This is a genomic window from Candidatus Paceibacterota bacterium (genome assembly GCA_016782605.1).
GTDB lineage: Bacteria > Patescibacteriota > Minisyncoccia > Minisyncoccales > RBG-13-42-11 > BS750m-G71.
In genome coordinates, this window is sequence record JADHYE010000001.1 from 1 (window position 1) to 56,677 (window position 56,677).

A 56,677-nucleotide genomic window follows, 5' to 3' on the forward strand; every position below is an offset into this window, starting at 1 on the left:
AATATTTTTTTTCACCATTTTGATAAAAAAAGTGTAAACGATAGTATCCTTTTTCATCTTTCTTCGAAAAATCTTTTTGAGTACTTTCTGCATAAGGCTCTCTGGCTGAATTTATATTATTTTTAAATTCATCGGTTTTCCCATACCAAAAAATAATATCGTGCTTTCTGGGAAAAAATCTTGTTGTGCTTGTTCCACCTTTATAGCTCCAGATTATTTCGTTAATAAAATTATCGTACCCGAAAATTTTATCCATTTCAGTTTTAATATAATGGCTCGCGTGCCAGTCGCAGTGGACATAAATTGAACCAGTTTTTTTCAAAACCCGGCGCATTTCCCAAAGCCGAGCATTGAACCAAACTAAATATGAATCAATTCCTCCTTCCCAAATATCGTAAAATGAACGAACTTCGTTAGTGTCACCCCAGATGACATTATAATTTCTGCCCGAAAAAAATGGCGGGTCAATATAAATCAAGTCAATTGATTCGCTCGGCAAAGTGCGCAAAACCTCCAAATTGTCGCCCAAAATTAACTGGCTTACCGGTTTATCGGACGCATTGAAAATAACCGTGTCGCCATGATTTCTCGGATGTAACCGGGGTAAATGAATCCACGGAAAAATATGGTCGTAGCCCTTATTATCTTTCCAACCCATTGGCGGATGCGTAGGATCCGGCAAATTACTGGTCTTTCGCCTTATTTTATCAGCCGCGGACAAAACCTTTTTCTGTTGCGGCAAAACCTGCTCCGTGGACTCCTTTTGAATTTTTTGTAAATCTTTATAATCCATATTTTAATCCTCGTCTTTTAAATTTTGGGGGCCCATGCCCCGTAGTCACTGAGCCTGCTGAAGTGTACTACTGGGGTTTTTAAATTAATTTTTCGCGGGGACGGCAGGTTTTTGGCAGGGATTTTAGTTTCATGTCTTTATTTTTAATTTTTCCAGGGCGTATAATTTTATTGCCTCTGGATAAATCTCCTGTTCTGCTTTCTGCACTCTTTTCCTTAAAGTATTGATACTATCATCTTTATAAACCGGAACGGCTTTTTGCATTATTATTGGGCCGGCATCTTTACCCTCATCTATAAAGAATAATGTGCAACCGGAAATTTTACACCCGTAATCCAATACAGCTTTATGGACGCTTCTATCAAGGCCAGGAAAAGAAGGCAACAGGGAAGGATGGACATTCATTATTTTATTTTTATATCTTTTTACAAACCAACTACTAAATAATCTCATATAACCGATTAATACTATCAGTTGAACATTGTATTTATCTAATTTTTCAGCAATTTTCTTATCATAATCAGTTCTTTCCATCTCCCTGAGACCAAGATAATAATGTTCTATTTTATAATGTTTTGCTTTTTCCAAAATTCCCGAATCTTTTTTATCAGAAATTATTACAGCTATCCTTGCCAGGCCTTTTAATTTTCCTTTTTTAATGCTTTTAACAATAGCCGGTAAATCACTTCCATTTGTCGAGCCCACTACCCCAATTTCTAATATTTTTTTCATAATTTTTCACTTAAACAACTTTCTCTGTCTAAAGCTTTTGGCGGTTTCGATGGCGATTTTCTTTCCAAGTTTGGTCAAAGAAAATGAGGTTTTGGGACCGCCGGTGATTAATTTTCTTTTTCTTAGAGTTCGAAGCTGACGATCAAGTTTAAGGGAATCTGGCCATTGAGGATATTTTGAAAAACTAAAGGTCTCAGGAAAAAGAGTAAAACATTCTTTAATTAATCTTTCAAAATTACACTTTTCTTTGTTAGAAGTTACAGAATATATAGCAAAGAGAATTTGGTCAGTTTTTTTCATTTTCCTTTCCCAGTAGTAGAACGCTTCGCGTTCACTACGGGACTTCGCTTTCACTTTACCCCTTCAACAGACTCAGGACAAGCCTCCATTTTTACCCTTCAGCAAGCTTACTTCGATTTACTCAGTACAAGCAGGATAAACCAAAATTCAAATAAAAAGTGGTGCCCATCCTTTCGAATAAACACCACGACCAATGAACCTTATGGGCTTGATTTCAAGAAGCTTTGAATGCAACGACCAAGTCCAGGGATTGGCCCTGCTCGAGGTGTTGCCCTGCCGGCGTATCGAACATCCTTTTATCTTCCAGGATCGGTTCGACACAGAAATATTTTTCCGGCGCGTCAGTCCAAAAGACCAGGTGAGAACTCTCTTCGAAATTATCGAGCAAAGACATCTCCACCTTTCTTCCCGGCATCAGGATGTTTATCTTTGTGTCTTTAATCAGAATCATCCTGGCCTCACTGGAAAAGCCTGAATAGGTTTCACCGGCCATTTCCACCTTAACTTTGCTTGCGTCGTTGCAGACGAAATACGGATGGAATCCCGGCAATATCGGAGCAAGATGATTAATACCATCTCTCATTCGTTTGATTCTCAGCCGTATACTCATAATACCACTGCCTGCGACACTCACCGTGGTTTCATATTCCATTGACCAGGGATAATCAATATCTCCGAGACGGTTAAAGGAAAGAGTCAGCGAATTTCCAATATAATTGTGTCCCAGGGCCTCCAGGTTTCGCAGATGACCATGCTTATCGTGGGGCCCTCTCACAGATTGGCCGAACCACGGCGCGCAGATAGGACAACCGCCCCTCGGTTTATCGCCAACCATTTGCCAGGGGTAAAAAATATCTTCATTCCCCACTTTGAAACTCGTTACTGTCCCGCCTAAACTGGAAATGAGTACTTCTGCATTTTCATTTACAATCCTATATAACACCTTTTGCCTCCTTTGCTTATTTAATTTTTGTCCTAAAAAAAGAATAACATAAAAATTGTATTTTGTCAAATAAAAACACCAAATTTTGGATGCTTTTTATTCTTTAACCCTCCTGGCGCTATGGGCCTGAGTCGCATCGAAGGGTTAGAACCTGTTTTGGAAACAAAAAACCAGCGAATTCGCTGATTTCTTGTCCTCAGTTTGATTATTTTTGTTTGTTTCTTTTTCCGCTTACCCGGGTATGCTCAAGACGAGTGGCTAATCCCCATCTCCGCTCTTTACGCTGGATATCTCTTTTAAGAGGTTTTTTCATCTAACAACTATTTTTTTTCATCTTTGCCGAATTTTTCAAAAGCCCTTAATATTTCCAAAGGTACGGCAAAGATAATCGTATTTGATTGGTCGGAGCTAACGTCGTTAATAGACTGAAGAGTTCTTAAATGAAGAGCGCCTGTGGCTCCAGACAAAGTAGTAGCTGCTTTTGCCATATTGGCAGAGGCAATTACTTCTCCTTCAGCTTTAATAATGATTGCTCTTTTCTCTCTTTCAGCTTCAGCTTGTTTGCCGATAACTCTTTTCATTTCTTCTGGCAAAGTAATGTCTTTTAATTCAACATTAATCACTTCAATTCCCCAAGGATCAGAAGCTTTATCAATTACAGCTCGTATGTTTTCTGAAACACGGTCTCTAGCAGAAAGAAGCTCATCCAAATCAACCTGTCCGACAGCATTTCTCATGGTTGTCTGGGCTAATTGAGAAATAGCGTAAAAGAAATTCTCCACTTCCAAGATAGATTTGTCAGCTTCCCTGATTTTGTAATATATAACAGCATTAACGCTGACAGAAATATTGTCTTTAGTTATTGCTTCCTGGTTTGGCACGTCTACTGCCTTCACCCTCAAATCAACCTTTTTGTAAAACTGGATTATCGGCCAGACCAGTCTCCATCCAGGATCCATTAGGCCAGAATACCTACCGAAAGTAAATCTCAATCCCCTTTCATACTGGGTGATCTGCTTGATTGAAATTATAATAAGGAACAAAACTGTAAATAAAATTGTGTACGTCATATTATTTAAACGGTTAATGATTATATCTTTCTTAATCTTAACAGCATCCGAATAGTTTGTCCAATTTTAAAGGGAAGGTGGCAAAACCACTCTCCCCCTTTAAATCAATGAACACTTCTACGATTATTCTCTTTCTTATTGGATCCTTTCCCGTTTTTCTTTGGTTTCTTTTGCTTGATCCATATTCTCTTTATCCGCAATCATACCTCCTTAAAAATAAGACTACTATTTCTAAAATTAAAAGTCAAATCCTTGACATTATCTATGGATGGCATATAATGATTACCAGACGATAAGTCGAGCTTGCTTAAGCGAGTCTTTAACCACCGAATTTCCATAATGGAAATGAGGGGAGAAAAGAGGACAAAATCCTCTTTGATCTAAAAATTTAAAGTAGTAGTTAAGTACAGCGGCTTAAAGTTTCAAGGTCGCTATATAAGTTTAGAACGTTGGAATTTTAAAAGAAATTCCTAAAAAAAATGGCATTTGATTCAGATAGAGGATTCAAACCCCGAGAAATGGTAAAGGGCGATTGGAAATGCTCAGACTGCGGGGTCGAAATCACTGAACTTCCCTTTGAACCGGCTGCGGACAGACCTATTTACTGCCGCGAATGCTGGTCAAAGAAAAGACCAAGAGGAGATTTCAACAAATAATCCAAAAACAAAAATCCCGGGGATCCCCCGGGTTTTTTGTTAGACCAGCCTGCTGGTAATAAAAACCTCAATAAGAGCGGCTAAAACCAAAAAAGGAAAGATAACTTTTAAAAAGAAAATTAAAGCAAGATTCAATTCTTTTTTAATGCTCCCCTGCTTCTTGATAATCTTGTCAAAAACAACCTGGCCTAACCGATAGCCGACAGCTGAAGCTAAAATTAAAGCCGGCACTTCAATAACGCCGTGAGGCAAAGTAGCCAGAAAGAAAACAGACCAGGAAAGCATTGTCTTGGCAAAAAAAGCAACCACCCCGATAAGAGCTGCGTTGGAAAACAAAACTAAAAAAGGAAAAATACCGAAGACCAAACCGAAAACAATAACCAAAAATAAAATAAGAGAATTGTTCAAAAGAATGAATAAGAACTGGCCAAAAGCTGTCATTTCAGCCACCGGCTCCACCATTTCCATAATTTTCTTTAAAAGCACATCAGCGTCAGCAGGAGAACTTTGAGCTGAAAAGAATCCGACAAAAACAAAGAAAACAAAAAGCAAACTGAATATAATAATGTATTTTTTAAGAGAAACAATGTATTCTTTCAAAGGCATACCCTGTATATCAACTTCCAGTGCCAAACGTCTTTTTTTGACGTTGGTCCTGAATTAATCTTAACCCCAGAAACCTTAGCCCCTGAGTTGTTTTTAAATAATTTTCTCGACGTTTGGCATCTTCTGAATTTAAACAGCCTTCAAAATAGATTAGTTTGAATGGTAGCCGAAATTTGGTAGCAAAAGAAAGTCCTTTTTTGTGTTCTTCTATTCTCCTTTTCAAGTTATTGGTATATCCTATATATCTTTTATTATCTTTCAGGCTTTCAAGTACATAGGTATAGAAGAACACACTGGAAGTTGTATTACGGGGCATAATTAAATATCGTACCTTATTTCAAACCCCTTGAACTCATCCTGATAATTATCCCAAACTACGCTAAAATCGTCAATTTTAGCCCAAATCGGGCCTTTTCTGGCCCAGTTTACCATCTTATCAACGTTCTCCCTGCCCCCCTCAAAAACGCCTTCTACCCGGCTGTCCCTAAGGTTTTTTATCCATCCTGAAACCCCCAGCTTTTCAGCTTTCTTCTTGCAGCTTTCGCGAAAAAGAACGCCTTGCACTCTGCCATAAACAAAAACATGGGCGCGGATTTTCTCGTCCTTTTTCACTTTTTCTTTTTTCTCCCTTAAGAAAAACATCCTATTTTACAAAGTTAGGAAAAACCTCAGTCAAACTGTAAAAGATGGCCAAGGCAATCAATGCAAAAGCTAATATAAATTCAAATTTCATAGTGGGCAATGCAGGATTTGAATCCCGCACAACACTTCGCTTTGCTCAGTGTATACGGGACATGCCTGTTTTCAAAAACTTAGCTCTAATTTACCCCGTTTAAATTTTGGACTGTGGACGGCATAGGACTCGAACCTACAACCTTCCCGATGTGACCGGGACGCTCTAACCAATTGAGCTAACCGTCCAAAATTTGTTCGGGGCCACTGAGCTAATTGCCCGATTAATATATATTATCATCTTTGAATAAAAAATGAAGACCCCAAACTAAAAGAGAGCGAATATCGCTCTCTTTTAGGGTCTTAATGTTATATTTTTTGATTAAAGAATTCTTTGGCTTTAATCTTAGCTATCTTGAACTGAAGATTTTTCTTTGATTTGTAAACATCATAGTAATTCTTCCTTCTGTCCAGCCACTCTTCAAACCTGACGATTCTTGATCTGAAAAGCCAGATAAGCAATAAAGTAGCTAACAAAGGCAGTAAGAATGAATCCAAGAAAAGATTGTTAGTCAAACCGGTAGAAACTTCAGTGGCTGCTCCAGCTACTGCTCCCCTTGAAACAACAACTTTAGCTGTGTCTGATTTTGAGTAAGAAGCGCTGGTAGCCAAGGCAGTGTTGGTTAACTGTGTCTGGCCGAAAGTAAAGCTTGCAGCTGAAGCAACATCTGCTCTGAAAGTGATTGTCTTTTGCTGACCGGCTGATAAAGTACCGATGTTCAAGCCGTTAAGAATGTCTCCTGAAGTTGAAATATTATCAACCTTCAATTCGCCGCGGAAAATCAATCCGCTTGGCAAAGTGTCTTTAACGTTTACGTTATAAAGAGTGGAATTTCCAGCTCTGACCACTATGCCAACAGTAAGCACTTCTCCCGGGTCAGCATAAATCAAATCTGAATAAGCTGTACCTTTAGAAAGATTTCTTAATGTCTTTTCAACTGAAAAGTCAGTATATGTTTGGCCTTCAGTGTTAACAGTAACAGAATCAGAAGTTGAACCTCCAGAACCAGTACAAGTAATTGTATAAGTTCTTGAGTAAGATATGCTGCCGGTTGTTTCTGTGCCTGAAGTAGATTTTGTTCCTGTCCAAGCATTGGAAGCAGAACATGAGCTTGCATTAGATGAGGTCCAAGACAAGGTAGCTGAATTGTTATAAGGAATGGTTACTGTTCCATCGTAGCCATTGGCTTTAATGTCAACTGTAGGATAACTGTAAGATCCAGTGTTTACTGTTACAGAATCAGAAGTTGAACCTCCAGAACCAGTACAAGTAATTGTATAAGTTCTTGAGTAGGTCAATGTGCCGGTTGTTTCTGTGCCTGAAGTAGATTTTGTTCCTGTCCAAGCATTGGAAGCAGAACATGAGCTTGCGTTAGATGAGGTCCAAGACAAGGTAGCTGAATTGTTATAAGGAATGGTTACTGTTCCATCGTAGCCATTGGCTTTAATGTCAACTGTAGGCATAGCAGTAGAACAACCGCTTAAAGTTGCTTCAAATGTAACATAACCCTGGTAAGACCATCCGCCTTGTATATTTCCAAGGTTAACTTCTACGCTTCTGTAATGCTGAGTGATAGAAAGAATGGTTGGGTTGCTGGTTGTTTGGTTAGGATACCATTTAGCAGTAGAATCAAAGGTTAATTTCTGAGCAGTGCTGACATTAACTGTTCCTGTATCGGAAATATAGTCAGCGTCATAAGCCCACAAATATCCAGTAGTAACAATGTTAGTAGTATCATAGTCAGGATAGTCTATTCTGATTTTAGTGTTGTTGGCTACGCTTCCTTCAATGCAGTTTCTGTAATACACCTGAAAAGCGATTCTGTCTCCACAACCAGCTGAAACCGGATCCTGCCAACTTGTGCTTTGAGTTCTGTTTTTTACAACCAAGAGCTCTAAGTCTCCTGCATCACAGTTGAATTCAGGACAAGCAGGACAAGTTATGGCGTTGACTTCAGCAACTAATCCAAAACCAAAAGCGACTAATGCGGTTAATATTAGAACGATATTTAACTTTGACTTGAATATGTTTGTGTAAGTCATATTATTTATTTAATTATTTATTTATATATATCCTCCCTATCCGATAAAAACTTTTTCAAATTTTCATTGGATAAAGAGGATTGATGCACAATGAAGCTATGTTTCTCATTATACATCAATACCTCTTTGTTGTCAAGCGTGAAGCGTTTGCTTTTAGTTTGGTCTCGGACTGGGTCCTGGAGTTGGACTGGGTTCTGGAGTTGGACTGGGTTCTGGTGGAGGTGGTGGGGGCACAGGTACAGGATTAGGACATGGTGGAGTTGGTGACGGTACGGGCTGCGGACAAGGACATCTCACACATCCACACCATGTGGGACATGGACAAACCATGCATCCACATGATCTACCGCAAGTACTTACTCCAAAGTAAGCAGTTGCGGTCGCCTCTCGACAGTTGTCATATTGGGACCTCACCTTCACCCAATGCCGTCCGTGCGGATACATAGCAGTTGAAGCATGCAGGCTAAAAGAGAAATATCCATTAGAGTCTGTATGTCCAAAACCGGCATATTTGCCATCCACATCTACAAAGAATACTGGATCTTTATAGACAGGAGTGGAATCTTCACAGATATAACCCACTCTGCCCAGTACAGTAAACATTTGCCCTTGGCAAACAGAGCTGGGCTCCACCCTCACATCTTGTAGGGTGGTCCTGCAATTAGTGCAGACATGTGTCTGCACTAGCGGTGTGGACTCCACCATTACTGGTGGCTGTGGCGTTGGAGTTGTCGGTTGTGCTGCTGGCGTTGGAGTTGTCGGTTGTGCTGCTGGTGGCGGTGTTGCCGGCGGAACTGGCGCCTGTTGCGTCCAAGAAAAACAATTAGAACAGCAAATCGCGACCACGCCCAGTATTATCAAAAGACAAATCGCGACTCCGCCAATAATCGTAGTAGTATTATGATTCTCATTCATTCAATCTTCCCCCTTATATATTTTTTCAAACAGCTTATTACTTGACAATTTCAGCCTCCACAGCGATTCTCCTTAAATCTCTGCCCGGAGGCCAACAACTGATTAATATTAACATATTTTCATCATTTGTCAAGCCCTCTTGAGAAAGTTCCTCCCCTCTCTCCAAAAATACTTTGCGATTAACAATATACACATATTTCCTGTTATTAAAAAAAACAATTATTTCATCGCCCTCAACCAATTCATTCAAACGGCTGAAAACCCCGTCATATTTTATCTTCGGCCAGCCAACTGGCGCTGAATGCCCCAAGACTATGGTTTGGCCCGATTCCCCTGGTAAAACAGAGTCAGGGAATAAAACTACGCCAGTATTTAAAGCTTGCTGCATATCTGTCTGCTCTGCACTCTGGCTGGATACCAAAGGCGCAAAAATCTCAATCTTTGGAATTTCCACAGAATTCTCTTTTTCGTAATACTCTCCTTGATCTTCCAAAACAACAATATTAGAAGCATCATTCTGAATAACTTTCTCTGTATTAAAAGTATCTGAAAATAAACTAGAAATTACCCGATAATTAAAAACCCAGGAGATATTGCTCCAGTTAAAAATCAACAGCATCAATAAAAATAAGAAAGCAAAAGCTTTCCAAAGTTTTTTAATCTCCATACCAGGTAGTAGAAATTCGACAAATTATTATTTTTTTTACTGCCGCGGCAGTGGTCGAATTTTCACTACCTGGCATATTAGTTAATCCTGAAGTTTTGGGCAATCAGCTGAATAATTATCATCTTGTCCAAGAAAAGCAAAACAAGCCACAAAGCAGTAAATCCGGCTCCTTTCAGAATAATATCTTTGTATTGAATTTCAAATTTGCGATAAACAAATAAATCGCAAAGAAAAGTAATTAATAAGGCAAGAATAATTAAAATCAAAGAACCGTAAATGATCTTCTGAATCCAGTCGTAATAATCGCTTGTAATGAACTGAAACAGGAAGAAAGAAGGGCTTTTCTCAACTACTGCTGTCCCAGAAACAACAGCTAATTCTGAAGGCGTAGCTTCCTCTGCTAATTCTTCAGCAGGTTCTACAACCGGCTTCTCTACTGTTTCTTCCCGACCAGCGACAACCGGAGTTTCAGGAATTAATTGTTCTTCAATAACCTTGGTTTCTGGTTGCGGAGTTTGCACCGTTGCTAAAGTTGCCTGCTTTGTGCCGAAAAACTGCACAACTAAAGTAGTCTGGCCTCCCTGAAAATTGCCCCGCAAAACAGCAATGCCCATTTCCTTGTAATTGGGATTCAAGATATTCTTTGCGTGGCCGGGAGAATTCATCCAAGCTTGGTGAACCTGGCCTGACTCATAAAAACCAACAGCTAAGTTTTCTCCGGCTGACTTGTAATTGTAGCCGGCCAAACTCACCCAATGCCAAGGAGTAACTCCAGTCGGACTGTAATGGGCAAAATAACCTTTGTCCAACATATCTTTTGCTTTCAAAAAAGCAGCATTATCTAAAACAGCGTTTTCAGTCACAGGCGTCAAACCAGAAGACTGCCTAGCATTGTTGGTCATCTGTATCAAGCTGCTCTTGGTGATATCAGCGAAGAAAACGGTTCCCGGAAAACTGAGTATAAAAGGAATAATGAGCAACTTCAAAACCAGCAAACCAATGCCGTAGTACAATAAAGCTTTGCTGCTCAAAAACCTGGGCCTGTATCTGTTGTCGCCGCAGGGAAGGCACAACTTCTTAAATTTTCCGAAAAAACCCTTAATCATTGGCCTTATTGTACCAAGAAAATTGGAAAAAGTCAACTCCTGTTTAAATTTAATAGAGAAAAATGTATAATGCGAATATGCAGGTTTTTGAATTCCATTTCAATCCTAAAAAACAAAACAAAACCGGGACAGGAAAGGACGATTTTATTTTTGACAGTTTCTGTTTTGAACCGAGCAACGTCTATGAAAAAAGAATGGGCAGTTTGTATTTAGCCGGGCTTTTGAAAAACGTCCTGCCTCAGAATTTAAAATTCTTGGATAATCTGGCAAAAAAAATAAAAGAGAAATACTATAAAGCTGTTTCCGGCTCACAAGAAAAATCGCTCAAAGACACTTTAAAAACAGCCAACGAACACCTGGAAAAAATCGCCAAAGCAGGAGACGTCAGCTGGCTGGGCAATTTAAGCTTTGCCGTAGTCTCTTTAAAAGACTATGATTTGAATTTCACCAAGGTTGGCGACTTTAAAACCTTCCTTCTCAGAAAAAACAACATAGTTGATATTGACCAGAAGATACGGTTCGACGACATCGAGCCTTATCCTTTGAAAATATTCGGCAATATCGTTTCCGGGAAACTGGCAGAAAACGACATAATCGTAATCCTGAGCAAAGAGATGGCTGACGCTTTCTTAAAAGAAAATCTTTTAAGCAAAATAGCAGCTATTTTCCCCTTCAGCCAAAGAAAGCTCAAAGAGGCCTTAAACGAAAAAAAAGAGCAATTAACCAAAACTTCCGGCCTCTGCCTGCTGATCGCCCTGACCAAACAAACAAGCTCAAAAGAAAAAGAAATGATGGCTGGAAAGAAAAGCTTCAAAATGTTTTCTCTGGTCAAAGAGGTCTCCGTCCTCTTTTCCCGCTTCGCTTCCATAGGAAACTCAGCTAAAGAAGTTTTTAATCGCCGAGCTTTTATTCGTAAAAGCGAAGGCAAAGAAGAGATTTATCTCTTCGCTCCCCTGCTCAAACTGGTCAAAAAAGCAAAGCTTCCAAAGCCTTCCTTCAGAATAAAAATACCTTTCAGAAAACCGCAGATAAAAATAGCAAAACTTAAATTATCTCTGCCGAAAATAAAAGTGCCGAATTTCAGCAAAAAAATAATCCTGATTTTAGCCTTAATCGCCTTCCTGGCTTTGGGCTTCTTCATTTTCCAAAATGAAGAAGAAAATGACATCCAAGAATACCAAAAACAGCTCAACCAGATTCAAGAAAAAATACACCAGGCAGAATCGTATCTGATTATCGCTGATTTCAATCCGCAGGCCAAAGAAAACGCCAATAACATATATAAAGAGATCTGGGACGAGCTTTCCTCCCTGGAAAATATTTCATTGAATTTGCCCAAAACTGTCGCCAGCCAAGTCCAAGTTTTAAGAAACACGGTTTCAGAAGATCTTTCTAAGTTGAACAATTTCGTACAAATACCAAAGCCAGAAGAAGTTTTTAAGTTTGAAGCGAAAACATTCATTCCCCAGAAAATGATTTCATTTAACAATGAAATATATTGTTTCAGCTCTTTATCGAAAAACATACTTAAAATAAACCAGGAAAACAAAGACGAAATCCTGCAAATCAACGAGAAAATAAAATCAGCAACCCTGCTCTCAGATTCAATACTTTTTTTCTCAAAACCGAACAAACTAATTAATCTGAAAAACAGCCAATTCAGCGAAGCAATATTCCTTAAAGAGCCTTCAAATGACTTTGACTTTAACGCTTTGTCCTCTTTTCGCTCAAGCCTTTACTTTCTGGAAACCAAAAGCAATTCGATTATAAGGTACCCTTTCTCCCAAGATCTAAGCTGGGGGAATCCTGAAGCCTGGATTTCTCCGGAAACAAAAACTGCTGTTGAGTTCAAATCAATAGCAGTTGACGGTTCTGTTTGGATTTTAACGAAGGAAAACACGATTGAAAGGTACTACAACGGCAAACTGCAAGAGACGATAAATATACAAACTTTTCCTTTCGTAAAAAACCTTTCAAAAATATTCACTTCCAACCAGCTCCAATATTTATATATCCTGGAGCCGGAGCAAAAAAGAATAATCATCTTAAATAAATCAGGACAAACAATCAGACAATACCAAAGCGACAAATTCGACAATCTCTTGGACTTTTCAATTTCCCAAGACGGAAAAACAATCTGGCTTTTAAATGGCTTAACGCTTTATAAACTAAATCTCTAAAAGAAAAAGGGTGGCCGGAAAAAGACACCAGCCACCCTAAATAGATTCACAGGTGTTGACTAGAGTTAGCCATTTTTAAGCCAATGGCTATATGGACGACCGTCGAGAGCGATGAACGCTCTTCAAGTTGCGCGTAGATGCGACAACAGTAACGGCGCCGACATAGACGATCTGGCTATTACTTCGGAAATACCATCAAATGTAATGCAATTACCAGAACAGGCTATAACTTCATGGCTTAAACTCTCACGGAAAAACATACCCGCGACAAATGCGCAGTCAACCGAAACATCAGGGTGAAGCAGCCCGTGGCTTGTTGTTGTAGTAAGGCCGGGGCTGAACATTGGTGAATTGTCATGCATGGCAGAAGCCAGGTAGAGGGCAACAAAATCGGCAGAAACGTTATCTGAATTCGCCGTAAGTCCTTGCTGCCCAATGGATACTCCTCCTTGCGTCATAGGCCGGAACACTGCAGCTCCCAGGGAGTCGGCTGTCGAACCGAATTGTATATAGTTTATGGAGCCGGAAAGCAAAACACCAGCGAGGTTCCTGCTTGACATATTTGATACCGACGGTGTGTAAGCGGAACCCAGGCCGTCAACAGGAATAGTGGCTACTGTCGGCCCACCATAGTCAGTTGGAACCATTTCGGGCGCGGCCGCTACCAGCCTTGGAGCAGCCATCGTCACGCATATGACGAAAACCAGAACAAGAATGCATACGAGAGACAATATTTTTCTCACTATGCTTATGACCCCCTTTTTCATTTTTTCAGTCTCTTCCTGAAAGTCAGTATTACTTTTCTATATAATCACCCCCTTTTGTGAATCATTATGAAGTTGACAAAGCCAAAATTAGGCTACTAATTATATACATACGCTTAAATAAAGCTATTGTCAATAGAAATTGTGGAAAAATAAATTAAAAACAGCGCCTCTCAAAAAGCGCTGTTTCTAATTCAAAGATAATTTATTTCAATTCCACTTTAGCTCCGGCCTCTTCAAACTTTTTCTTTAGTTCGTCAGCTTCTTCTTTCTTAGCATTCTCTTTGACTACCTGAGGGCCGGAAGCAGCTGCGTCAACCAGATCTTTAGCTTCTTTCAGTCCTTTCTGAGTGGCATCTCTGACAACTTTTATCACTTCAATCTTCTTTTCGCCGACAGCCGTTAAAACAACGTTGAACTCGCTCTTTTCTTCTTCTGCAGCTACGCCGGGAGCGGCAGCAACAGGAACAACAGCAACGGGAGCTAAAGCTGATACTCCAAACTTCTTTTCCAAAATCTTAACCAATTCAGCCAAGTCCAAAACAGACATCTTTTCAATTTCTTCAACTAGTTTTTTAAACTTTTCAGGAATCTTTACTTCTTTTTTTGTTTCTTCTGCCATATTATTTGTCGATGAAGTTTCCCCCTTCGGGGTTTGCCTTCATCTTCACTTTCGTTTTTGCTCTGCAAAAACTTAGTTTTTAATTATAGTTAATAAATATACCAGACCTTTAAGATTATATTGCAAAGAATATACAAGGTTTGAAACCGGAGCAGAAATGCTGCCCACCAGTTTTGCCAGAAGCTCTGGCTTTGTCGGAAGCTGAGCCAAAGCAATTATGTCCTCTTTATCTTTAAATGATCCTTCAACAAATCCGCCCAAAATCTTCAAATTCTCATTAGCCAACCCTGACTGATAAACTGTTTTTGCCGGCATTATTTCGTCTTCAAATCCGAAAACCAAACCTATTTCCTCTTTGTATTTGTTCTTGTTAAAATCCAGCTTCTTTTCCTTTAAAGCTTTTTCTATCAATGTTTTCTTAGCTACCTGCAAATTACCTCCAATCTCTTTCAGTTTCTTCCTTAAATCAGACATATCTTTCACTTTTAAACCGGCAATGCTAATAAAAATCATTGCTTTCTGCTTGGCAATTTTATCTTTCAAATCTTCAAGTATTTTTTGTTTTTGCAGTTTGGTTTGAGCCATAGTGGTAATACTTAATTAATCGCGGCACGCGTCGCTTACGCTCCGCTAACACCGCTCTTTAGAAGACGAACGCAGTGAGGCGGGAAAAGAGATTTATCTCTTTGACCACTCTCGGTGCTCAATGAAGCTAAAGCTTCATTCCCCTTTCCGACATGGAATGGTTCTACTGAAACAAAAATGTCTGCTTTCCGCAGACAAAAATCAAGAAAAACTTAAAACTTTTCCTCGGCGGGTCTTATGGACGCCCACTGTCTGCGGATAATACTAATTTATTATATATCCAGAATCTTGTCAAGTGTTTCAAAAAGAGTAAGGGATCCGGTATTAAGGGCTCCCTTATGATAAACATTATACCAGGCATCTTTTAGTGACCTAATAATACGTATTTTAGAATTTTTGTCAAGGTTATTTGAAATACTTTACCTTAGCCGTATTGTGTTCGTCCAAGGTTTTGCTAAAAATAGTTTCTCCTTCCCTGGTGGAAAGATAATACCAGTAATCGCTATCTTGAAGATAAACAGCAGCGATAATGCTTTCAAGTCCAGGATTACAAATCGGACCCAAGGGAAGCCCTTTGTATTTGTAAGTATTGTAGGGAGAATCAATTTCTGTACCAGAAGCGATCTCTGATCTCATTTCGTCAAACGTCCAGTTTTCTTTTCCTAAGATATAAGCAATGGTGGCGCAGCTGCGCAAGGGTTCGCTATTCTCAATCTTTCCCCAGAAAATGCCAGAAACTATTTTTTTGTCCTCCAAAGTTATTACTTCCTTCTCAAGAATACTAGCCATGGTCACTATTTCAAAAATAGTTTTGCCTTGTTTCTTAATTTCCTCTCTTAATTCAGAATTCAATTTCTTATCGAAATTAATAAGCATTTTTTCAACAACGCTTTCCATGCTTTCTTTGCTGGTTTTCTCGTAAGTATCGGGAAAAAGATATCCTTCCAGACTTAAATTCTCAGGCTTATCTCTAAGAAAAGCAAAATCAGCAGAAAAATCTTTTGAAGAAGAACCGGTTATCGGAGAACCGACCAATCCAAAAAAATCATCAGCCCCAAATAAACCTTTGCTTTCAAAATAAGAAGCGATATCCCTTAAACTCCATCCTTCAATAATAGTGATCTTTTCCTTTATGACATTGCCGGAAAAAAGCTTGTCAGCAATCTGAGGCATATTCATTGAAGGAGACAAAATATATTCTCCTGCTTTTAAATAAGAAGCCATTCCCACAGTCAAAACATAAACCCGGAAAACAGGAGACCACCTTATCAATCCCTGATTTTCCAAATTCAAGCCGATGTCCCTTGAACCCTGACCCTTTTCCACGCTGAAAATAACTTCTTTTTCAGAATTCTGTTCTACGGGCAAAATAACCAGCCAGGAAGCAATCAGAACAATAATAACGACAATAATTAAAATTAAAGATTTTTTCACCCCGTATATCAACCTCCAAGCATTTTCAATGCGAAAATATCCTGAAGGCTGTCTTTATTTAATAATATATTCAACATAATAACTTTGTTTGAGATTTTAATACGAAGTATTCTGGAAGTTGTATTACGGGGTTCATTTTTTCAATAAAGGAACGAAAATAAACCCTGGATGTTCTTTTTCTTCAAAATCAGTTTCGTTCTTTTTAATTAAAAGCCAGATTGAAGAATCAACCGGAGCAACAATCCTGCCTCCGATTTTCAGCTGCTTTTTCCAAGAATCGGGAATATTAACAGCACTAGCAGATGCTAAAATCTTGTCAAACCCTTCGACAAACTCAGGGTGAGAGGAGATATTGGGATAACCGTTGTTTCCGTCAAGACAGAAAAACTGAACAATCCCCTTTTTAACGAAATTATATTTTGAAACGTTTTTCTCGCCAAAGTCCTTCAATTCCTGGATTATATCAAGGGAAATAACCTTTCCTTTTTTACCGACAATTTCAGCTAACAAAGCGCTGGTCCAGCCAGAGCCTGAACCAACATCCAAAACCTTATCCCCTTCATGCAAATCCAGCAATTCCATCATAAAAGCAACAACCAAAGGCTGAGAAATGGTCTGGCCGAATCCTATAGGCAAAGCCTCGTTGATCTCTGCTAAATTCTTTGAGTCTTCCGGCAAAAAATCGCTTCTCTTTATTTTTTTAAAAGCTTCTATCACTTTCGGCGTTTTCAGCCAGTTATCTTTAATTAGCTCTTCAATAAGCGGCATACTAGGTAGTAGAAATTCGACAAATTTATTTTTCTTTGCTGCCAGGCAGCAGTCGAATTTTCACTACCTGGCATAGTTTTTGTGGTAAACTCATTTTATCAATAAATAGTATTCCGTCCAAGTGGTCAATCTCGTGCTGGAAAACCCTGGCTGACAATCCATCAACTTTCATTTTGATTTTTTCCCCCTGCAGATTAAGAAACTCCAGTTCCACTTCCTTAGCTCTTTTAATCTTTAAAAACAAACCAGGAAAACTCAAGCATCCCTCTTCCATGACTTCTGTCTTTCTGCTTTTCCGCACGATCTTTGGATTTATGAAAACTTGCGACTTTCCTTCAAAAAAAGCAGCGATTATGCTTTTTGATTCGCCGATCTGAGAAGCAGCCAATCCAATGCCGTCTTTTTCCATCATTATCTTTTTCATTTCTTCGGCCAATATCTTCACCTCCTCGGTTATCTCCTTGATCGCAGAAGATTTCTTTCTCAGTATTGGATTTGGATATTCTAATATTTGCTTACTCATGTCTTCTTAATGCATCAACTGGTTTTAATTTAGCAGCTGTCCTGGCCGGCAGAACTCCGGAAACGCAACCGATAATAAAAGAAAAAACCAAGCCGAAAACAACCAAACCGAGGTTTACCGAAGCAGTAAAATAGAAAACAGGATGCACCTGTCCATAGAATTCAATACCTTTGGCCAGTAAGGAACCGAGCAGAGTGCCGCCTATCCCTCCAATTAAACCGACAATGCCCGCTTCAAAAAGAAATATCAAAAGGATAGCTGAGTTTTTCGCTCCAATTGCCTTCATGATACCTATTTCTTTAGTCCTTTCTCTGACCGAAGTAAACATGCTGTTAGTAATTCCGATGCCCCCGACAATAATGGCAATGCTGGCAAAAGCAAAAATGACCATCTGAATTATGCCCAAAATATTGCCGGCTATCGCCCCCATTTTTTCGGAAGTGATAACGGAAAAATCAGCCTCGTCGGTTCCTGACCTTCTCTTTCTTGTTTCGCTTAAGGCTTCTTCAATTTTTTGAGCCACGACATTCTCATCCACTCCGTCTTCAAGCTTAACCATGGCATAAGCAGCAGTGCCCCGCTTTTCTCCGGTAACGTCCTGGTAGACTTTCATATCCATATATACCATACTGTCGTCCTGCTTGCTGCCCAAGGAATCGAGCACTCCTGCCACCTGGAATTTTCTTCCCTTTATCGTTATTTCCGAACCGGCTTTCACTTCCTTTGAGAAAATTTCAGTGGCCACCTGGGAACCGATTAAAACTTCGTTTCCTTTGCTCGGCCACCTTCCTTCGGTCAAACTCCAGCCCTGAAAAATGCTCAAAATATCCAAACCTTCCTTCCACGGATCATAGCCGGCGATGGCTATTTGCTTTGATTCTTCCTTAAACCTGGCAATAGCTCCGGTATAAGAAAATCCCAAAACCTTGTCTACGCCTTCTGCTTTTTTAATCGCTTCAATGTCTTCTTTCTGCAGCTTTGCGCCACCGAACATCATGGACGTAAGAAGATCTTCATCGCTGCCCGGCATAACCATAACCATTTCTCCGCCCATGGCCTGCAGCTGCTGGTTTATCGTTGATTTCAATCCTTCTGACAGAGAAAGCAGGGAAATTATTAAAAAAACGCCAATGACAATGCCTAAAATAGTAAGAAAACTTCTCAATGACCTTGTTCTGATATTTCTGACGGCAATATTAAAATATTCTTTTAATTCTTCCATAAATAGTCTTTGGCAGTGGAATGGTTTTCAACTATCATGCCGTCTTCAATGTTTACTACCTGTTCGGCATAATTGGCGATCTTTGCATCATGGGTGACTACGACAACGGTCTTGCCCTCATTCTTGTGAAAATCGGTCAGCACTTCCATTATCTTTTCCCCGGTAACAGAATCCAAATTTCCCGTCGGCTCGTCAGCGATAATCACTTCGGGATGATTGGCAAAAGCCCTGGCAATAGCCACTCTCTGGCGTTCGCCTCCGGAAAGCTCTCCTGGCCCATGGAAAATCCTATCCTCCAAATCAACGGAAACTAAAATGTCTTTTGCCCTCTTTTTTCTTTCTTCCTGGGCTATACCCTGAAAAGTCATGGGTAGCATTACGTTTTCAATAGCTGAAAGATTAGAAAGTAAATTGAATTCCTGAAAAATAAAACCGAGTATCTTACCACGAAATTGAGCCAGTTGGCTTTCTGCCATTAAAGAAATGTCTTTGCCTTTTAAAAAAACTTTTCCCTTTGTCGGCGAATCCAAACAGCCGATAATATTTAAAAGAGTTGATTTGCCCGAGCCCGAAGACCCCATAATCGCCACAAAAGCGCCTGGAAAAATTTCCAGGCTCAATCCTCTTAAAGCGTGAACTTCTGTCTTTCCTAATTCGTAAGTTCTCCAGACATTATCCAGTTTAATAATTGGCTCTGCCATTATCTTAAAATTACTTTTTCTCCCTGCTCCAAACCAGAAACAATCTCCACCATATCATTACTACCTTTTAACCCGACTTCAATATCTTTTTCCTGAACGTTTCCGTCAACAAGAATTTCAACAAAATCTCTGGAATCCCTCGTACGGATTGCATCCTCAGGAAGAATCAAAACATTGTCTTTTGTTTGGGCTTTAATGACAATATCAGCTGACATGCCAGACCTTATGCCTTCTGGAGTATCTTCAAATCCAATAATCGTCTCGTAATAAACCACTCCGTCAACTATTTTCTCCGCCGGGCTTATTAAAATAATCTTTCCTGTAAAAGTTTTTCCAGAAAAAGCAACCAAAGAAATATCAACAGAATTACCGACAGCAATCTTAACCACGTCTTCTTCGTAAATATCTACTTTTATCTCGTAGGAAGCTGTTGGCAAAAGCACTATTACCGCTTCCTGTGAACCTGCTTGCGCTGACTCGCCTTCATTTTTATTTATCTCAGCAATCTTTCCTTCTACCGGACTGATAATCTTTGACTGCTCAATCTCGTTCTGATAAAGCTGCACTTTAGTCAAAGCCTGCTTTACCTGGGTTGAATATAAATCAACGTCTACTTGTTTAGGATCGCCCGCCACCAGATCAAAATTATTCTCTGCTTCCTGGAGACTTGCTCTCATCGTTTCAACGCCGGCTTCTGCAGAATAGATTGCCTGCTGATTGGTAATGATACTAGCTAAAGCAGTGTTAATATTTGTTTTTAAAGTATCCAAAGAAGCTCTGTCAGCTGCTGAAACCTTGCTTTTATAAACAGGGGCTGTATCAACGACAGAACGTATTGTTTCTAGATGCAAAAATGTCTTCTCAAGATAATCTTTCATTATGGCCAAAGAAGCTTTGATATTTTCATTGGTCGGATTGGCTGCTAACGCATCTAAATTGCTTTCTGTCGCTTTTTCTACGCTTTCTATAGTATCCCTGGCTATCATTATTTTTCCGGCATCTGAATCAAAAGTACCAACATAACTGATGACAAACTGCTTCACAAAAACCAAAGCATTGTAAATGGAAGGATAAGAACTGTCCAAAACAGTCATGGCTGTCTGAAAGCTTTGCTGCAGATCATCTTGAGAGTTTTTAAAGGCAATTTGGGCGTTGTTAAGTTGTGCCTGGGAGATTTTAACTTCTTCAGTGCTAGCTCCTTCCAGCAGCTTTGTCAGATTTAACTGAGCTATCTCATAAGCAGCTCTCGCTTCCTGAAGCTGAATATTAATATCAGCTGTATCCAATATAGCCAATTCTTGTCCGGCCTGCACTTCATCGCCCACAGCAACATAAATCTTTTCAATTTTCCCGGTATTGCCGAAATTAAGACTCAGCTTCTCTCCCTTTTCTACCTGTCCTGTTTCAAAAATCTCCTGACTGACGGTTCCTAAGGTTACTTCAACCAAATTAAACTCAGGCTTCTTTTCTTTCAAGAAAACCTGATAAACGAAAACTACTAGAACGATTACTGCGCCGATTATTAATATTTGTCTTTTCATATGTTTTGCTTAATTATTATTTGATGCCAGTCCTCGTAGCAATATATTCCCTGGAACATCCAACCGACGAGAAAACCGGCAGAAAGGGTAAAAAACAAAGGCGAAAATCGATATTTCTTTCTTAAAAAAAATATAAGAAAGCACAATAAAGTCATTGAAATCAGCCAGTGATGCAAATGAATATGCCATCCCCACACATTAAAAGCCAAACTAAACAAGCCGATATCTCCTGTTTTTTCTCCGGCTAAAAACTTGCCAGTAAAATATCCAGCTGATGAACCTGTAAAAAATCCTAATAAAGTTCCCATATTTTTGCGGGGGCGCCAGGATTCGAACCTAGAACAGAAATTTTGGAGATTCCCATGATAGCCATTTCACCACGCCCCCGTATTTACATATTTCGTCTTGCGCAAAAAGCGTACTGCAAGAAATAATCATCAAGGTCTTTAAGCGAACTATTGTATTCTTTGCCACCGGTAACAGCATCGCAAAATAATTCTTTTACTCTGGCAATTTCCCTAATTCTTCCACTCAATCTTGGATCTATAAGAGTCAAATCAAACAACTCCAAAGCCCTGGCAACTGCTCCCCAAAAAGTATCTTCATCTTCCCCCTGCCATTTTCTAGCCCTGCTAACCTCACTACCGATATTAGCCATTTGCTCAATTAATGAAAGCTTGAACCATCTCCCCGATGAAAGGTCTTTGTGCAAGGTTTTTGTCATTGTGAAATTAATTTCTCTACGATATTTCTAATTTTATTCTGGATTTCTGGATTATCAACACTACGAGAACGATTGCCGAATGACGGTTTCAGATTAATAACCGAATCGAATTCTATCATTTCTTCTTTATTTTTTCCCGGATATATATTTATCCCCCATGTGCTTTCGCGCCTTGATGTTTCCTTTTCCATTAATATTGCTTCTTCGTCAGCATGCATTTCTCCGCCCACGGCCATTATCCCCTGATCAATATCAACAACCGCTTTTATCAAATCGCCAAACTGCTCTTTTGCCATGTCAATAAGCTCTTTTTTACTTATTGGATCTTTAATAATTTTTATCTCCATATTGCTTATTTGCTTGCCGAGCTGCAGCAAGATAGAAGAAGAGATTTATCTCTTCGCTTCTTTGTGAAAACTAACTAAAAAGCACTTATATGAATATTATATCTAAAAAATAGATTATTACAAGCAATTTTTCTGTATTAATGTTTATTTAATAAACACTAAAAAACCGTCTTCTTGAGAAAACGGCCGAAATCGGCTCCCCTGGTTGGACGATGCCTGTCCTGAGTCGCATCGAAGGGTTAGAACCTGGTTAAGAACTGCTAATTGGTCTTTTTAATTTTTTTTCTCATGGCTAATAAACCAATAGTAATAAATAATACTCCTGTCAATATCCATAATAGTGATGCAACTCCCGACATAACAGCTGCTCCAATAACAATCCAAATAACTCCGATAGCTATGTGAATTTGAAAAGGAAATTCTCTTTTTTGTTTTTCCATATGTTTAAAAATTAATTATTTATTCCTTTTTCAATTCTACCAAAAAACCGCCCAAAACAATAGACGGAATAGCTACATCTCCATTGTTCGATTCTATTTTGTAAAAGGTAAATTTGTTATTATTCTTGTAATCGCTGGGTGTTGGCTACAAAGTCTATATTGAAGTAATTTTATCACTATAAAAAAATCTTCTATTTCTGAAGTTAGTTTTTCTGGCCCAGTAAATATTTCTTTCGCCTCTTCAAGTGTGTGTTTAAAATACTCGCCAAGTTTTTCAGTATTAACCTTATTCTTTAAATAAGCTATGATTTTTTTAAACTCTCCATCATCGAGCCAAATCCCTTTACATTTGTTACAAAAATCTACTCTAACATCAGAACCTCCATAATGAACCTCATATAAATTCACTTTACACGTGGGGCAGATTTTTGAGGAATGAGAAGGTTGAAATTTCTCACTGTCTTTCCAAAGGTCAATATCTAACCATTTTAAAAATTGGTCTTCTTCATCTTTTGCTTTTCTTAACTCATCCTGATTAAACCAAATTCCTTTACATTGACTACACCTCTCTATTTGGTTTTTATTAAAAGTGATTTTTTCTAACGTTTCTTGTTTACAATTTGGACAATTCATATAATTATATTTTTAAAAAAATAATCTTTTAATCAGTATACCAAAAAACCGCCACCGCCGAAAGGCGGATTGGCGATTTTTATCGTGGCTTGCCCTGAGCGAGCGAAGCGAGTCGAATGGGCTCCGGAGGTAGGATTCGAACCTCTATTATTTTATGTTTATTATTTCCTCAAGCTCAAGACAAAAAGCGCCTAACGCTTCCCTTCTTTGTGCAAGGTATGCTTTCTGCACCATTTGCAGAATTTCTTAAAACCCAACTTCTTCTCAACAGCTTCCTTTGATTTCTTAGTAAAGTAATTAACCCTTTTGCATTCCTGGCATTGAAGTTTAGTAAATGGTCTTTTTTTAGCTGCCATATGTTTTTATTGTTATTATTTGATAAGGCGATGAAGATAAATCTTCATCTTCTCTCTTCTTTGCGACTCGAGAGCCTGAGGCCGGGATTGAACCGGCGGCCTCGTCTTTACCAAAGACGTGCTCTACCAACTGAGCTACCCAGGCAAAAAATAACAGTGGGTGTGGTCGGAGTCGAACCGACGGGATCTAATAAGACAGCGGTTTTACAGACCGTTCCCGCCCCCTACGGGACTACACACCCTTTTCAGATAATAATCTTTTTGCTCTTTTTAAGTGCTTTGTATTGCCAAATCCGATTTCGTTTATATACCGATGTAAATCTAATTAATATATAATTCTATCAATTCATCCTGTTTTTTCTGTTCTTCTTCAATTGTCCATCGTCGAGCCATTATTTAATTTTACTATAAAAATTATAATTTTCCAATTGATTTGCCGTATTTTCTCCTCCAGGCTTCTATCATTTTGTGATTACCCGAAACCAAAACTTTAGGTACCCGCCATTTCTGGAAAACTTCAGGCCTGGTGTATTGCGGATATTCCATAAATCCCTTTTCCTTAGTTATCCTTTCTTTCAATAAAGCAGGTTTGCCCAAAACTCCAGGTATTAACCTTGTTATGGTTTCCATAACTATCATTCCAGGCAACTCCCCTCCCATCAAGTCGTAGTCGCCAACTGACAACTCCATATCAGCAATGTGTTTGGCTACTCTTTCATCAACCCCTTCATACCGGCCGCAAATCATAATTATCTGGTTTAATTTTGACAACTGATAAGCTGTTTTCTGATTGAATTTCTTTCCCCGGGGAGTAAATAATATGACTTTTGTTTTGCCTTTGCCTTTTATCTTTCTAACAGCTTTATATATGGACTCTACCTTCAAAACCATACCCAGCCCTCCGCCAAAAGGCCTATCATCAACTGTTTTGCGCTGATCTTTGGCCCAGTCCCTCAAATTATGGACATTTATCTTAATCAATTTCTTTTCCCTGGCTTTCTTAATAAAAGACTCCTTCAGATAAGAATCGAATATTTGGGGAAAGATTGTAATAATATCAAATTTAAGCATACCCTGTATATCAACATCCAGGCATTTTCAATGCGAAAACACCCTGAAGATTGTCTTTATTTAATAATATATTTAACATAATAACTTTGTTTGAGATTTTAATACGAAGTATTCTGGATGTTGTATTACGGGGCATAAAAACAAAAACGGCCTATTTTGAACAATAGCACCGTTTTTGCACTCTGTAAACTTAGAGTTTACAGTTTTAAATCTTCAATAGATTCAGACTTCCTTTCTCTCGTTGGCCTGCCGCCTTCTGGCTCTTCGATCTTCAAATTCACTCTTGCGTGATTTTTAAGACCGACAATTCTTACCAGATTTCTGATAGATCTGGCGGTAGAACCTTCTTTGCCGATAATCTGGCCCATGTCTTCAGGGTTCACTTTCAAAGAAAGCAGAACTCCCATCTCGTCAACCGTACGGTCAACTTTAACATCTCCAGGATTGTCGACTAAAGCTTTAATGAGATATTCAAGGAATTCTTTATCGTTTCCTTTTGTATCAGCCATAGTTCTTTCTGAGTTTTAGTAATTACTGATATTTATTCGTTTCTAGTAGCGCCGACCTTTCAATAAATCTGAAATGTAGCTACTGATTAGTATTATATTCATTTGAACCATTTTGTCAAGAAAACTCATTTTTCAACTTCTTTTTTCTCTTTAACCTTCTCTTCTTTTTTCTCTTCGGCAGGTTCAGTTTTAATTTCTTCAACAGCCGCTTCAGCCGGCGCTACAACTTCAGCTTGTTTAGGCGAAGCCTCAACAGGTTTCTCAACAGGTTTCTCTTCGTGCCTCTCCGGCACATCCGCCGGAGAGGCGGACTTTTTTGATTTTTTATGCAAAGCAATCTTTTTCCCTTCAATGATTTTCTGAGAAATCAGCATATTATGGATGGTTTCAGAAGGATGGGCGCCGACTGAAATCCAGTATTTTATCCTTTCTGCCTTTAATTTCTTCTCTTTTGTCAAAGGATTATAAAAACCGACTTCTTCAATATATCTTCCTGAAGTCGAAGATTTCTCTTTTTCGACCACCACTATCTTGAATGATGGCTGATTCTTTTTTCCTGTTCTTAATAATCTAATAACTAACATATATATATTACCAATGTTTGACTGCTAAAGCGTTTTTCGCTGCCTCAACTTCTGCTTCTTGTTTTGAAGATCCTTTGCCTTCGGCCACTAAATCCTTATCAAGGAAAACGCCGATAACGAAATTCTTTGCGTGATCCGGCCCGTGTTCTTTCAAAACTTTATAGGTCGGAGTAATGCCCACTCTTTCTTGGGCTGCTTCCTGGAAAGTGGATTTAGCATCCCTGAAAAGACCTTTCTCAATGATTTCCGGCAATTTAACGATTAAATTCTTTTTAATGAATTTTTCGCATGCTTTATAGCCTGAATCAAGGTAAGCTGAACCGATAAACGCTTCAAAAGTGTTGGCCAGGATATAATCCCTTGATTTGCCTGTTTCTTTCATTTCTCCTTTTGAAAGAAGCAAAAAATCATTAAAGCCCAATTCCTTAGCAACCTCAGCAAGCATTTTAGCATTAACCAGAGAAGCGCGCCAGTTGGTCAATTCGCCTTCCGGCTTTTTGGGATATTTGACAAAAAGGTGTTCGGTAATAATAAGTTCCAAAACCGCATCTCCCAAAAATTCCAGTCTTTCATTGTTATCCAGATTGGCTTTCGGATTCTCGTTCAGATAGGAGCGATGGCAAAAAGCCTGAATCAATAAATCCTTGTTTTTGAATTTAAAATTTAATTGCTTTTCCAATATTGAAAAATCATTCATATACCGAGTCCGCCCAAGGCGGGCGAAGGTGAAGAAGAGGTTTACCTCTTCGACTTACTTTTCTAATACCGAGTCCGCCCAAGGCGGGCGAAGGTGAAGAAGAGGTTTACCTCTTCGACTTACTTTTCTAATTCTTTATAAACGGTCCCCAAAACGCCATTGATAAACCTGCCAGAACTCTCTCCGCCAAAAGATTTAGCCAGCTCAATGGCTTCGTTAATAGCCACTTTTGGAGGAACCTCTTCTTTATTAGAATACAGTAATTCAAAAAGTCCCATCCTCAGAATATTCCTGTCAACAACCGTTATCTGGCTTATCGGCCATTCAGGGGCTGCCTGTTCAATAATCTTATCCAGCTTTGAAAGGTGCTTAACTACTCCGGTAATTATCTGCCAGACCAGGCTTAAGTCCTCCAAACCAGGACCGAACTCTTTGATGTTCTTTTCAACTATCTTTTCCAAATCATTTTTCCTGCCGCTAAAATCCCACTCGTAAAGAGACTGCATAGCAATACTTCTTGATAAATGACGACTAGCCATAATAAAATAACAATTAACTATTTTTTGCTGAGACCTTCCCAGCTCAAAGGTTTTTTAGCTGAAGCTTTTTCATCCTTACCCTCAATCTCCTTTTCTTTCTTTTTTCTTGCTTTTCGGTCCAGCTTCTTTAAAACGTCAATCACTTCAACTCCCTTGTAATATCCGCAATTCAAACAAACAACGTGGGGCAAAACAGGTTTGCCGCATTTTACACACTTAGTTAAAACAGGCGCCTTTATGTGAATATGCATGCGGCGCTTGTTTCTTCTTGATTTGGTGTGTTTTTGTTTTGGAACAGCCATATCAATAAATATATTAACACATCAATTAAATTTCTGCAATGGTTTAAAGGACATTCTGTGTATTTTACAGGGCCCGTGCTTTTTCAGTTGAATCTTGTGAAGCTTAGTGGGATATCCTTTGTGCTTATTAAAGCCGTACTTAGGATATTTTTTATCGTACCTGTCCATTATCCTGTCACGCGCCACTTTAGCAATAATTGAGGCGGCAGCGCAGGAAAACACTTTATCGTCAGCTCCGACAATCAGCTTGTGATTAAAAGATTTCAGTTTATCAGAATTCAAATGGTTGCCGTCAACTAACAAAAAATCTGGTTTGAACTTCAAGCTCTTCAAGCTTTTCTCCATAGCCAGTTCAGCAGCGTTTTTAATATTAATTCTGTCAATCATACTTTCAGAAACCCTGCCTATCCCCCACCTGATATTTTTATTCTTAGTCAAAAGCTTAAACAGTTTTTCTCTATTTTTAGAAGAAAGCTTTTTTGAATCTTTTACTTCCTGGAAAAGTTTTGAATCCAATGTCCTAACTAAAACTGCAGCTGCGGTCACGGGTCCTGCCAGAGGACCACGGCCTGCTTCGTCCAAGCCAACCACAAACTTAAAGCCCTTTTTACGTAATCTTCTCTCTTCTTGAAAAAATCCTTGTTTCATAATATACTTAGATAATACTAACACAAAGTCATGAAATTTACCCAGCACCACTTTCCAAAGGAAAAATCTATTCCCCAAGAAAAAGCCACAAAAAGTGGTGCGGTGTTTACTCATTTACACGTCCACTCCCACTACAGCCTATTGGATGGCTTACCGAAAATCGACCAACTTTTGGATTACGTAAAAGAACTGGGCATGGACTCTGTCGCTATCACTGACCACGGCAACATCTACGCTGCCGTGGAGTTTTATAAGAAGGCAAAAGAAAAAGGCATAAAGCCGATTATCGGATGCGAGATGTATACGGCCCTTGAAAAGATGGCTGACAAAAGGCCAAATATTGACGACAAAAGACACCACCTTGTTTTATTGGTTAAAAACGAAAAGGGCTACAAGAATTTGGTAAAACTGATAACTAAAGCCCACTTGGACGGATTCTATTATAAGCCGAGGATCGACGATGAACTGCTCAGCCAATATTCCGAAGGCCTTATCGGCCTTTCTGCTTGTTTGGCCGGAAAAATACCAAAACTGATTCTGGCAAAAAAAATGGAAGAAGCTGAAAAAGTCGCCAAAAATTATCAGAAGATTTTTGGAAAAGATAATTTTTATCTTGACATACAGCACCATCCCAATTCCGCTGACCAAAAAACAGCAAACAAAGGATTAATCGAGCTTTCCAAAAAAACAGGCATTCCCTTGGTCGCTACCAATGACGTCCATTACTTGAGACCGGAAGACTCTGATGCCCAAGACATATTAATGTTAATCAATACAGGTTCTGACCCCAATGATCCTGAAAGATTAAGCTTGAAAATGGATGACTTTTCAATGAGAAGCCCGGAACAAATGGCAAAAGATTTCAAAGATCTGCCGGAAGCCATTGAAAACACGCAGAAAATCGCTGACCTTTGCAACTTCCAATTTGAACTGGATAAAGTAAAGCTTCCCCAATTTGCCGTACCAACCGGAGAAGATCCGAATACGTATATAGAAAAACTCTGCCAAAAAGGGCTGACTTCAAAATTCGGGGAAAAACCGGAAAAAGAAGTTATTGAAAGGATGAATTACGAACTTTCCGTAATCAAACAAACAGGCTTTACTTCATATTTTTTAATTGTCCAGGATTTTGTCAACTGGGCCAAAGAAAACAGAATTGTTGTCGGGCCTGGCCGGGGCAGCGTCGGCGGATCTTTGGTCGCCTATCTTCTAAATATTACCAATATTGACCCTTTAAAGTACGATCTTTTATTTGAAAGATTTTTGAATCCGGAAAGAATTTCCATGCCTGATATTGATTTAGATTTTACAGACAGAAGAAGGGACGAAGTGATCCAGTATGTCAGCCAAAAATACGGCCGGGACAAAGTGGCCCAGATCATAACATTCGGGACCATGGCAGCCAGAGCAGTAGTCAGGGATGTTGGCAGAGCCATGGGACAACCTTACAGCTTTTGCGATCAGATTGCTAAAATGATTCCTTTCGGCATGACGCTTGATGAAACGATGAAAAAAGTAAGCGAATTCAGTTCTTTATATGAATCAGACCAAGAAGCTAGAAAACTGATTGACGCTGCCAAAAAGTTGGAAGGAGTGGCCCGCCACGCCTCAACCCATGCCTGCGGAGTGGTAATCTCAAATACTCCTTTGGACGAAATCGTGCCTCTGCAGCACCCTACCCAGAATGACCAAAACATTGTCACCCAGTATGAAATGCATTCTATTGAAGACTTGGGAATCTTGAAAATGGACTTTTTGGGATTGAAAAACCTGACCATTATTGAAGACACCCTTTCCAGAATCTACGTCATTCATGGAACAAACCTTAATATTGAAAAGATTCCGACAGACGACAAAAAAACATACAAGCTTTTTCAAACCGGAGGAACAGTCGGCGTATTCCAGCTTGAGTCGGACGGCATGAGAAGATATCTAAAACAATTAAAGCCGACTGAGTTCGAAGACATTATTGCCATGGTAGCGCTTTACCGCCCTGGCCCGATGCAGTTAATTCCCGACTATATCAGCAGAAAAAACAAAAAACAGAAAATAGAATACTTCCATCCTAAGTTGAAACCGATCCTGGAGAAAACCTACGGCATTGCCGTTTATCAAGAACAGATTATGCGAATCGCCAAAGATATGGCAGGATTCACATTAGCTGAAGCTGACGTTCTCAGAAAGGCAATCGGCAAAAAGATAAAAGAGCTTTTAATGTCTCAAAAGGAAAAATTCATAGCAGGAATGAAAAAAAACGAGATAAGCGAAAACATTGCCCAGCAAATCTGGTATTGGATTGAACCTTTCGCCAGCTACAGTTTTAACAGAAGCCATGCTGCTGCCTATGCCACTATCGCCTATCAGACAGCTTATTTGAAAACCCACTTCCCTGCAGAATTCATGTCGTCTCTTCTGACTTCAGAGAGAAACGATATTGAAAGAATCGCTGTCTTGATCGAAGAATGCAAGAAAATGGGCCTGACCGTTCTGCCGCCGGATATAAATGAAAGTTTCACCTTTTTCAGCGTGGTGCCGAAAAAGAACCAGATAAGATTCGGGCTTTCAGCGATTAAAAATGTCGGTTCTAATATCGTGGAAGTGGTGGTCAATGAAAGAAAAGCAAACGGCCCTTTCATTTCAATCGATGATTTCCTTACCAGAACCAGCTCAAGAGATCTCAATAAGAAGTCTTTGGAGAGTTTAATAAAAACCGGAGTTTTTGATAAAATGGCAGAAAGAAACCAGATGCTCTCTAACATTGAAAAGATTCTGGAATACGCCAGAGAAAGCCAAAAAACCAAGACTAACGGCCAGACAGGCCTGTTTGACGGAATGAGTTTTAACAACCATATTCATTTGCCAGACACTACCCCAGCTTCGGAAAAAGAAAGATTGACCTGGGAAAAGGAACTGCTGGGACTCTTTATCAGCTCCCATCCTTTAAACGGATTCGAAAAGCTCCTGGAAAAGAAAGTGGTTTCCATAGCCAAGCTTTCAGGCAATGGCTTAAGAAGAAACGCCAGAGTCAAAATTGGAGGCATTATTTCGAATATTAAAAAAATAATAACCAGGACGGGCAAACCAATGCTTTTTGTAAACGTGGAAGATTTAAGCAGCAAAATGGAAGTGATCGTCTTTCCGAACATAATCGCTAGAAACCCGTCAATTTTCCAGGAAAATAAGATTGTCATGGTTTCAGGCAGACTTGATTCAAAAGATGGCATCCAAAAAATAATCTGCGAAGAAATCGAAGAGATATTAGATATAAAAGAAAATTAATATATCTCTTCTCCGCCTTCATTCCGTTACCGCGGAACTTGGCAATAGAAGAAATCGTTGAATCATAATATATGAAAATTGAAACAATACGCCATTCTTTAGCCCACATATTAGCTTTTGCTGTCTGGGAACTGAATCCCAAGGTTAAGTTCGGCATGGGACCGGCAATTGAAAACGGCTTTTATTATGATTTTGATTCTTCTTTCGTGCCGAAAGACTTGCCAAAAATAGAAAAAAGAATGAAAGAGCTGATAAAACAGAATATTTTATTTAAAAAGAAAATAATTACAAAAACAGAGGCCAAAAAGATTTTTAAAGGACAGCCATACAAGCTGGAACTGATTAATGAATTGCCTGATAGCAAAGCCACTATTTATCAAAGCGGGAAATTCATTGATTTGTGCAAAGGACCCCACATTAAATCAACCAATGAAATAGACCCTGAATCTTTTAAATTGACAAAAATAGCTGGCGCATATTGGAAAGGTTCTGAAAAAAACCAGATGCTGACCAGAATCTACGGCTTGGCATTTACAAATAAAAAAGAATTGGCCCTTCGTCTTCAAAAAGAAGCTGAAGCTGAAAAAAGGGACCACCGTCTTTTGGGACAAAAATTAGGATTGTTTCTTTTTGACGAGGAAGTCGGAGCCGGCCTGCCCATCTGGAAACCGAAAGGAACCATATTAAGGCAAATTATCGAAGACTACCTGCACAAAGAATTAAGCTCGCAAGGCTACCAGTGGATAACCAGCCCCCATATCGGAAAATTAGAGCTTTGGAAAACTTCGGGCCATTGGAACCATTACCGCGAAAACATGTATTCCCCCATTAAAATCGAGGAAGAAGAATATATGTTAAAGCCGATGAACTGCCCTTTTGCTGTAAAGATTTACAAGTCAGAGATAAGAAGCTATAAAGACTTGCCGATAAAATATGCGGAATTGGGAACGGTTTACCGCTACGAAAGGTCAGGGGTGCTGCACGGCTTAACCCGAGTCAGGGGCTTTACCCAGGACGATGCCCACATTATCTGCACGCCGGACCAATTATCAAAAGAGATAGAAAACCTTTTGAAATTTAGCTTTAAAATATTAAAGACTTTCGGATTTAAAGACTATGACATTTATCTTTCCACAAGGCCGGAAAAATATGCGGGAAACTTAAAAGACTGGGAAAAAGCAACCAATGTTTTAAAATATGCTCTTCAGAAATTAAAGCTGAAATGGCAGTTAGACCAAGGAGGAGGAGTGTTTTACGGACCGAAAATAGATATAAAAATTAAAGATTCTCTGGGCAGGCCTTGGCAATGCACGACAGTCCAGATTGACTTCAATTTGACCGAACGTTTCGATATAGCGTATATCAACGAAAAAGGAAAAAAGCAAAAACCTTTCATGATTCATCGGGCTATCCTAGGTTCGCTTGAAAGGTTTATCGGAGTTTTGCTTGAACATTATGCCGGCTCTATGCCTTTATGGCTATCCCCCGAACAAATCTGGGTTATTCCTTTGGGAGCAAAACATGAAAAATACGCAAAAATAATTACCGAAACCCTGCGAGCTGCCGGTTTTAGAACGCAACTCAAAAACGAAAACGAAACCGTTTCAAAGAAAATCCGTACAGGAGAAATGCAAAAAATCCCCTATCTTTTGGTAGTCGGCGATAAAGAAATGAAAGCTAAATCAGTCAGAGTAAGGGAAAGACAAAAAGGAGATATCGGCGAAATAAAAGTCAATAAATTTATTGAAAAAATTAAAAAATAATAACCTTATGTCGGAATTATCCCAACAAACGCAAAAGCTAATTCAAAAATACCAGACCTGGCAAGATTCTTTACAGCCTAAACCGGAAATACCAACTATCCATGTTGACGAAGTTGCTTCAGCTGTTGCTGCTTTCTATGAAAAAATAAGAGGCGTCGTAGACTGGCGGGAAGAACATTTAATGAGAAGAGCAGCCATTGAAAGAATGTTAAAAAGAAGATTGCTTTTGACCAAAGACAGCCAGGAGGTTACTGAACCTTTAATACTGGAACTGATCAGAAGCGGACATTTCCCCAATGACAGAATACCGGAAACAGTGATCAGCCAAGTAAAGAAAATAATAGAAAAGTACGTCTTTATCTTGGAAAACGCTCCCCCGGCTCCAGCTGAAAAAATGAAAGCCCAGCTTTACGACTGGCTTTTATCGATTGCCGCCTGCGAAATAGAAGAAGAGCTTATTCCGCCTCACCGGGAAAGAGCGCTGATCGATTATATGACAGAAGCAATGACAGAAAAGATACAATTGAACAACGGTATTTCTGAGGAACAAAAAAACATCTATATCCATATCGCCGTCCAAAGAGCTCTTTTCAAGCTGGATAATCCGATAATCATCTACAATCTTTTAAAAAGGCAGTATCCCCAGTGGCACGATCTGAAAAACGGAGACTCCCCGCTTCCGGAAATATCCCAAAATATTTATTCAAGCTGGAAAACTTTTGAAAAATATCTAAAACAACGCCTTTCGGAAAAATTCTATAAAGTTTGCGAAAGATACGATACTGCTTATTTGGTTCTGGGAGACGTAATTTCCGAAGAGCCGATGACCGCCCAGGAAAAGCTGTCTATACCAGAAGAGATGGAAAACAAAATATCAGCTGCTTACAAAAAAAGGTTAAAAACCCTGAAAAAGAGAATCAACCGGGCAGCTATTTACGCCACTATTTCCATATTCGTCACCAAAATACTTTTGGCGTTGGCGATTGAGGTGCCTTTTGACAGATATGTAACCGGACAATTCAGCTACCAGGCATTGGCTTTCAATATTCTGATCCCCGCCCTTTTAATGCTATTTCTAATCTCGACCATCAGGCCCCCTAAAAAGGAAAATCTGCAGCAGGTTGTCATGGAAATAATGAAGATAGCCTACTCAACAGAAAGTAAAGACGTGTACACGATAAAAATCCCAAGAAAAAGAGGCTGGCTGATGAATGCCTTTATCACCAGTTTTTATTCTTTCGGTTTTCTGACCTCTTTCGGATTAATAATCTTGGGCTTGTACAAATTGGACTTTGGCATACTTTCCATGATAATCTTCCTTGTCTTCATTTCCTTGATTTCTTTTGCCGGAACAAAACTCAGGGAAAGGTCACGCGAACTGGAAATAATGGAAAGAAAAGAATCGTTCCTAATGTTTATCATTGATCTTTTCTCTCTGCCGATCATCCGCATGGGCAAATGGCTTTCAGGCCAATGGGCAAAATACAACGTAATTGTCGTCTTTTTCAACTTTCTCATCGACATGCCACTGCAAACCTTTATTGAATTTCTGGAAAAATGGCGCGAATTCCTTAAAGAAAAGAAGGAAGAAATACACTAATTAAGAATTACAAATATGGAAAGCGGCCTTGAGAAGGCCGTTTTGCTGTTATAGAATAAAAGATATGCTAAAGTACCAAATCATCACTTTCGGTTGCCAGATGAATAAAGCGGATTCAGAAAGAATTGCCACGACATTAGAAAAGAAGGGCTATAAGCCGACAAAAGACTCAAACAAAGCCAATCTGGTTTTAATTAACATGTGCTCTGTCAGACAGTCAGCAGTCGATAGGGTCTATGGTAAAATCAACAATTTGAAAAAGATTAAAGTAAAAAATCCAAAACTTAAAACTATTCTTACTGGCTGTATTCTTAAAAAAGACAAAAGAAAGTTTGAAAAGTTTTTCGATGAAATTTGGAGCAATAAGAACCATTTCAAAGAAAAAGCCAAATGTCAAAACAAGTCCTTAGCTTTCGTGCCAATTTCCAACGGCTGCAATAATGCCTGTACTTACTGCGTTGTCCCATATACCAGAGGCGCTTTGAACTGCCGAAGCCATAAAGAAATACTGAAAGAAGCTAAAAGTTTTATTAAAAAAGGATTAAACCCCATTAGAAATGCGATTTCTAACGGGGCAAGGGAAATCTGGCTTTTGGGGCAGAACGTTAACGATTATCATTCGCCAACGAATAAAACAATAAATTTTGCCAGGCTTTTGGATCTGATAAATGACATTCCAGGAAACTTTAGGATTCTCTTCACATCTCCCCATCCCAAGAACTTTTCCGACGAATTGATTGAGTCTTTAGATCGCTGCCAGAAATTCGGCAATTACCTTAACATACCCGTCCAATCGGGAAATGACCAGATATTAAAGAAAATGAACCGTAATTATACGGCCAAAGAATATAGAAAGCTAATAGAAAAAATAAAGAAAAAGATACCGAAAATAAAGTTATCTACCGATATTATCGTCGGCTTTCCAGGAGAAACCAAAAAACAGTTCCAAGATACGGTAAAACTGTTTAAAGAGATTAAATTTAACTGGGCCTATATTTCAAAATACTCTCCTCGTCCAGGCACCGCTGCCTTTAAATTAAAAGATGACATCTCCCTGTCAGAAAAAAAGAAAAGAGAAACCATTTTAAGAGAAATTTTAAAAAAAGCATGGAAAATAAACTAATCGTCATATTGGGACCGACGGCTTCCGGCAAGTCGGATTTGGCCGTTAAAATAGCCAGAAAAATCAAAGCTGAAGTCATATCTGCTGATTCTAGGCAAGTCTACAAGGGAATGGATATTGGCAGCGGCAAGATAACCAAAAAAGAAATGAAAGGCATCCCCCACCACCTGCTAAACGTTGCTTCACCCAAAAAAAGATTCACGGTCAGCCAATATCAAATATTAGCAAAAAAAGCAATAAACAAAGTTTTAAAGAAAGGAAAAATCCCAATTTTATGCGGCGGAAGCGGCTTTTACATTCAAGCAGTAATCGACGGTATAGCTATTCCAGAAGTAAAACCAGATTATACCTTAAGAATAAAACTTGAAAAGTTTACAACTGAAGAGTTATTCAAAGAATTAAAAAAACTGGACAAAGAAAGGGCGAAAAACATTGATAAAAACAACAGAAGAAGACTGATTAGAGCTTTGGAGATAGCGATTAAAACAAAAAAACCTATTCCTTCTTTAAAAAAGAATCCCCTAGCCTATCCTGTTTTGATTATCGGCATTCAAAAAGAAAAAGAAGAACTAAAAAAACTAATACAAAAAAGACTCTCAAAAAGATTAAAACAAGGAATGATTGAGGAGACAAAGAAACTCCATAAATCAGGAATCTCTTGGCAAAGACTGGAAGAATTTGGCCTGGAATACCGCTTTATCGCTCAATATCTCCAGAATAAGATAAACTATGAAGAAGTGGTAGAACGCATACAGAAAGAAAGCGAACAGTTTGTTAAACGCCAAATGACCTGGTTTAAAAGAGATAAACGTATTAACTGGATTAAAAACTATTCTGAAGTTGAAAAATTGATAAAAGAATTTATATAAAAATATATTTATTATCCAAATTTAAAGGGCTAAGTTTTATACTTGATACTTAGCCCTCCGATGTTCATCTACCCAGATGTCTGGTTCTATAAAACCTGACAAATCTGATTAGTAGGTACAAAAAGATTAATTTCATCGGTTATCCCTGGGATTCCGGTCTTTACAATAACCGACTCAAGGCCGATGAAAACTACTTCTCCGATTTGTGGATGGGCATCGGTGAACATACGGCGGAATGTTGCCAAACCGCCCACTTTAAGATTTTGTGGCACGAATACCACCTCCTTATATATTAAATTATACTACTTTTTTCTACTTTGTCAACCCGGTAGTAGGTTTTGGACTCATTCGCCGAAGGCGAATAAAAGAAAGCGTGGCTTTGTCCAAAATTCACTACCGTGTCAATATAGCTTTGAGAAGCTTATTAACTGTCTGGGGATTGGCTTTTCCCTTTGATTTTGCCATAACTTGGCCGACTAAAAACTGAAGGACACTTTCTTTGCCCCCTTGATAATCTTGAACTACTTTTTGGTTTTCAGAAATTACTTCTTTAATAATCTTCTCAATTTCAGCTTCATCGCTAATTTGAACCAAACCTTCCTCTTGTATAATCTGCGAAGGGTCTTTCCTATTTTTTAACATCTCCTCCAAAACCATCTTTGCTCCCTTGCTTGAAATTTTATCTTCGGGAATGGAAATAATAAATTTAGCAAAAAGCTCCAGTGAAGGCCTATTCGGAATATTATTTTTCTTCATTAGTCCTGGTAAGTCAGTAATCAGATAATTAGTAGCTCGCTTAATTGCTTTTACTAATTCCTTTTTTGAAACGGAAGCTTTAATTTCTTGAATAACTCCCTCAAAATATTCCCCTAAATTCTTATTGTATACGAAAATATTAACGCTATTTTTATCCAATCCGTATTCTTTTAATAATCTTTCCTTTCTTTTCTGAGGAAGTTCGGGAATTTCATCTCTAATCTCTTCTATTTCCTTTTTAGTAAAATGCAGAGGCGGTAAGTCGGGCTCTGGAAAATATCGATAATCATGAGCTTCTTCTTTCTGCCTTTGACTAAAGGTTACTTCTTTAATATCGTCCCATCCCCTAGTTTCTTGGATAATCTTTTCTCCTTTATTTAATAAATCAATCTGCCTTTTAATCTCATAATCAATTGAGTGTTCTACTGACCTGAAAGAATTGAGGTTTTTAATCTCAACTTTTGTCCCCAATTCCTTTCCCTTGGTTACAGAAATATTCACTTCCACCCTCATCTGTCCCTTTTCCATATCAGCATCAGAAATATCCAAATAATGCACGATTAAATGAAGCTCTTCGGCAAATTCCTTTGCTTCTTTGGCTGAAGAAATATCAGGTTCTGTCACTAACTCCATCAAAGGAATGCCGGCTCTGTTAAAATCAACCAGAGAATAATCAGCTCCTTGAGGATGTAAAAGCTTACCCGTATCTTCTTCCAGATGAATCCTTCTGATTTTTATTTTTTTCCCCCCAATTTCTAAAAATCCTTCTTTACAGAAAGGCTGATGCCATTGAGAGATCTGATAACCCTTTGGTAAATCAGGATAAAAATAACTTTTTCGCTCAAATTTTGAATATTCGGCAATCTGACAGTTTAAAGCTAAACCAGTCTTTATCACCTTTTTTACAGCTTCCTCGTTAATGACCGGCAAAGTACCAGGATGACCCATACAAACAGGACAAACATTAACATTGGGCTGTTTTTCATCTGGATCATTTAAACAACCACAAAACATCTTAGTTTTGGTTTTTAATTCAATGTGTATTTCAAGACCGATTGTCGGCTTATACATAGATTTACTCAGTTTTTCTCCAATCTTCTTTGGCTGAAATATCTTTTCCTTTTTCTTCATTAACTATTTCCACTCCGGAACTAGTGCCGATAATATCAGCTCCAGCTTTAATCATCATTTCCAAATCAGCAAGAGTCCTAATAAAGCCTGCTACTTTAACCAGTATGCCGGGAGCTGATTCGCGCATTATCCTGACGTGCTTTGCTTTTTCAGCTAGTTCTGAATGGTCTAAAGGATCTTCAACCGTGGCTGTCTTAACACAAATTGCCCTAGCTTCCTTGACAATCTCTGAAGCTTTTTTAATTTCCTCGTCAGTCAAATAGCCAGAGCCGATTATCACTTTTGTCGGCAAAACAGCACAAATCTCTTTCAAATCAGACAAAACCTCGTCATATTTACCGTTCTTGAAATCATCTATCTTCATTACCACGTCAACCTCGTCAGACCAATCTTCTTTAGCTCTCAAAACCTTTTTCATCCTGATTTCATGAGGGCTGGCTCCTGTTGGCTCATCAATCAAAGTGGTAACCTTAACATCGCTGTCTAACAATGATTCTTTGGCTAATTTGGTGTGTTCTGGATAAACGCAAAGTCCCCGGAAACCGTATTCTCTTGTTTCCTGGCAAACCTTCTTAATCTCCTGTTCTAAAGCTCCTTTTTTAAGAAATGTCTGGTCTATTAATTTAGCTGTGTTTGGCTGCATAATAAACGTTTTTTAATAATAAGGCGACTGTTAAGGGGCCCAAGCCTCCTGGCACTGGTGTTAAAAAATCAGCTTTGCCAGCTACGCTTTTTCTGTCCACATCCCCTACTACTTTTTTATTCTTCAAAACAACAATGCCTCCATCAATCAAAACAACACCTTTTTTAATCATATCCCCTTTTATATAATTAGGAAATCCACAAGCTGAAATAACAATATCAGCTGATTTAATCTCAGGGCTTTTCCTGTTTTTAAGATAACTAATTTTAATTCTCTCTTTTATAAGAGAAGATTTTAGAACATTGCCGAAAAAATCAGAATTAACCAAAGCAATAATCTTTTTACCTTTAAGGTTTTTGGATGAATCTTTTAAGGCGATAAGAATGGCCGAAATCAAAGGAGAAGAAAAATGTGTTTTCTTCTGGAAACCGTCAACATCTTTGTGAAAATCTATCTTTTCTGTAATCTTCCTTGCTTTTAACTTAGAGGGTAATGGCAATTGGACAATGATTCCTGCAACGTCTTTATCTTTATTCAATGCTTCAATCTGCCGCACAATCTCTTTTTCCTTAACTTTGCTGTTAAATTTAGAATAGAGAATTCCAATACCCACTTCTTCAGCCGCCCTTTTTTTGTTCCTAATAAAAAGCTCTGAAGCAGGATCTTTTCCGACTGAAATTACCGCCAGCTTTAATTTCATTCTTTCTTTCCTGATTCTTTTTTTCAAATCCGACAAGATTTTATCCGCTTTCTTTTTACCATCGAAAATTATCATAAATTGAAGATTTATTAAAATCTTAGATGAGTTTAAAATTTGAACTCATCGTAAATGGGAAACTTCTTGGTTATTCTTTCCACCTCGCTCTTAATCAAATTTTTAATTTTCCGGCTATCAATATTTTTAATAAGCTTGACGATAAGGCGAGTAATCTCCCTTGATTCTTTCTCTTCCAAGCCCCTAGTGGTGATTGCCGGCGTTCCCAACCTAATACCCGAAGGAAAATAAGGAGGTTTTTTATCAAAAGGAATGGCGCTTCTGTTAACGTAAATGCCAACCTTATCCAATTCGTTCTGAATTTCCTTCGAGCCAACGCTAAAAGGAGAAACGTCTATTACCATCAAATGATTATCTGTTCCCCCGCTGATTACCCTGATTCCCTGCTTCTGGAATTCATCAGCCATGGCTTTGGCATTCAGAATAATCTGTTTTTGGTACTTCCTAAAAGAGGGTTTCATTGCTTCCAAAAAGCAAACAGCTTTAGCAGCAATAACATGTTCCATCGGCCCACCCTGGATACCAGGAAAAACAGCTTTGTCGATTTTTTGCGCTAAATTTAATTTGCTCTTAAGATTAAATCTGTCTTTAATTTTGCAAAGAATCAGTCCTCCGCGAGGGCCCCTAAGAGTTTTATGAGTAGTCGTTGTCACGATATCGCACCAGGGGAAAGGATTGGGATGAACACCAGCAATAACCAAACCGGCGATATGAGCGATATCAGCCATTAAATATGCTTTAGCTTTATCAGCAATCTTCCTGAACGCTTTAAAATCAAGAGTTCTTGAATATGAGGTTGTGCTGACAATGATTAATTTCGGCTTGAACTTTAAAGCTATTTTTTTCACTTCTTTCAAATCAATCTTTTCCGTTTCCCGATCAACCCCGTAATGGGAAAAATTATACAATTTTCCGGAAAAATTAACCGGCGAGCCGTGCGTCAGATGACCACCAGCCGACAAATCAATGCCCAGTACTCTATCCTTATAGTCCAACAACGCTAAATAAACGGCTGCATTCGCCTGGGAACCAGAATGGGGCTGAACATTGGCATGTTCTGCCCCAAACAACTTCTTGGCCCTTTCTATGGCTGTCTGTTCAACCTCATCAATGAATTCATTGCCGCTGTAATACCTTTTATATGGATAACCTTCAGAATATTTATTGCTCAAAGGCGTGCCCATAACAGACAAGACCTCAGGACTGGCGTAATTTTCCGAGGGAATCAAAACAAGGCCCTGTTTCTGGCGCAAAATCTCCTTTTTAACCAAGTTATATATTTTAGAATCTGATTTTAAAAGCTTCATTTCACTTCCCTAATTTTTTAAGATTTTTCTCGAATTTTTCTTTCCAAGGTTACAAAGTTATATTTATAAGAATTATCTTTATCAGGGTTATTTTCAATTCTTCCAATTTCTATCCAATCATTCCAATCAAATTCTGGGAAATAAGCATCAGCTTCGAACTCTCCCTCAATTAAAGTTAGATACATTCTATCGGCTAATAGTAAAAATTGACGATAAATTGACACTCCGCCACAAATCATTACCTCATCAAAATTTTTGGCAGCTTCTAACGCCCCTTCTATTGAATGAGTAACTAAGCAATCAGGTGGAATAAAATTTTTATCCAAAGTTAAAATAATATTAGTCCGCCCTGGTAACGGCTTACCGATGGATTCAAAAGTTTTTTGCCCCATAATTACTGGTTTCCCCATAGTCAGTTGACGAAAATGTTTCATATCGGCCGGCAAATTCCAAGGCAACTTATTTTTGATACCAACTACCCAATTATTACCTACGGCTGCAATTATTGAAATTAGACACTTGTCCTTTTTTTTCATTATATGATATTATATCCTAAGGTTAGAAAATATACAACGTTAAAAATCTTATTTTTTAAATTTAGATTAAATTCTTATTATGAATAAAAAACACAAATGCATTATATTAAACTATTCAGAGCTTAAAAGGGTTGTTGATGCCCACAAAACTTTAGAGCATAAAATTATCTGCACTGTTGGTTCCTGGGATATGCTTCATATAGGGCACTTGCGTTATCTTATTAAAGCGAAGGGACAAGGCGATGTGCTCGTTGTAGGAGTGGATAATGATAGGGGAATAAAGTTGTATAAAAAGAATGAGTTGAGACCTGTTATCCCCCAAGAAGAAAGAATGGAAATGCTTAGTTATCAAGACTGTGTTGACTACGTTACCTTGATAGAGGATATAGATGATAACGGCGAATGGCAGTATGAATTAATAAAGACAATAAAACCCCATCTTTTTGTCACAACCACGGACAGCTACCCAGAAGAACAAATTAAAGATATTGGGCTACACGTTGATAATGTTTTAATTTTGCCAAGACAGGCAGAAAACACTTCGACTACACAAATTATAGAAAGAATGATAAAAAAACATTTAGAAGTAATGCTCTCTAATATAACAAAGAAAGGAAAATGAAAAAGTTTGTTAATATAAAAAATGCAAGACGCGGAGAATATCGAAAAGTAATAAAGGAAATAGCCCTAAAGGGCGAATGTCCTTTCTGCCCAGAAAATTTCAAATATCACAAAAAACCAATCTTCAAACGAAAGGAAGATTGGTTTTTAACAAATGATAGCTGGCCCTATAAAAATACCAGTTGCCATCTTATTATCTTGGGGAAAAAACATAAAGAAAAATTTCAAGAATTAACAAAAAAAGATTTAGAATCTGTAGCTTACTTAACTCGCTGGGCAATTAAAAAATACAAAATTAAAGGAGGTGGATTGGCGATAAGATTTGGCAATACGGATTTTACTGGAGCTTCCGTTACTCATATTCACTTCCACTTAATTTCACCAAAAATAGATAAAAAAACAAAATACGCAAAAACAGTGAATTTTCCTATAGGATAAATTCAAACAGCTATCTCCCCTTTAATCGGTGGATAAGGATTATATCCCTCAAGTTGAAAATTTTCATAATCAAAATCAAAGATGTTTTTTATTTTAGGGTTAAGAATCATTTTAGGTAAAGGTCTGGGTTCGCGGGTTAATTGAAGTTTAACTTGTTCAATATGGTTGAGATAAAGATGGGTGTCAGATAAGGTATGCACAAATTCATAGGCTTTTAATCCAGTAACCTGTGCCATCATCATCAACAATAAAGAATAAGAAGCGATATTAAAGGGGATACCAAGGAAAACGTCGCAGCTCCGCTGAAAAAGATGCAAAGATAATTTTCCCTGTACGTGAAAAAATTTAAAAAAACAGTGGCAAGGAGCAACAAAAACTTTATCAACATCTTCCGGATCCCAAGAGGTAACAACTAAACGTCGGGAATCAGGAAAATTTTTAAGCTCTTCAATAACATTTGATATTTGGTCAATTACTCTACCGTCTCGAGTTTTCCAACAACGCCATTTCTCGCCGTAAATCGGACCCAGTTCACCAGGAGGCAAATTATACTTAGCCGTAGCCTCTGGCATTGCCCACTCATCCCAAATTGTCACTCCATGGTCTTGCAAATACTTTACATTGGTATCTCCTCGTAAAAACCATAATAATTCATAAATAATTGATTTTAAGGACATCTTTTTTGTGGTAAGTAAAGGGAAACCATCATCCATTTTAAATCGCATCTGATAACCACAAACAGCAATATTCCCTATGCCTTGTGGGTCGTTTTTTCTTTCTCCATTTTCTAAAACATATTTTAATAAATCTAAATACTGCTTCATGATTTTTTATTGTAAAAGATTTTGAGGAATATGTATAATTTCGACCCCAGCTGCCTCTAAGGTTTTTCTCCCATCAAGATTTGAAGCTCCTTCAGAAAAATAGACTTCCTTAATCCCAGCCCAAGCAATAAGTTTTGCACACAATGAACAGGGAAAATGAGTAAGATAAAGAAATAAACCCTCTAATTTAATTCCGTTTTTAGCGGATTCGGAAATAAGTTTTTGCTCGGCATGAATAGTTGGAGAAAAATCTTGTTTCTCCCCGGCTTGAAAAAAATCTCTTACTGAGCCAACCTGATAAGGAGTACTATCGTTTGGTACCCCTTGGTTATAAGAACGAGCTATTATTTTTTTATTCTTTAGCAAGACCGCTCCAATTTGACGCCACCAATCACTACTTTTTTGAGCTTCTTTATAAGCTTCTTTCATTATTTCTATGTCAAAATTATCCGTCGAAACCTTAATATCGTCTATCGGTAAATCGGCCACAACTTTTTCCTTATCCCATCGAAGAAAAACTGATTCCCATTCTATGTTTTCTCCTTTTAAATATTTTTCTTCCAAATTTCGGGAAATTTCGTCTTGGATAAGAATGATTTCTTTGCCCTTCAGCTCTCCAATGCTGTTTTTGGAAAGAATTGAAACATTTTTAAAATCGAATTTTTCTAATAAATCCTTCACTGTATTTACATCTAAAGAAGCAATATCCTGTTTAATATCAGAAAGTTCTTTTTGAAAAGTTTCATCAATGATATATATATTAGAAATTCTATCTAATTTTTTTTTAAAAAAATCTAAATAACCCTTATGGATTACAGGAATATGAATAATGAGATTTTTATTTCTCATAAAATACAAGTATCACTCAATGGTAATGCCCATGTTCTTAGCCGTACCCTCAATTATTTTCATTGCCTGTTCGATGTCATCTGCGTTCAAATCAGGCATCTTTTTCAAAGCTATTTCTTTCAATTGTGCCCTTGAAATCTTGGCCACTTTAGTTTTATTGGGAGTGCCAGAGCCCTTTTCAATGCCAGCTGCTTTTTTCAATAATTCGGAAGCTGGCGGCTGCTTCAAGATAAAAGTATAGGTTCTGTCCTCAAAAACCGTGATTTCAACCGGAATAACGAAACCCTGGTTGTTTTTGGTCGCATCGTTGAACCTCTGGCAGAACTCGGATATGTTCACTCCGTATTGAGCCAAAACAGGACCGACCGGAGGAGCCGGAGTCGCCAGAGCTGCTTTAATTTGAAGTTTTACGATTGCTTTTACTTTTTTTGCCATAGTGGTAATACCTAATTAAGTCGCGGCTCGCGCATATTATATATTAATATATTGCCTTCGGCGAATGTGCTACTGCCGCTCTTTAGAAGACGAACGCAGTGAGGCGGGAAAAAAGATTTATCTCTTTGACCACTCTCGGTGCTCAATGAAGCTAAAGCTTCATTTCGGTCTGCGCTTCCGTGAACGGAAGCTTGCCTTCTAACGTTTTCCACCTCATCGGCGGAAATCCTGTTTTCCTATACGGAAGAACCTGATGGTTCTTCCGACCCATCTCCGATATGGGATACTATTACGTTAATTATTAATTGTTCAAGCGAGGCAACAAGTTTTAAAGTAGCTCTCGGAAGCCTATTTGCATGGTTCGCCGGAAGCGAAAATAGGCTGAGAGCGCAACTCCCAAAATCTCGCAGGGATTTTGAGAAGCGGTACTTTCAAAACTTAGTTGCCGAGCACCCCTTATAGTTTCTTTATCTGTAAAGAATCCAGTTCAACGGGAGTATCTCTGCCAAACATATTAACCAATACCTTTACCTTTCCCCTCTCCTGGTCAACCTCTGAAACCTTTCCGTCAAAATCCTTGAATGGGCCGTCAATAATTTTAACCAAATCCCCTGGCTTGGCTTCTATCTTGAAATGCGGCTCATCTCCGGCAATACGCTTCTTTAAAGTTTCAATCTCTTCTACGGAAACTGGCACTGGTGTTGTGCCTGCTCCGACAAAACCAGTAACATTAGGCGTGTTTCTAACCACGTACCAGGAATCATCGGTCACGATCATTTCCACCAAAACGTAGCCAGGATAAATCTTTTCTTCTATCGTTTTTCTTTTGCCGTTCTTAATCTTAATCTTTTTCTCTTTGGGAACGATGACGTTGAATATCTTGTCTTCCATGCCCAAAGATTCAACCCTTTGCTTTAAAGCTTTGGCCACAGCGTCCTCATACCCGGAATAAGTATGGAGAACATACCAATTTTTTTCTGTGCTGATTTGCTGTTTTGGCATATAATTTAAAAAACAAACTTCTCCAGCAAAGTGGTAAACAAAACGTCAAGCCCTCCCAAATAGGCAGCGACAACCGCTGAAACACCGACCACAATCAAAGTGTATCTTATGGTCGTTTCTCTGGTCGGCCAATTAACCTTCCTCATCTCCAATCTTACTTCTTTTAAAAAAGTAATAAGTTTATTAATAATTTTTCCCATGTTTTTGAGTCTAAAAAACGGCCTAACGGCCACAAGTTAAACTTAGCCGAAAACAAACTAGATGTCAACCCCGCACCACTTTGCAGAAGAAATCTTCTTTTTAATATTTTGAAACAACTAATGAGATTTAAGTTGCATCAAAGTGGTGCGGGGTCAAGGTTTCTAAATGTCTAAATTCTTAACGCCTTTGGCATGCGTCTGGATGAATTTCTTTCGGGGCAGCACTTCATCTCCCATCAAGATATCGAAAATTCTGTCAGCTTCCTTGACATCTTCAATATCTACCCTTAATAAAGTCCTTTTTTCAGGATTCATGGTGGTTTCCCAAAGCTGATCCGGATTCATTTCTCCCAAACCCTTGTATCTTTGTATCGAAACATTCAAGATTTTCTCTTTCTTCAATTTCATTAAAACCTTGTCTTTTTCCTCTTCGGTATATGCATATTCTATCTTTTTGCCTGACTGTAAACGGTAAAGAGGAGGCTGAGCAATATATATGAAGCCTTTTTCAATCAGCAGCTTGAAATAGCGGTAAAAAAGAGTTAAAAGAAGAGTTCTTATATGGGAACCGTCAACATCAGCATCAGTCATTATAATAATGCGGTGGTATCTGGCCTTTTCAATTTTAAAATCATCAGCCACTGCCGTACCCAAAGCAATGATCAATGATTTTATCTCTTTGGAAGAAAGCATCTTGTCCAGACGGGCGCGCTCAACATTCAATATCTTTCCCCTTAAAGGCAGAATAGCCTGGAATCTTCTGTCCCTAGCCTGGCGAGAACTGCCGCCAGCTGACTCACCCTCAACTATGTAAAGTTCTGAGTCTTCGGGATTTCGAGAACTGCAGTCAGCCAATTTGCCCGGCAAAGCCAATCCCTCTAATGCTCCCTTGCGCAAAACAGTCTCACGCGCCACCCTAGCTGCTTTCCTGGCTTTTGAAGAAAGAATACATTTTTCAATAATCGCCCGGGCATCCTGCGGATTCCTTTCCAAAAAATCAGTCAGGGTTTCCGAAACAACTGCTTCCACTGCTGTTTTGGCCTCAGGATTACCTAACTTTGCTTTGGTCTGTCCTTCAAATTGCGGCTCTTTGATTTTTACGGAAACCACGCCGGTAAATCCCTCTCTGACGTCTTCACCCGACAAATTCTCATCGCTTTCTTTAAGAATGCCGTTCTTTTTGGCGTAATCGTTAAAAGTCCTGGTTAAAGCGGTTCTAAAGCCGGTCAAGTGATTTCCCCCCTCTCCGGTAAAAATGTTATTGGCAAAACTTTCTTCAAAACATTCATATTCTTCAGTATATTGGAAAGCTGCCTCAACCAGAATTCCTTCTTTTTCCCCGATACCGTAATAGATATTGGGATGGCGCTTAACCACGTCTCTGGTCAGATATTTGACGTATGAAGACAGTCCGCCCTCAAAATAAAAAGCGTAGAACTTTTCCGGTTTTTCCCTTTGGTCAATGGCAGTGATTCTTATCTTTTTTGTCAGGTAAGCCTGCTGCCTGAGATGTTTCAGAATCTTATTAAAATCGAATTTGATTTCGCTGAATATCTCAGGATCCGGTTCAAAGTAAACCGTGGTGCCTGTCTGCCTGCATTTGCCGTCTTTTTTAACGGCTGTTTTAGGCTTTCCTTTGGCATATTCCTGGCAATACCTAATGTTATCTCGGCAGACTTCAACCCTCATCCATTTTGAAAGCGCGCAGACCACGGAAACTCCCACGCCGTGCAAACCGCCAGCCACCTGGTAAGCTTTGCCTCCGAATTTAGCTCCGGCATGCAATGTTGTCATTACGGTTTCCAAAGCTGATTTTTTAGTTTGCCAGTGCCTTTCAACCGGAATTCCCCTGCCATCGTCAGTTGTCTTCACTTTGTTGCCTGGCGAAAGAATAACTTCAATGTTTTTTGCATGCCCGGCCATTGCCTCATCCAAACTGTTATCAATGCATTCCCAAATCAAATGATGAAGTCCCTCTGGACCGGTTGAACCGATATACATGCCGGGCCTTTTCCTGACAGGATCAAGGCCTTCCAAAACATAAATGTCTTTGGCAGTATAATCTTTTTCAGTTTTTTTAGGTTTTTGTAGCATACCCCGTATATCAACTTCCAGAACCAAACGCCGTTAGGTGCGTTTTAGCCTGTAAGCGGTTATTTGATAATAATTTCATATTTACAACCATTTGAGTTATGCCCGGCGTTTGTTTAGAACGCACCTTACTGGAAGTTGTATTACGGGGCATTTTTTAAAATTATTTTCTAACTTTCCATCCTTGCTCTTTTTCCAAGGATTTAATAACTTTTCTCTGCAAAGAATCAATTTCAGAAGAGGAAAGAGTCCTGTCCTCAGCTTGGTAAATTATATGAAAGGCCAAATTCTTTTTGCCCTCTGGCATTTCCATGCCCTCGTAAAGATCAAATAATTCAACATTCCGTACTGCCTTTCCACCAGCTTCATAAATTTTATTCAAAATTTCAGCCACTTTCACGTCTTTAGGAACCAGAACAGCTATATCCCTGATAGCTGAAGGAAATTTGGAAATCGGCCGGTACTCCTGTTCTTCAGAAGATAATTGTGATAGTTTTTCAAAATCGATATCAAAGAGAATCACTTTGTTTTTAATTCCCAAAACACTGAGGATTTTAGGAGAAATCTCACCCAAAAACCCTATTTCCTTACCATTGACCTTTATTTCAGCGCACTTGCGAGCATGCCAGATTGATTGGCTGCTTTGTTCGGGAGTCGGTTGATGTTCGTCGTACCAAACGTCTCCTATACCCAATTTTTCAAAAATCAGATCAACCACGCCCTTCAAATAATAAAACTCTTCATCTAGAATCAATCCGGAAAGCTGCCTCTTCTCTATTAAAGGATATTTGAAAACCTTACCCAGCTCAAAAATCTTAAAATTATTAAAATTACTGATGTTTTTTTCAACGTTCTTTAACAGCCCTGGAATTAAACTGGCTCTGAGATACTCGTATTCCTGGTTTAAAGGATTTTCCACTTGCACCAGTTCTTTTTCTTTGTAACCAAACAACTTTGCTTCCTTTTCTCCGAAAAAAGAATAATTATATGTCTCAATAAACCTGGCTTCTTTTAAAACGTTTTTAACGAAATCTTCCCAGAAAACATTCAGATTTCTTTTAGCGGGTATTAAATATGATATCGGAGAAACCAAAGGAATTCTATCATAGCCGTAAATCCTGCCGATTTCTTCAATCAGGTCTTCTGGCAAAGAAACATCCAGCCTGAAAGTCGGCACTTTAACGTAAAATATCTTTGACTGTGAATTCTTAATTTCAAAACCCAATCTTTCCAATATTTTCTTAATCTCAATTGAAGATATCTTTATCCCCAATAATCTCTCAACATAAGCCAAATCCAATTTTATCATTTTGGCTAAAACTTTTTTAGGATAAACGTCAATCACTGAACCAGCCATCTTGCCGCCGGCAATCTCTTCTATCAAAAAAGCTGCCCTGTTGATTGCTGGTTCTGTCAGGCCAGGGTCTATACTGTGTTCAAATCTCAAAGAAGCGTCTGTCCTAAGATTCAATTTCTTGGAACTCTTTCTGATAACCTGAGGATTGAAGTTGGCTGATTCCAAAACTATTGTTTTTGTTGATTTGCCAATTTCAGGAGATTTCCCTCCTTTTATGCCGGCAATGGCTATGGGATGATTGCTGTCGGCAATAACCAAAACATCTGGGCTTAAATTAAATTTCTGGTCCTCAAGCGTCACAATCTTTTCTTTATCTTTGGCAAACCTTACTACGATTTTTCCTCCGGCAAGCTTTTCCGCGTCAAAAGCGTGCAAGGGCTGGCCGGTCTCCAACATCACATAATTGGCAATATCCACTATGTTGTTTATCGGCCCTAACCCGCAAATCTTCAGTTCGTCGCTCAGCCATTTGGGAGAAGGCCCGACTTTAATGTCTTTTACCAGTCTGGCAGTATATCTTAAACAAGCGCTCTTTGCCAGGACTTCCACTTTAACAGAAGCTTGTTTGCCAGCTGTATTTTTTACCGAAGGAAAACGCTTAATTTGATAGTTTAAAATAGCGGATATTTCCCTGGCAATTCCCATGTGAGAAAAGCAATCCGATGCCCTATTCGGCCTGATATCAATGTCAAAAATATAATCATTGCCGTTTTTCTTAATTTCTTCAACTTCGGCAAAGTGTTTTGTCAAAAGTTCAGACAAATGTTTTGCCTGAGGTAATTTTTTATCAAAAAAAGATTGTAACCAATTATATGAAAACAACATAATTAAAATTGATTTAAAAACCTTAAATCTCCCGAACGAAACAACCTGATATCGTTAATCTTGTATTTAAGCATGGCCAGTCTTTCTAAACCAAACCCGAACGCCCAACCCTGCCAGTTTTTAGGAACGAGTTTGGAATTCTTGAAAACATTAGGATGAACCATTCCAGCACCAGCCACTTCCAACCAACCTGTACCTTTGCAAACAGAACATCCCTTGCCCTGGCAAACAAAACAGCTTATGGCGATATCAAAAGACGGTTCAGTAAAAGGAAAATAATCCGGCCTCAAGCGGAACTTAACGTCTTTCTCAAAAAATCTGCGGAAGAATTCTCCGACAATGGCTTTCAAATTGGCTACTGATATATTCCTATCAACCATCAATCCTTCAACTTGGAATAATTGAAATTCATGGGAAGAATCTGTTGCCTCATGCCTGAAAACATTTCCCGGAACAATTATCCTTAAGGGTGGATTATTCTTTTCCATATAGCGGACCTGGACAGGACTGGTATGAGCTCTAAGCAAACGTTTGTTTTTAAGATAGAAAGTATCCCAGACATCTCTGGCAGGATGGTCTTTAGGGATATTCAAAGCATCGAAATTATACCATTCTGTTTCCATATCAGGCCCCTCAACAATTAAAAATCCCATTGATTGGAAAATCTCTTCCACTTTTCTTTTGGTCAAGGTTAAAGGATGCAGATGGCCGGAAAAAGGCTTTTTCCCGGGAATAGTTATATCAATCCATTCTGATTCTTTGAGAGAGGTTCCGGTAAAACGCACCTCTTCCATTTTTACTTGTATCTTCTCCTTTAAAAAATCCTTTAGTTTATTTGCTTCGCTGCCGATTTTTCTTCTTTCGTCTTTTGAAAGTTTAACCAAAGAACGCAAAACTAAAGTAAGCTCTCCTTTCTTTCCTAAATACTTTTTTAAAACTTCATTCAAAAGCTCGGCATTTCCTGCACTGTCTATTTCCTTTTCTACTTGTTTTTTAAGCGATTTTAAGTCAATTTGTACCATACCTGTTCTTTAATTTTACCTTAAATTTACCTTAGAATCAAGCAAAAATCTGGGGAAAACTCAAAGAAAAAACCCACTAAATTAGCTTAAAAAAGCGCATCTAATGGGTTTTTCTAGTAGATTCTATATAGGCGATAATTTGATCATGTTTTTCTCGACTGATTCTCCCTTTGGCGAGGCAGCGATGGATAACAAACCACAGAGAAATAGCAGAATGGATTCTACAATCGAGACGCTCCATTTCTTTTTTGCCACCCTGCTCTCTATCAAGAAAAATTACCAAATCAGAAACAATCAACCCAGCTTTTCTTATGGCCAAAATCGCCTCTTCTTTGGTTTCCCCAAAACTAAGCACATCATCAATCAATAAAACAACTTGGCCTAGAGAAAACTTTCCCTCAGCAATGCCAGTTATTCTGCGTTTGCCATCGATAACTTCCTTTTTTAATTTCAAAAGGGGCTTTCCTGATAATCGTGAAATTGCCTCGGCGAAAGGTTCGCCAGCCTGAGGAACACCAGCTACCAAATCGAACTGAAATCTTTCTCCTTTAATCAAATGAAACATAACTTCGGCAATCGCTTCCACAGCATCGGGAATTAAAGGTCCCCCATACTCTCTTGTTCTTAAATTAATCTTAAAGGGAGATTTCGGAGCTGTGGGATCGCCTTCATGATGTTTCAATTTAAATTCTCCAAGTTCAAGTATCCCCAAATTTGCCAAATTATCGATCAACAATTTCAGTTCATCGACTATATACCCTTTAACATGCCATTTCTTTGTCATTTTACCTCCCATCCTATATGAAATTAGAAAATAGCTGTTTATATGCCTCCTTTCTGTACTAATACTATTCAATTTTCAATAAGGCGTCAAACCAAAACCCGCCATTAATATAGGCGGGAAATTTATGGCGGACCCGACCGGATTTGAACCGGCGATCTCCTTCGTGACAGGAAGGCGTGTTAACCAGGCTACACTACAGGTCCGTGGTGCCGAGGGTGAGAGTTGAACTCACGACCCCTGCCTTATGAAGGCATTGCTCTAACCACTGAGCTACCCCGGCTAATGTTGTTGCGGGGGCCGGAATTGCACCGGCGTCTCGAGGTTATGGGCCTCGCAAGGTACTACTCCTCCACCCCGCGGCAAAACATTTTAATTATACTTTCTTTTTCAAAAAAATCAAGGCTAAAAAGCATCCAAATCTCTAAGCGCTTTCTCATAAATGCCCAGTGCCTTTTTAGTCTCATCCAAAGTTAACTTGTAATCAGGATCGCGAACAATATTGTTGCGAATCTGGTGTGCTTCTTTTAACTCTTCGATATTGGAAAGAGTGGCGACGGTTAGCTTTTCCAAGCTCTCTTCTAAAGAAGCGCCTCCGTACCCCATCTTTTTCAAAATATCATTCATTGTATTGTCCGCTTCAATAACCGTTAACTTGTATTCCGATTCCAAACCAGTATCTAATCTAGCAAGAATCTTCCGCCAATCCCTTTCCATTCTTTTTACGCCAAAAGGCTTGTATCTGAAGAATTCAGCTGCGTCATAAAGAACATACATTCTCAGCCAAGAAGACTTAAAAAGCGCGAAAATTATGAAGCCCACTGCAAATACGCCAAAAACCATAAAAGCTATCTTTAAATAGAAAAGCAAATCGTCAAAAGCGGCGGAAGAAAAAAACGGCATGAAACTATTTGTAAATCCTTCAATTATTTCCATACCCCGTATATCAACATCCAGGCATTTTCAATGCGAAAACACCCTGAAGATTGTCTTTATTTAATAATATATTCAACATAATAACTTTGTTTGAGATTTTAATACGAAGTATTCTGGATGTTGTATTACAAGGCATATAATTTTGATATTTCTAAAATTTTATCTTCTTCGAACGGCTTGCCGATTATCTGAAGTCCGACAGGAAGATTGTCTATCTTACCGACAGGCAAGGAAACAGCCGGCAATCCAGCCAAACTGACAGGACCGGTAAAAACATCGCAAAGATACATTTGAAGCGGGTCTTTAATCTTTTCTCCGAGCTTGAAAGCCGGAGTCGGCGCAACGGGTGTCATTAAAACGTCTACCTTTTTAAACGCCTTTTCAAAATCCTGTCTTACCAAAGTCCTTACTTTCTGGGCTTTCAAATAATAAGCGTCGTAATAACCGCTGGACAAAGCATATGTTCCCAAAATAATCCTGCGGCGTACCTCGTCTCCCAATCCCCTGCCCCTTGAACGCAAATAAACTTCCATTAAATCATTACTGCTTTTGTCCTGGTGTCCGTATTTTATGCCATCGTATCTTGCCAAATTAGCAGAAATCTCACAAGGCATAATTATGTAATAAGTAGCTATAGCGTAATCAGTATGAGGTAAACTTACTTCCATTATCTTTGCGCCCATTGCCTCGTATTTCTTTATCGCCTCTTTCACTATTTTTTCCACTTCCTTATCAACTTCTTTGACAAAATATTCTTTGGGAACGCCTATTTTCAAGCCCTTGATTTTCAATCCATTGTTTTCAACCCTCATATCAACCGAAGTTGAATCCATCTGATCTTTGCCCCTTATTACATCAAAAACAATCTTGCAGTCATCTATATTCTTGGTTAAAGGCCCTATCTGGTCAAGAGAAGAAGCCATAGCAATCAGTCCGAAGCGGGAAACTGCGCCGTAAGTCGGCCTTAACCCGACCACTCCGCAAAGAGAAGCAGGGTAACGTATCGAACCAGCTGTATCAGAACCCAAAGCGTAAACTGCCATGTCTGCGGCAACAGCAGCTGCTGAACCAGATGAAGAGCCGCCTGTTACCCTGGTTAAATCGCAAGGATTCTTTGTCGGACCGAAGGCTGAATTCTCTCCGGAAGCTCCCATGGCAAACTCATCCAAATTGGTTTTTCCCAAAATAACCGCCTTTTCCTTTTTCAATTTCCTGACAACCGTAGCCTCATAAAGAGCAACGTAGTTTTCTAAAATCTTTGAAGCAGCCGTACACTTCAACCCTTCAACCATAATATTGTCTTTTACAGCGCAAGGAATGCCTGCCAGAACCGGTATGTTCTCGCCTCTCTTGATTATATCATCAACTTCTTCTGCTTGCTTTAAAGCTGTTTCCTCGATAACGGACAAAAAAGCAAAAATGTCTTTGTCTTTTTCCCTTATCTTTTCCAGATAAGCTTTGCACAATTCAACAGATGAGAACTCTTTGTTGACTAATCCTTGATGCGCCTGAGCAATGGTTAGATCCTGTATCTTCACCCCGTTAGAAGTTTGCATATGTATTATTGGCCAAAAAAGACCAAAGGTTCTTTTTTGGCGGAAGTTTAACGAAATAAAGTAATTGTTTAATCTTTAGCATGTTTAACCGTGGCAAACTTCTAACGGGGTTCATTTCAAAATTGATTTTACTTTTAAATAATCTTCTTTTTTATCGGGAAACGATTCTATTAATTTCCTGCTGCTCCCCTTTCCTTTTGGCTCATCTTTCCTTAATACGTTTTCAACTTTGATCGAATGGCTGGTCGGCTCAATGCCGGAAATATTCACTTCTTTCAGTTTTTCAAAATAATCCAAAATCGAAGAAAGCTCTTTCTGATATTTTTCAATTTCTTGATCAGTTAAGCCCAATCTGGCAAGTTTAGCTATATGTTGTACTTCTTCTTTAGAAATCATCTTGGCGGTTCCAAATATTCTGTTTCAACTAATACTTCGTGAAGCTGATCAAGGTTTTCCAATACCATGCCTGCTCCCCTAACCACAGCTGTTGTCGGGTCTTCAATAACCTTGGTCGGAATCTTGGTTTCTTTTTGAATTAGAGTAGCCAACCCCCTTAAAAGAGAGCCGCCCCCTGCCATCTGAATCCCTGAAACCATGATATCAGCCAGTAATTCTGGCGGAGTTTCCTCGACAGCTGTTTTCGTTTCGGCAATTATCTGTTTTATTGATTTTTCCAAAGCTTTTCTGATATCCTCGTCAGAAACTAGAATTTCCTCGGGCAATCCCGTTACCAAATTCCTCCCCCTCATTGGCAACTGCTTTTTCTCTTTTAAAGGATAAGCTGAACCTATTATTATTTTAAGCATTTCTGCTGTTCTTTCGCCGATCAGCAGCTTGTATTCATCTTGGGCGAACTGAATAATGTCCTGGTTTAATCTGTCTCCGGCAATCCGGAGAGTTTTTGACAAAACTATTCCTCCCAGAGAAATCACGGCAATATCCGTTGTCCCTCCGCCAATATCAACTATAAGGTTTCCTCCTGCTTCTTGTATGGGTAAACGAGCGCCCAAAGCTGCAGCCATGGGTTCCTCAATAATGAATACCTCCCTGGCACCTGCGTTCTTAGCTGCATCAGAAACAGCTTTTTTCTCAACTTCTGTTACTCCGCAGGGAATGCCGATAATCACCCTGGGCCTTGGATTCAAAAGAAACTTTTTCTGGTGCGCTTTATCAATAAAATACTTTAACATCTGCTCTGTTACTTCAAAATTAGAAACAACGCCGGAAACCAAAGGCCTGGTGGCCACAATATGGGCTGGCGTACGGCCTACCATTTTCTTTGCTTCATCTCCAATAGCCAAAACCTGGCCTGTTTTCTGATTTATGGCAACAACCGAAGGCTCAGTAATAATGATTCCCCTACCCCGAACGTAAACCCGAGAATTAGCTGTTCCTAAATCAATAGCAATATCTTCTGAAAGTATTCTCCAGAGTTTATTAAACATAATTATTTAAAAATTTACCTAAGTCTTTGATTTTCATCAACTTTGTTTCTTTTTTGTCCCTGAATTTTAATTCAACGGAATTCACCTTCAATGTCCTTTCGCTGACAACGATTCTTAAGGGCAAACCGATCAAGTCAGCATCAACGAATTTTTCACCAACGCTCTTATCCTGCCTATCGTCATATAATACTTCAATTCCCTGCTTTTGAAAATTCTCATATAAACCAAAAGCTGCTTTGCTAACTTTCTGATTGTTTTCTACCTGAATTAGATGAATTAAGAAAGGAGCAACTTCTTTCGGCCAAATAATGCCTTTATCGTCATGATTAATTTCGACAATAGCTCCCATTAATCTGCTCAAGCCTATTCCATAACAACCCATGGAAACAAGCTTTTCTTTTTTATCCTTTCCAACAAAATTAAGATTAAAAACCTTAGAAAACTTGTCTTTTAATTGGAAAATGTTTCCTATCTCAATCGCTTTTTCAACTGATAAAGACTTATTGCCGCATTTCGGGCATTTATTCTTTTCCTGCTTGATTATTTCCTTATTTACGGCCAATCTACACTTCTTACAAAGAAAGATTTCGTCTTCGCCAAAAGGCGTCACTGTCTGAAATTCATGGGAATACTTGGAAAAGGTACCACCGGCAGCCAGGGTCAAAAATGTCTTGGTGCTTAAACCGCATTTATCAAATATATTAAAGTAAGCTTTTTTCATTTTCTCGTAATAACCATCAAGGTCTTTTTCATCGGCGTG

General features: G+C 38.8%; 62 protein-coding genes and 7 tRNA genes (1 of these 69 cut by a window edge). 10 read left to right on the forward strand and 59 right to left on the reverse strand.

Features of this window, described 5'->3' with window-relative positions:
* The 5 genes from ISS83_00005 to ISS83_00025 all read right to left on the reverse strand — a co-directional run.
* The coding region (locus ISS83_00005) for a site-specific DNA-methyltransferase (protein ID MBL7142044.1) at window positions 1-793 on the reverse strand (793 nt) is incomplete at its 3' end.
* Between the two features lie 129 nt (window positions 794-922).
* Entirely contained in the window at window positions 923-1,525 is a 603-nt protein-coding gene (locus tag ISS83_00010) for a phosphoribosylglycinamide formyltransferase (GenBank protein MBL7142045.1), read from the reverse strand.
* Window positions 1,526-1,531: 6 nt separating this feature from the next.
* Window positions 1,532-1,825 carry a hypothetical protein gene (locus ISS83_00015; protein ID MBL7142046.1) on the reverse strand — a complete coding sequence of 98 codons (294 nt, stop codon included), beginning with the start codon at window positions 1,823-1,825 and terminating at the stop codon, window positions 1,532-1,534.
* 214 nt (window positions 1,826-2,039) lie between these two features.
* The gene (locus tag ISS83_00020; GenBank protein MBL7142047.1) at window positions 2,040-2,768 is read right to left on the reverse strand and encodes a hypothetical protein; all 729 of its coding nucleotides are present in this window, start codon (window positions 2,766-2,768) and stop codon (window positions 2,040-2,042) included.
* A gap of 320 nt (window positions 2,769-3,088) precedes the next feature.
* Entirely contained in the window at window positions 3,089-3,838 is a 750-nt protein-coding gene (locus ISS83_00025) for a slipin family protein (GenBank protein ID MBL7142048.1), read from the reverse strand.
* A 479-nt stretch (window positions 3,839-4,317) separates the two neighbouring features.
* Between ISS83_00025 and ISS83_00030 the strand changes: the two genes are divergently transcribed.
* Window positions 4,318-4,494 carry a hypothetical protein gene (locus ISS83_00030; protein MBL7142049.1) on the forward strand — a complete coding sequence of 59 codons (177 nt, stop codon included), beginning with the start codon at window positions 4,318-4,320 and terminating at the stop codon, window positions 4,492-4,494.
* 39 nt (window positions 4,495-4,533) lie between these two features.
* On the opposite strand, the gene ISS83_00035 is transcribed toward ISS83_00030, so the two are convergent.
* The 5 genes from ISS83_00035 to ISS83_00055 all read right to left on the reverse strand — a co-directional run bounded on the left by ISS83_00035 (window position 4,534) and on the right by ISS83_00055 (window position 7,875).
* The gene (locus ISS83_00035) at window positions 4,534-5,100 is read right to left on the reverse strand and encodes a stage II sporulation protein M (protein ID MBL7142050.1); all 567 of its coding nucleotides are present in this window, start codon (window positions 5,098-5,100) and stop codon (window positions 4,534-4,536) included.
* A gap of 10 nt (window positions 5,101-5,110) precedes the next feature.
* Entirely contained in the window at window positions 5,111-5,416 is a 306-nt protein-coding gene (locus ISS83_00040; GenBank protein ID MBL7142051.1) for a GIY-YIG nuclease family protein, read from the reverse strand.
* Window positions 5,417-5,418: 2 nt separating this feature from the next.
* Entirely contained in the window at window positions 5,419-5,742 is a 324-nt protein-coding gene (locus ISS83_00045) for an acylphosphatase (protein MBL7142052.1), read from the reverse strand.
* Between the two features lie 205 nt (window positions 5,743-5,947).
* Window positions 5,948-6,021, reverse strand: a tRNA-Val gene (locus tag ISS83_00050).
* A 120-nt stretch (window positions 6,022-6,141) separates the two neighbouring features.
* Window positions 6,142-7,875 (reverse strand): DUF11 domain-containing protein, encoded by a 1,734-nt coding sequence (locus ISS83_00055; GenBank protein MBL7142053.1) that lies wholly within the window; start codon window positions 7,873-7,875, stop codon window positions 6,142-6,144.
* Between the two features lie 691 nt (window positions 7,876-8,566).
* Between ISS83_00055 and ISS83_00060 the strand changes: the two genes are divergently transcribed.
* Complete coding sequence (locus ISS83_00060; GenBank protein MBL7142054.1) at window positions 8,567-8,779, forward strand: hypothetical protein; 213 nt, start codon at window positions 8,567-8,569, stop codon at window positions 8,777-8,779.
* A 48-nt stretch (window positions 8,780-8,827) separates the two neighbouring features.
* Here ISS83_00060 and ISS83_00065 read toward each other — a convergent pair whose 3' ends face one another.
* Window positions 8,828-9,457: a sortase gene (locus tag ISS83_00065; GenBank protein MBL7142055.1), complete on the reverse strand. Its 630-nt coding sequence runs from the start codon at window positions 9,455-9,457 to the stop codon at window positions 8,828-8,830.
* A 77-nt stretch (window positions 9,458-9,534) separates the two neighbouring features.
* Entirely contained in the window at window positions 9,535-10,563 is a 1,029-nt protein-coding gene (locus ISS83_00070; GenBank protein MBL7142056.1) for a hypothetical protein, read from the reverse strand.
* Window positions 10,564-10,625: 62 nt separating this feature from the next.
* Here ISS83_00070 and ISS83_00075 point away from each other — a divergent pair, with 62 nt between their 5' ends.
* Window positions 10,626-12,743 (forward strand): hypothetical protein, encoded by a 2,118-nt coding sequence (locus ISS83_00075; protein ID MBL7142057.1) that lies wholly within the window; start codon window positions 10,626-10,628, stop codon window positions 12,741-12,743.
* A gap of 969 nt (window positions 12,744-13,712) precedes the next feature.
* Here the strand turns inward: ISS83_00075 and rplL are convergent.
* From rplL to ISS83_00195, 24 genes are all read right to left on the reverse strand, one after another.
* Window positions 13,713-14,129: a 50S ribosomal protein L7/L12 gene (gene rplL, locus ISS83_00080; protein MBL7142058.1), complete on the reverse strand. Its 417-nt coding sequence runs from the start codon at window positions 14,127-14,129 to the stop codon at window positions 13,713-13,715.
* Window positions 14,130-14,201: 72 nt separating this feature from the next.
* Complete coding sequence (locus tag ISS83_00085; protein MBL7142059.1) at window positions 14,202-14,714, reverse strand: 50S ribosomal protein L10; 513 nt, start codon at window positions 14,712-14,714, stop codon at window positions 14,202-14,204.
* 405 nt (window positions 14,715-15,119) lie between these two features.
* A complete protein-coding gene (gene mltG, locus ISS83_00090; GenBank protein MBL7142060.1) occupies window positions 15,120-16,148 on the reverse strand; it encodes an endolytic transglycosylase MltG in 1,029 nt (342 codons plus the stop codon).
* Between the two features lie 132 nt (window positions 16,149-16,280).
* Window positions 16,281-16,916, reverse strand: coding sequence for a protein-L-isoaspartate O-methyltransferase (locus ISS83_00095; protein MBL7142061.1), 636 nt, complete (start codon window positions 16,914-16,916; stop codon window positions 16,281-16,283).
* 25 nt (window positions 16,917-16,941) lie between these two features.
* On the reverse strand, window positions 16,942-17,439 hold the full coding sequence (def, locus tag ISS83_00100; protein ID MBL7142062.1) for a peptide deformylase: 498 nt from the start codon (window positions 17,437-17,439) through the stop codon (window positions 16,942-16,944).
* Window positions 17,432-18,661 (reverse strand): ABC transporter permease, encoded by a 1,230-nt coding sequence (locus ISS83_00105; GenBank protein MBL7142063.1) that lies wholly within the window; start codon window positions 18,659-18,661, stop codon window positions 17,432-17,434. The genes def and ISS83_00105 overlap by 8 nt, the downstream gene beginning before the upstream one ends.
* The gene (locus ISS83_00110; protein ID MBL7142064.1) at window positions 18,649-19,350 is read right to left on the reverse strand and encodes an ABC transporter ATP-binding protein; all 702 of its coding nucleotides are present in this window, start codon (window positions 19,348-19,350) and stop codon (window positions 18,649-18,651) included. The genes ISS83_00105 and ISS83_00110 overlap by 13 nt, the downstream gene beginning before the upstream one ends.
* An 11-nt stretch (window positions 19,351-19,361) precedes the next feature.
* Window positions 19,362-20,903, reverse strand: a complete 1,542-nt coding sequence (locus ISS83_00115; GenBank protein MBL7142065.1) for an efflux RND transporter periplasmic adaptor subunit — start codon at window positions 20,901-20,903, stop codon at window positions 19,362-19,364.
* The gene (locus tag ISS83_00120; GenBank protein MBL7142066.1) at window positions 20,900-21,211 is read right to left on the reverse strand and encodes a hypothetical protein; all 312 of its coding nucleotides are present in this window, start codon (window positions 21,209-21,211) and stop codon (window positions 20,900-20,902) included. Before ISS83_00120 ends, ISS83_00115 begins: the two co-directional genes overlap by 4 nt.
* Window positions 21,212-21,218: 7 nt before the next feature.
* Window positions 21,219-21,290: transfer RNA gene (locus tag ISS83_00125), tRNA-Trp, on the reverse strand.
* Window positions 21,291-21,294: 4 nt separating this feature from the next.
* Entirely contained in the window at window positions 21,295-21,627 is a 333-nt protein-coding gene (locus ISS83_00130; GenBank protein ID MBL7142067.1) for a hypothetical protein, read from the reverse strand.
* Window positions 21,624-21,974 carry a hypothetical protein gene (locus tag ISS83_00135; GenBank protein ID MBL7142068.1) on the reverse strand — a complete coding sequence of 117 codons (351 nt, stop codon included), beginning with the start codon at window positions 21,972-21,974 and terminating at the stop codon, window positions 21,624-21,626. The genes ISS83_00130 and ISS83_00135 overlap by 4 nt, the downstream gene beginning before the upstream one ends.
* A gap of 260 nt (window positions 21,975-22,234) precedes the next feature.
* Window positions 22,235-22,414, reverse strand: coding sequence for a hypothetical protein (locus ISS83_00140; protein MBL7142069.1), 180 nt, complete (start codon window positions 22,412-22,414; stop codon window positions 22,235-22,237).
* Between the two features lie 93 nt (window positions 22,415-22,507).
* The gene (locus tag ISS83_00145; protein MBL7142070.1) at window positions 22,508-23,047 is read right to left on the reverse strand and encodes a zf-TFIIB domain-containing protein; all 540 of its coding nucleotides are present in this window, start codon (window positions 23,045-23,047) and stop codon (window positions 22,508-22,510) included.
* 191 nt (window positions 23,048-23,238) lie between these two features.
* A complete protein-coding gene (rpmG, locus tag ISS83_00150) occupies window positions 23,239-23,403 on the reverse strand; it encodes a 50S ribosomal protein L33 (GenBank protein MBL7142071.1) in 165 nt (54 codons plus the stop codon).
* Between the two features lie 72 nt (window positions 23,404-23,475).
* A tRNA-Thr gene (locus tag ISS83_00155) sits at window positions 23,476-23,548 on the reverse strand.
* 12 nt (window positions 23,549-23,560) lie between these two features.
* A tRNA-Tyr gene (locus ISS83_00160) sits at window positions 23,561-23,645 on the reverse strand.
* Between the two features lie 172 nt (window positions 23,646-23,817).
* The gene (trmD, locus tag ISS83_00165) at window positions 23,818-24,474 is read right to left on the reverse strand and encodes a tRNA (guanosine(37)-N1)-methyltransferase TrmD (GenBank protein ID MBL7142072.1); all 657 of its coding nucleotides are present in this window, start codon (window positions 24,472-24,474) and stop codon (window positions 23,818-23,820) included.
* A gap of 197 nt (window positions 24,475-24,671) precedes the next feature.
* On the reverse strand, window positions 24,672-24,983 hold the full coding sequence (locus ISS83_00170; protein MBL7142073.1) for a KH domain-containing protein: 312 nt from the start codon (window positions 24,981-24,983) through the stop codon (window positions 24,672-24,674).
* 125 nt (window positions 24,984-25,108) lie between these two features.
* Complete coding sequence (rpsP, locus tag ISS83_00175) at window positions 25,109-25,567, reverse strand: 30S ribosomal protein S16 (GenBank protein ID MBL7142074.1); 459 nt, start codon at window positions 25,565-25,567, stop codon at window positions 25,109-25,111.
* Window positions 25,568-25,574: 7 nt separating this feature from the next.
* On the reverse strand, window positions 25,575-26,264 hold the full coding sequence (gene rnc / locus ISS83_00180) for a ribonuclease III (protein ID MBL7142075.1): 690 nt from the start codon (window positions 26,262-26,264) through the stop codon (window positions 25,575-25,577).
* Between the two features lie 119 nt (window positions 26,265-26,383).
* On the reverse strand, window positions 26,384-26,803 hold the full coding sequence (gene nusB, locus ISS83_00185; GenBank protein MBL7142076.1) for a transcription antitermination factor NusB: 420 nt from the start codon (window positions 26,801-26,803) through the stop codon (window positions 26,384-26,386).
* Window positions 26,804-26,820: 17 nt separating this feature from the next.
* The gene (gene rpmF / locus ISS83_00190; protein MBL7142077.1) at window positions 26,821-27,105 is read right to left on the reverse strand and encodes a 50S ribosomal protein L32; all 285 of its coding nucleotides are present in this window, start codon (window positions 27,103-27,105) and stop codon (window positions 26,821-26,823) included.
* Window positions 27,106-27,126: 21 nt separating this feature from the next.
* Complete coding sequence (locus tag ISS83_00195; protein MBL7142078.1) at window positions 27,127-27,753, reverse strand: ribonuclease HII; 627 nt, start codon at window positions 27,751-27,753, stop codon at window positions 27,127-27,129.
* A 30-nt stretch (window positions 27,754-27,783) separates the two neighbouring features.
* Between ISS83_00195 and ISS83_00200 the strand changes: the two genes are divergently transcribed.
* From ISS83_00200 to miaA, 5 genes are all read left to right on the forward strand, one after another.
* Window positions 27,784-31,032, forward strand: a complete 3,249-nt coding sequence (locus tag ISS83_00200) for a DNA polymerase III subunit alpha (protein ID MBL7142079.1) — start codon at window positions 27,784-27,786, stop codon at window positions 31,030-31,032.
* A gap of 71 nt (window positions 31,033-31,103) precedes the next feature.
* Complete coding sequence (locus ISS83_00205) at window positions 31,104-32,795, forward strand: threonine--tRNA ligase (protein MBL7142080.1); 1,692 nt, start codon at window positions 31,104-31,106, stop codon at window positions 32,793-32,795.
* A gap of 7 nt (window positions 32,796-32,802) precedes the next feature.
* Window positions 32,803-34,395, forward strand: coding sequence for a hypothetical protein (locus tag ISS83_00210; GenBank protein MBL7142081.1), 1,593 nt, complete (start codon window positions 32,803-32,805; stop codon window positions 34,393-34,395).
* Window positions 34,396-34,459: 64 nt separating this feature from the next.
* Entirely contained in the window at window positions 34,460-35,518 is a 1,059-nt protein-coding gene (locus ISS83_00215; protein MBL7142082.1) for a MiaB/RimO family radical SAM methylthiotransferase, read from the forward strand.
* A complete protein-coding gene (gene miaA / locus ISS83_00220; GenBank protein MBL7142083.1) occupies window positions 35,503-36,387 on the forward strand; it encodes a tRNA (adenosine(37)-N6)-dimethylallyltransferase MiaA in 885 nt (294 codons plus the stop codon). Before ISS83_00215 ends, miaA begins: the two co-directional genes overlap by 16 nt.
* A gap of 86 nt (window positions 36,388-36,473) precedes the next feature.
* On the opposite strand, the gene ISS83_00225 is transcribed toward miaA, so the two are convergent.
* The 6 genes from ISS83_00225 to ISS83_00250 form a co-directional block, all read right to left on the reverse strand.
* Window positions 36,474-36,659: a hypothetical protein gene (locus tag ISS83_00225; protein MBL7142084.1), complete on the reverse strand. Its 186-nt coding sequence runs from the start codon at window positions 36,657-36,659 to the stop codon at window positions 36,474-36,476.
* Window positions 36,660-36,780: 121 nt separating this feature from the next.
* Window positions 36,781-38,214, reverse strand: a complete 1,434-nt coding sequence (gene gatB, locus ISS83_00230; protein MBL7142085.1) for an Asp-tRNA(Asn)/Glu-tRNA(Gln) amidotransferase subunit GatB — start codon at window positions 38,212-38,214, stop codon at window positions 36,781-36,783.
* Between the two features lie 4 nt (window positions 38,215-38,218).
* Window positions 38,219-38,917, reverse strand: coding sequence for a deoxyribose-phosphate aldolase (gene deoC, locus ISS83_00235; protein MBL7142086.1), 699 nt, complete (start codon window positions 38,915-38,917; stop codon window positions 38,219-38,221).
* Entirely contained in the window at window positions 38,898-39,692 is a 795-nt protein-coding gene (locus tag ISS83_00240) for a bifunctional 5,10-methylenetetrahydrofolate dehydrogenase/5,10-methenyltetrahydrofolate cyclohydrolase (protein ID MBL7142087.1), read from the reverse strand. The genes deoC and ISS83_00240 overlap by 20 nt, the downstream gene beginning before the upstream one ends.
* 32 nt (window positions 39,693-39,724) lie before the next feature.
* Complete coding sequence (locus tag ISS83_00245) at window positions 39,725-40,999, reverse strand: serine hydroxymethyltransferase (GenBank protein MBL7142088.1); 1,275 nt, start codon at window positions 40,997-40,999, stop codon at window positions 39,725-39,727.
* Between the two features lie 17 nt (window positions 41,000-41,016).
* Window positions 41,017-41,535: a dihydrofolate reductase gene (locus ISS83_00250; protein ID MBL7142089.1), complete on the reverse strand. Its 519-nt coding sequence runs from the start codon at window positions 41,533-41,535 to the stop codon at window positions 41,017-41,019.
* Window positions 41,536-41,614: 79 nt separating this feature from the next.
* Between ISS83_00250 and ISS83_00255 the strand changes: the two genes are divergently transcribed.
* Both ISS83_00255 and ISS83_00260 read left to right on the forward strand, forming a co-directional pair.
* A complete protein-coding gene (locus tag ISS83_00255) occupies window positions 41,615-42,157 on the forward strand; it encodes an adenylyltransferase/cytidyltransferase family protein (GenBank protein ID MBL7142090.1) in 543 nt (180 codons plus the stop codon).
* A complete protein-coding gene (locus ISS83_00260; protein ID MBL7142091.1) occupies window positions 42,154-42,594 on the forward strand; it encodes an HIT domain-containing protein in 441 nt (146 codons plus the stop codon). The genes ISS83_00255 and ISS83_00260 overlap by 4 nt, the downstream gene beginning before the upstream one ends.
* Window positions 42,595-42,596: 2 nt before the next feature.
* Here ISS83_00260 and ISS83_00265 read toward each other — a convergent pair whose 3' ends face one another.
* The 17 genes from ISS83_00265 to ISS83_00345 all read right to left on the reverse strand — a co-directional run.
* Window positions 42,597-43,418 carry a thymidylate synthase gene (locus tag ISS83_00265; protein MBL7142092.1) on the reverse strand — a complete coding sequence of 274 codons (822 nt, stop codon included), beginning with the start codon at window positions 43,416-43,418 and terminating at the stop codon, window positions 42,597-42,599.
* Window positions 43,419-43,424: 6 nt separating this feature from the next.
* Entirely contained in the window at window positions 43,425-44,267 is an 843-nt protein-coding gene (locus ISS83_00270) for a hypothetical protein (GenBank protein ID MBL7142093.1), read from the reverse strand.
* Window positions 44,268-44,279: 12 nt separating this feature from the next.
* Complete coding sequence (gene rplK, locus ISS83_00275; GenBank protein MBL7142094.1) at window positions 44,280-44,702, reverse strand: 50S ribosomal protein L11; 423 nt, start codon at window positions 44,700-44,702, stop codon at window positions 44,280-44,282.
* Window positions 44,703-45,158: 456 nt separating this feature from the next.
* Window positions 45,159-45,704: a transcription termination/antitermination protein NusG gene (gene nusG, locus ISS83_00280; protein MBL7142095.1), complete on the reverse strand. Its 546-nt coding sequence runs from the start codon at window positions 45,702-45,704 to the stop codon at window positions 45,159-45,161.
* Window positions 45,705-45,709: 5 nt separating this feature from the next.
* Window positions 45,710-45,904, reverse strand: a complete 195-nt coding sequence (gene secE / locus ISS83_00285; GenBank protein MBL7142096.1) for a preprotein translocase subunit SecE — start codon at window positions 45,902-45,904, stop codon at window positions 45,710-45,712.
* Between the two features lie 162 nt (window positions 45,905-46,066).
* Entirely contained in the window at window positions 46,067-47,998 is a 1,932-nt protein-coding gene (gyrB, locus tag ISS83_00290; GenBank protein MBL7142097.1) for a DNA topoisomerase (ATP-hydrolyzing) subunit B, read from the reverse strand.
* Between the two features lie 160 nt (window positions 47,999-48,158).
* Window positions 48,159-50,177 carry a phenylalanine--tRNA ligase subunit beta gene (locus tag ISS83_00295; GenBank protein ID MBL7142098.1) on the reverse strand — a complete coding sequence of 673 codons (2,019 nt, stop codon included), beginning with the start codon at window positions 50,175-50,177 and terminating at the stop codon, window positions 48,159-48,161.
* Window positions 50,178-50,179: 2 nt separating this feature from the next.
* On the reverse strand, window positions 50,180-51,199 hold the full coding sequence (gene pheS / locus ISS83_00300) for a phenylalanine--tRNA ligase subunit alpha (protein ID MBL7142099.1): 1,020 nt from the start codon (window positions 51,197-51,199) through the stop codon (window positions 50,180-50,182).
* Window positions 51,200-51,299: 100 nt separating this feature from the next.
* The gene (locus tag ISS83_00305; GenBank protein ID MBL7142100.1) at window positions 51,300-51,983 is read right to left on the reverse strand and encodes a hypothetical protein; all 684 of its coding nucleotides are present in this window, start codon (window positions 51,981-51,983) and stop codon (window positions 51,300-51,302) included.
* A gap of 125 nt (window positions 51,984-52,108) precedes the next feature.
* Window positions 52,109-52,186, reverse strand: a tRNA-Asp gene (locus ISS83_00310).
* Window position 52,187: 1 nt separating this feature from the next.
* Window positions 52,188-52,263: transfer RNA gene (locus ISS83_00315), tRNA-Met, on the reverse strand.
* 8 nt (window positions 52,264-52,271) lie between these two features.
* Window positions 52,272-52,342 (reverse strand) — tRNA-Met (locus tag ISS83_00320).
* A 43-nt stretch (window positions 52,343-52,385) separates the two neighbouring features.
* A complete protein-coding gene (locus ISS83_00325) occupies window positions 52,386-52,916 on the reverse strand; it encodes a hypothetical protein (protein MBL7142101.1) in 531 nt (176 codons plus the stop codon).
* A gap of 125 nt (window positions 52,917-53,041) precedes the next feature.
* Complete coding sequence (gatA, locus tag ISS83_00330; GenBank protein ID MBL7142102.1) at window positions 53,042-54,472, reverse strand: Asp-tRNA(Asn)/Glu-tRNA(Gln) amidotransferase subunit GatA; 1,431 nt, start codon at window positions 54,470-54,472, stop codon at window positions 53,042-53,044.
* Between the two features lie 111 nt (window positions 54,473-54,583).
* Window positions 54,584-54,868, reverse strand: coding sequence for an Asp-tRNA(Asn)/Glu-tRNA(Gln) amidotransferase subunit GatC (gene gatC, locus ISS83_00335; GenBank protein ID MBL7142103.1), 285 nt, complete (start codon window positions 54,866-54,868; stop codon window positions 54,584-54,586).
* The gene (locus ISS83_00340; GenBank protein ID MBL7142104.1) at window positions 54,865-55,917 is read right to left on the reverse strand and encodes a rod shape-determining protein; all 1,053 of its coding nucleotides are present in this window, start codon (window positions 55,915-55,917) and stop codon (window positions 54,865-54,867) included. The genes gatC and ISS83_00340 overlap by 4 nt, the downstream gene beginning before the upstream one ends.
* Window positions 55,910-56,677, reverse strand: partial view of a prolyl-tRNA synthetase gene (locus ISS83_00345; GenBank protein MBL7142105.1) — the 3' portion only. Its footprint extends 483 nt past the window's final position; only the last 768 of its 1,251 coding nucleotides appear in the window; the start codon falls outside the window, past its right edge — the gene reads right to left on this strand; its stop codon occupies window positions 55,910-55,912. The genes ISS83_00340 and ISS83_00345 overlap by 8 nt, the downstream gene beginning before the upstream one ends.

Excerpts from the sequence above, each read along its gene's own strand:
- ISS83_00070 (MBL7142056.1), bottom strand. The coding sequence starts at position 10,563 with ATGATTAAGGGTTTTTTCGGAAAATTTAAGAAGTTGTGCCTTCCCTGC.
- ISS83_00135 (MBL7142068.1), bottom strand. The coding sequence starts at position 21,974 with ATGGAGATAAAAATTATTAAAGATCCAATAAGTAAAAAAGAGCTTATT.
- ISS83_00305 (MBL7142100.1), bottom strand. The coding sequence starts at position 51,983 with ATGACAAAGAAATGGCATGTTAAAGGGTATATAGTCGATGAACTGAAA.
- ISS83_00085 (MBL7142059.1), bottom strand. The coding sequence starts at position 14,714 with ATGGCTCAAACCAAACTGCAAAAACAAAAAATACTTGAAGATTTGAAA.
- rpsP (MBL7142074.1), bottom strand. The coding sequence starts at position 25,567 with ATGTTAGTTATTAGATTATTAAGAACAGGAAAAAAGAATCAGCCATCA.
- ISS83_00145 (MBL7142070.1), bottom strand. The coding sequence starts at position 23,047 with ATGAATTGTCCAAATTGTAAACAAGAAACGTTAGAAAAAATCACTTTT.
- ISS83_00130 (MBL7142067.1), bottom strand. The coding sequence starts at position 21,627 with ATGACAAAAACCTTGCACAAAGACCTTTCATCGGGGAGATGGTTCAAG.
- gatC (MBL7142103.1), bottom strand. The coding sequence starts at position 54,868 with ATGATTTCTAAAGAAGAAGTACAACATATAGCTAAACTTGCCAGATTG.
- pheS (MBL7142099.1), bottom strand. The coding sequence starts at position 51,199 with ATGGTACAAATTGACTTAAAATCGCTTAAAAAACAAGTAGAAAAGGAA.
- ISS83_00040 (MBL7142051.1), bottom strand. The coding sequence starts at position 5,416 with ATGCCCCGTAATACAACTTCCAGTGTGTTCTTCTATACCTATGTACTT.
- ISS83_00065 (MBL7142055.1), bottom strand. The coding sequence starts at position 9,457 with ATGGAGATTAAAAAACTTTGGAAAGCTTTTGCTTTCTTATTTTTATTG.
- nusB (MBL7142076.1), bottom strand. The coding sequence starts at position 26,803 with ATGGCTAGTCGTCATTTATCAAGAAGTATTGCTATGCAGTCTCTTTAC.
- ISS83_00015 (MBL7142046.1), bottom strand. The coding sequence starts at position 1,825 with ATGAAAAAAACTGACCAAATTCTCTTTGCTATATATTCTGTAACTTCT.
- ISS83_00120 (MBL7142066.1), bottom strand. The coding sequence starts at position 21,211 with ATGGGAACTTTATTAGGATTTTTTACAGGTTCATCAGCTGGATATTTT.
- ISS83_00295 (MBL7142098.1), bottom strand. The coding sequence starts at position 50,177 with ATGTTGTTTTCATATAATTGGTTACAATCTTTTTTTGATAAAAAATTA.
- ISS83_00340 (MBL7142104.1), bottom strand. The coding sequence starts at position 55,917 with ATGTTTAATAAACTCTGGAGAATACTTTCAGAAGATATTGCTATTGAT.
- trmD (MBL7142072.1), bottom strand. The coding sequence starts at position 24,474 with ATGCTTAAATTTGATATTATTACAATCTTTCCCCAAATATTCGATTCT.
- ISS83_00200 (MBL7142079.1), top strand. The coding sequence starts at position 27,784 with ATGAAATTTACCCAGCACCACTTTCCAAAGGAAAAATCTATTCCCCAA.
- rnc (MBL7142075.1), bottom strand. The coding sequence starts at position 26,264 with ATGAATGATTTTTCAATATTGGAAAAGCAATTAAATTTTAAATTCAAA.
- nusG (MBL7142095.1), bottom strand. The coding sequence starts at position 45,704 with ATGCCAAAACAGCAAATCAGCACAGAAAAAAATTGGTATGTTCTCCAT.
- ISS83_00260 (MBL7142091.1), top strand. The coding sequence starts at position 42,154 with ATGAAAAAGTTTGTTAATATAAAAAATGCAAGACGCGGAGAATATCGA.
- ISS83_00045 (MBL7142052.1), bottom strand. The coding sequence starts at position 5,742 with ATGTTTTTCTTAAGGGAGAAAAAAGAAAAAGTGAAAAAGGACGAGAAA.
- ISS83_00105 (MBL7142063.1), bottom strand. The coding sequence starts at position 18,661 with ATGGAAGAATTAAAAGAATATTTTAATATTGCCGTCAGAAATATCAGA.
- rpmF (MBL7142077.1), bottom strand. The coding sequence starts at position 27,105 with ATGGCTGTTCCAAAACAAAAACACACCAAATCAAGAAGAAACAAGCGC.
- rplL (MBL7142058.1), bottom strand. The coding sequence starts at position 14,129 with ATGGCAGAAGAAACAAAAAAAGAAGTAAAGATTCCTGAAAAGTTTAAA.
- gatB (MBL7142085.1), bottom strand. The coding sequence starts at position 38,214 with ATGTATAAGCCGACAATCGGTCTTGAAATACACATTGAATTAAAAACC.
- ISS83_00195 (MBL7142078.1), bottom strand. The coding sequence starts at position 27,753 with ATGAAACAAGGATTTTTTCAAGAAGAGAGAAGATTACGTAAAAAGGGC.
- gatA (MBL7142102.1), bottom strand. The coding sequence starts at position 54,472 with ATGCAAACTTCTAACGGGGTGAAGATACAGGATCTAACCATTGCTCAG.
- ISS83_00215 (MBL7142082.1), top strand. The coding sequence starts at position 34,460 with ATGCTAAAGTACCAAATCATCACTTTCGGTTGCCAGATGAATAAAGCG.
- ISS83_00245 (MBL7142088.1), bottom strand. The coding sequence starts at position 40,999 with ATGAAGCTTTTAAAATCAGATTCTAAAATATATAACTTGGTTAAAAAG.
- def (MBL7142062.1), bottom strand. The coding sequence starts at position 17,439 with ATGAGTAAGCAAATATTAGAATATCCAAATCCAATACTGAGAAAGAAA.
- ISS83_00095 (MBL7142061.1), bottom strand. The coding sequence starts at position 16,916 with ATGCCGCTTATTGAAGAGCTAATTAAAGATAACTGGCTGAAAACGCCG.
- secE (MBL7142096.1), bottom strand. The coding sequence starts at position 45,904 with ATGGGAAAAATTATTAATAAACTTATTACTTTTTTAAAAGAAGTAAGA.
- ISS83_00265 (MBL7142092.1), bottom strand. The coding sequence starts at position 43,418 with ATGAAGCAGTATTTAGATTTATTAAAATATGTTTTAGAAAATGGAGAA.
- rplK (MBL7142094.1), bottom strand. The coding sequence starts at position 44,702 with ATGGCAAAAAAAGTAAAAGCAATCGTAAAACTTCAAATTAAAGCAGCT.
- ISS83_00115 (MBL7142065.1), bottom strand. The coding sequence starts at position 20,903 with ATGAAAAGACAAATATTAATAATCGGCGCAGTAATCGTTCTAGTAGTT.
- ISS83_00205 (MBL7142080.1), top strand. The coding sequence starts at position 31,104 with ATGAAAATTGAAACAATACGCCATTCTTTAGCCCACATATTAGCTTTT.
- ISS83_00270 (MBL7142093.1), bottom strand. The coding sequence starts at position 44,267 with ATGAGAAATAAAAATCTCATTATTCATATTCCTGTAATCCATAAGGGT.
- ISS83_00140 (MBL7142069.1), bottom strand. The coding sequence starts at position 22,414 with ATGGAAAAACAAAAAAGAGAATTTCCTTTTCAAATTCACATAGCTATC.
- ISS83_00325 (MBL7142101.1), bottom strand. The coding sequence starts at position 52,916 with ATGGAAATAATTGAAGGATTTACAAATAGTTTCATGCCGTTTTTTTCT.
- ISS83_00030 (MBL7142049.1), top strand. The coding sequence starts at position 4,318 with ATGGCATTTGATTCAGATAGAGGATTCAAACCCCGAGAAATGGTAAAG.
- ISS83_00025 (MBL7142048.1), bottom strand. The coding sequence starts at position 3,838 with ATGACGTACACAATTTTATTTACAGTTTTGTTCCTTATTATAATTTCA.
- miaA (MBL7142083.1), top strand. The coding sequence starts at position 35,503 with ATGGAAAATAAACTAATCGTCATATTGGGACCGACGGCTTCCGGCAAG.
- ISS83_00170 (MBL7142073.1), bottom strand. The coding sequence starts at position 24,983 with ATGGCTGATACAAAAGGAAACGATAAAGAATTCCTTGAATATCTCATT.
- ISS83_00055 (MBL7142053.1), bottom strand. The coding sequence starts at position 7,875 with ATGACTTACACAAACATATTCAAGTCAAAGTTAAATATCGTTCTAATA.
- gyrB (MBL7142097.1), bottom strand. The coding sequence starts at position 47,998 with ATGCTACAAAAACCTAAAAAAACTGAAAAAGATTATACTGCCAAAGAC.
- rpmG (MBL7142071.1), bottom strand. The coding sequence starts at position 23,403 with ATGGCAGCTAAAAAAAGACCATTTACTAAACTTCAATGCCAGGAATGC.
- ISS83_00210 (MBL7142081.1), top strand. The coding sequence starts at position 32,803 with ATGTCGGAATTATCCCAACAAACGCAAAAGCTAATTCAAAAATACCAG.
- ISS83_00240 (MBL7142087.1), bottom strand. The coding sequence starts at position 39,692 with ATGATAATTTTCGATGGTAAAAAGAAAGCGGATAAAATCTTGTCGGAT.
- ISS83_00035 (MBL7142050.1), bottom strand. The coding sequence starts at position 5,100 with ATGCCTTTGAAAGAATACATTGTTTCTCTTAAAAAATACATTATTATA.
- ISS83_00255 (MBL7142090.1), top strand. The coding sequence starts at position 41,615 with ATGAATAAAAAACACAAATGCATTATATTAAACTATTCAGAGCTTAAA.
- ISS83_00250 (MBL7142089.1), bottom strand. The coding sequence starts at position 41,535 with ATGAAAAAAAAGGACAAGTGTCTAATTTCAATAATTGCAGCCGTAGGT.
- ISS83_00010 (MBL7142045.1), bottom strand. The coding sequence starts at position 1,525 with ATGAAAAAAATATTAGAAATTGGGGTAGTGGGCTCGACAAATGGAAGT.
- deoC (MBL7142086.1), bottom strand. The coding sequence starts at position 38,917 with ATGCAGCCAAACACAGCTAAATTAATAGACCAGACATTTCTTAAAAAA.
- ISS83_00075 (MBL7142057.1), top strand. The coding sequence starts at position 10,626 with ATGTATAATGCGAATATGCAGGTTTTTGAATTCCATTTCAATCCTAAA.